Origin of the sequence: Pseudomonas sp. ES4 (genome assembly GCF_050586665.1) — a bacterium.
Taxonomy (GTDB): domain Bacteria; phylum Pseudomonadota; class Gammaproteobacteria; order Pseudomonadales; family Pseudomonadaceae; genus Aquipseudomonas; species Aquipseudomonas frederiksbergensis.
Window position 1 is genome coordinate 402,564 of sequence record NZ_JBOBDO010000001.1, and the last position, 55,332, is coordinate 457,895.

A 55,332-nucleotide genomic window follows, 5' to 3' on the forward strand; every position below is an offset into this window, starting at 1 on the left:
GCCACTGTCTGGACTGTTTCGTCGGGAATTCGGCAGTTGCGTTGTAAAACGTTGCAACGCATGCTCGTAACACTTGTCTGTGAGCCTACGTACCATACGGACACGATGAGCCGATCGGTTGGCAGCCAAACAGGTTGCCTCCCCCTGGTCGCCACGGCCTTCACCTCATCTTCAAGAGAAGGATCTTGTTCACTAGACCTGCCTGGTCAAACGCCATCGGTATTGCATAAATAATGAGCATTGAACTGAACGCCCCCGAGCACTGCCCATCGACACCTGCGCCCCTGGTTTCCATCGTGGCGTCCTGCTACAACATGCAAAAATTTGTGGAAGACGCCCTGAAGAGCATCTTCGCCCAGGACTATCCAAATTTCGAAGTCATCATCGTCAATGACGGGTCCAGCGACGACAGCCTCGCCATTCTCGAGCGATTGCAACAAACCTATGACTTCCAGCTGTATTCGCAACCGAACCAGGGCGTGAGCGCGGCGCTCAACCACGGCTTGCGATACGCCAAAGGCGTCTATGTGGCGACCCCGGACCTGGACGACATCATGCTGCCGGGGTCAGTGCGCATGCGCGCCGAATACCTGGACCAGCACCCGAACGTCGGCTGCGTAGGTGCGTTGGTCAGCTACATGGACAGTGATGGCAACACCATCAAGCAACAACACCGCGACCGGATACACACCTACAACTTCGATCAGGTCCTCAGAGGTGCCGTCGTGGTCGGCGCCCCTGTTGCCCTCTATCGCATGAAAGCGATGCGAAGTGCCGACTTCTACGCGCCGAAGCTGCGGGTTCAGGACTTTCAGATGACGTTGCGGATTGCCCGGCTGGGTTATGAGATCCATGAGTTGCCGATCTGCATGTCCCGCTATCGCCGCCATGCCAACAACCTGTCGAGAAAATACCGGACGCTGCTCCAGGCGGACCTTGAGGCGATCGCGCCGTACGTGAACCATCCCGGCTATCAGAGCGCCCGCACCAGACTGGTGAACAAGGCCCTCAAATATGCCGTGGTCGAGGACAAGAAAGAAGCCTGGCAGCTGTTGCGCTCGATTCCCTGGCGACACCTTAATAGAACCAGCTTCAAACGCTTCAAGCGGCTGGTATTACATCGCTAAGCGCGACTCAGTGCATTTCGGTAAATGCGAGTTTCACCCCGATAGCGATCAGTACCGCGCCCATGGTCCGATCGAACCAGTGGCCCATCCGGGCAAAACCTGCGCGCACGCGCTGCTGACTGAACAGCATGGCCACCAGGCAGAACCACACAGCGGTGGCCACCGCGAGGTAGATGCCATAGCCCGCCTGCACCGTCAGCGGCGTGTGCGGATTGATCACCACGGTGAACAACGAAAGGAAAAACAGCGTCGCTTTCGGGTTCAGGCCGTTGGTCACGAAACCTGAAGTGAAAGCGCCGCGAGCAGTGCGCTCGCCCGCTTCCTTGTGCAAATGATCAGTCGCAGGTTGGGCAGGCTGTGCTCGCAAGGCCTTGAAGCCGATGTACAGCAGGTACGCGGCGGCCGCCCATTTCAAGGCATTAAACAGCACGATCGACTGGGACACGATCAGGCCAATGCCGAGCAACGAATAGCCGACGTGCAGGAAAATGGCGGTGCCGACCCCCAGCGCCGTCCAGGTGCCAGCGCGACGACCATGGGTCACGCTCTCACGCACTACCACGGCAAAGTCCGGGCCGGGGCTGGCTACGGCCAACAAATGAATAAGGGCAACGGTCAAAAACTCTGTCCAGTACATGGGGGGATCCTTTTGGCCAAGCGTAACTGTTTGTTTCATCTGATAGGCTCGGCAGATTACGCCTTCAGTTCATTGCACAAAAGGTACAGTTGATGACGAACACTCACCGCGCCGTTTTCCTCGACCACCCGTCCCTGGACCTGGGTGACCTCGACCTCAGCCCGCTGCAAGAGTGTTTCAGCGACTTCAAGCTTTTTGCCCAAACCACGCCGGACCAAGTGATCGAACGCCTCAAGGGCGCCACCGTTGTCATCAGCAACAAAATCCCGATCGATGCCGCCGCCATCGCTGCCAGCCCCGAGTTGAAGCTGATCCTGATCGCCGCCACCGGCACCAACAACGTTGACCTCGTCGCCGCCCGCGCCCACGGGATTACTGTCTGCAACTGTCAGGGTTACGGCACGCCGTCGGTGGCGCAGCACACGATCATGTTGCTGCTTAATCTGGCAACACGCCTGGCTGATTATCAAAAGGCTGTCGGCGAAGGTCGCTGGCAGCAGGCGAAACAGTTCTGCCTGCTGGATTACCCGATTGTCGAACTGGAAGGCAAAACCCTCGGCCTGCTTGGTCACGGCGAATTGGGCGGCGCAGTCGCACGACTGGCCGAAGCCTTTGGCATGCGTGTACTGCTCGGGCAGATTCCCGGGCGCCCTGCCCGGCCGGATCGTTTGCCACTGGATGAGCTGCTGCAGCAAATTGACGCGCTGACCCTGCACTGCCCGCTCAACGAACACACCCGCCATTTCATCGGAGCCCGTGAGCTGGCCTCGATGAAACCCGGTGCGTTCGTGGTCAACACCGCGCGCGGCGGCCTGATCGACGAACAGGCCCTGGCCGATGCCTTGCGCAAAGGCCACCTGGGTGGCGCGGCCACCGACGTGTTGAGCGTCGAGCCACCAACCGCCGGCAATCCGCTGCTGGCCCACGACATTCCGCGATTGATTGTCACCCCGCACAACGCCTGGGGCAGCTGCGAGGCACGTCAGCGGATCGTGGGCCAGTTGACCGAAAACGCGCAGGGATACTTCAGCGGTAAAGCACTGCGGGTCGTCAGTTGATAGACTGCGGCACTTTTTTACAGGAGCAGAGTATGGATCCGCGCAGTGAAGTACTGCTTCGCCAGGCCGAGTTGTTCCAGGGTTCGGTGCTGCTGGCCGGTTTGCCCGCCGATGACTTGCTGGGCCGTCTGCCCGACGCTCATGGCTGGTGCTGGCATGCCGGCGATCAAGCGGCGCTGGACGCCCGTTTTGCCGAGCGTAGCCATTTCGGCGTGAATGTACCGGAGCGCGCGTTCGACACCGCCGTGGTGTTTTTGCCCAAGTCCAAGGACTTGACCGACTACATCCTCAACGCCCTCGCCTCCCGGCTGGCCGGTCGTGAACTGTATTTGGTGGGTGAAAAACGCAGCGGCATCGAAGGCGCGGCCAAGCAACTGAACCCCTTCGGCAAGCCGCGCAAACTCGACAGCGCGCGGCATTGTCAGTTGTGGCTGGTTACGGTGGCCACGGCACCGCAAGCCAAGTCGCTGGAAAGCCTGGCCCAGACTTATGAGTTGCCGCTGGCCGAAGGTCCGCTAAAAGTCATCAGCCTGCCAGGCGTGTTCAGCCACGGTCGGCTGGATCGCGGCAGCGCACTGTTGCTGGAGCATCTGGACAAATTGCCGAGTGGCCATTTGCTGGACTTCGGTTGCGGTGCCGGTGTGTTGGGCGCAGCCGTGAAACGTCGCTACCCACACAACCAGGTCACCTTGCTTGATGTAGATGCGTTTGCCGCCGCCAGCAGTCGTCTGACACTGGCTGCCAACGGCCTGGAAGCTGACGTGATCACCGGTGACGGTATCGACGCCGCACCGATGGGTTTGAGTGCGATCTTGAGCAACCCACCGTTCCATGTCGGGGTTCATACCGACTACTTCGCCACCGAGAACTTGCTGCGAAAAGCAGCTAAACATCTGAAAAACGGTGGCGAACTGCGCTTGGTAGCCAACAGCTTCCTGAAGTACCAGCCGCTGATCGAGGAGCATCTGGGGGTGTGCGCAATCAAGGCCGAAGGACAGGGTTTCAGAATCTATCGGGCCAAACGCGGCTGATAAATAAGTGCTTGCCTAACGGATTTTGCCTAGGCAGAATCCGCTCCGTCCTAGGGGAGTAGTCTCCCACGAGCGCCATGCTCGTCCGGCATACGTCAACATACTTGGTCAACAGACCATGGCGTATGCGACCCAAGCGTCCGCATCAGACGGATCGCAGGGTTTGACAAGACCTATGACACGAACACCTTACCCGGGGCGGGAAGGCTGTACGTGTCATAGCCGTGTCGACCCGCCCCTTAGGAAAACCCTGATGCTGGATTCACTTCTCGTTCCCACCGCAATCGTTGCCTTGGCCGAAATCGGCGACAAGACGCAACTGCTCGCGCTCATTCTCGCCGCTCGCTTTCGCAAACCCTGGCCAATCATCGCCGGTATCGTCGCTGCAACCCTGGCCAACCACGCGGCCGCAGGCGCGGTAGGTGCCTGGGTCGGCAGTTTCTTCTCGAATGCGACGTTGCACTGGATCCTCGCCGCGAGCTTTACCGCGACCGCATTGTGGACCCTGGTACCGGACAAGATGGATGACGACGAAGCCAGCACCGCCCGCAAGTTCGGACCGTTCCTGACCACGCTGATCGCGTTTTTCCTTGCCGAGATGGGCGACAAGACCCAGGTCGCCACGGTGATGCTCGCGGCGCAATATCCGGAACTGTGGCTGGTGATCATCGGCACCACCGTCGGGATGTTGATTGCCAACGTGCCGGTCGTTTTGGCCGGTAACTTTGCCGCGGACAAACTGCCCTTGACCCTGATCCGTCGCCTGGCGGCGTCGGCATTCTTCATCCTCGCCATTGTCGCGGTGTACAAGGCGATGCAGAGCAGCGGCTGGGTCTGACGTGGCCTCTTTGTGGCGAGGGGGCTTGCCCCCGTTCGACTGCGCAGCAGTCGCATGGCAGCAGACCGAGGTGTAACTGAAGCATTTTTGTGGAGTTCAATAAGGGGCTGCTTCGCAGCCCAACGGGGGCAAGCCCCCTCGCCACAAGAGCAGCGCCGCATGGCTATCAGGACTTTTTGGCTTTCTCGTACAACGGCATGACTTTCGGAATCGCCGCTTGCAAAGCAGCAATCCGGCTGGCCGACGCCGGGTGAGTGCTCAAGAACTCTGGCGGTGCACCATTCGAGGCTTTGCTCATCTTGTTCCATAGGGTGATCGCGGCGTTCGGGTTGTAACCGGCACGGGCGGCCAATTCGAGGCCAATCAGGTCCGCCTCGTTTTCATTGCCGCGACTGTTGGGCAAGGTCATGCCGTATTGGGCCACGGTGTCCGCCAGAGCCAGGCTGCCCTCGCCCAGACCGAACAACGCCCCGGCGCCCTGCTTGGCCATTTCGATACCGTAAGCCTTGGACATCGCTTCACGACCATGTTCACGCAAGGCGTGAGCGATTTCATGGCCGATGATGGCGGCGATTTCGTCGTCAGTGAGTTGCAGGGTGTCGATCAGCCCGGAGTAGAAAATGATCTTGCCGCCAGGCCCGCAGGAGGCATTCAGCTCATCGCTCTTGATCAGGTTCACTTCCCATTGCCACTGGGCCGAATCCGGACGGAACACTGGCGCCTGGGCAATCAGGCGACTGGAGATCGCCTGGACGCGCTTGGCATTGTTACTGGTCTTGTCCAGCACGCCTTTGGTGTTCGCCTCACCGACAGTCTTTTGATAAGACTGGGCGTACATCTGGTTGACGTCGTCGGTCGACAGCATGCTGAACATGTACTGTTTGCGTTCAACGCCCACCGCGCCACCGCTGGTGGTGTTGACCGACTGACAACCGGCGAGCAGCAAACCTGCGCTCAGTGCACACACAACCAATGTCTTGTTCATCAAAAAACTCCCTGAAAACATGCCGCGTATCCTAGGCGTGGATTTGCATCGACGCCAGATACAACAGAGGTGTAGACGCACATTTCAGACAAAGCTCTCATGGCCGTAGAAAAAAACTCACATAACGATCAATTAGTTCATGGTTTAACAATCGCCGGAAGGTCCTGCGGACCTTATCGCGAGCGGGCTCGCTCCCACAGGGGATGCTCCTGTGAACACATTTTTTGTGAACACTGCAGATCAAATGTGGGAGCGAGCCTGCTCGCGATGAGGCCAGCACCAACGCCCATTTAGCCCGGGGTCAAACACTCCGGCCCATTGAGCTTCGGATCATTCACCAGATTCGCCAACACCCGCTCGCGCAACGCCGCGGGCTCACTGGCGAGCAACGCTTGCAAAGCATGCAACGGAGTCTCGGGATTGAGCCATGCTTCCTGCCCCGCCGCATCGAGAATCAAAGGACGGCGCTGACTCGCCGCCGGTTGCGTGATCACTGCCGTACTCAGCCACACCTGCTCCTGCACCGGATACGCTTCCCAAATCGCCGCAAAGAACAGCGTCGAACCCTCACCCGGCGTCAACCAATACGGACGCTTACGTGTGGTGCCGCGCCATTCGTAAAAACCATTGGCCGGCAGCAGGCAACGGCGTTCGCGCAGGGCCTGGCGAAACATCGGTTGTTCGGCAACGGTTTCGGCCCGGGCATGGGCTGGCGTGCGAGACAAATCAGTCAGCCACGGCGGCGTCAAACCCCAACGCGCGCGGGCCAACTCACGCTGACCGTCAACACCGGCGCGCAGCATCAACACCGAATCGTTGGGGGAAATATTCCACTGGGCCTGCTGATCGGCGGGAAAGCCAGGCAGGGCCGCGAAGGCGGGGTTCCAGCGAAACAGGGCATAACGTCCACACATGGGGCAACACGACTCTTGATAAAACGAACGTCAGCCTAACAGACCAGCGTGCCGGGAAAACTGTCCGGCTCATCGCCGGGCAGTGGCAGCGCGGCATTGTACGCAGTGATCAGCTCCCGGGCGTACTCGGCCTCGTCGTTATCGACCGACAGACCGAGCAGGCCAAAGGTCGGCAATTCTCCGCTGCCACCGAGCAAGTCACGCCCAACAAGATGCGCTTCTATGCCCTCGCTGGCCAACATGCTTTGCAGCAACTCTCCTTCCATGAGGTTTTCCGGCTCGTAGATTCGCTGCATGGGGCGCCCCTTTCATTCGTTTTCGCTGTGAACTTCGAGCAACCATTCCTGACCGTCAGTCTGCAGGACAAACGTGATGGGGCGACAACACACCGGACAGTCTTCGATATAGGTCTGATCGCCGCCGGACAAGTCCAGAACGGCCTCAGCCTCTTCACCACAATATGGACATTCGTAGCGCTCGGTTTCCAGCATCGCGGTCTCCCAGGTGACTTGTGCGTATAATCGCCGGTCTATTTGCAGGGCTATTTTTGTCTGGCTAACTTTTCAGACCGTACCCCGTTGGTTTTCGATCAAAACCTTTACTTACCCTAGCCGTTTCTAACAAGAGAGCATGATGGGCGAATTCGATGCCATCCGACCTTACAATGACAGCGAAGTCCCTGCGGTGCTGGACCGGCTGCTCGGCGACAAGGCGTTTCTAGATATCCTCATCCACTTCCGCTTCCCGCGTTTTGCCGGTGCTTTCGGCTGGATGCTCAAACCTCTTATAGCTCATCGGCTGCGCCGTGAGTTCGCCGACGTTACGTCGGTGGCCACGTTGCAGGATAAAGTCGAGATGTACGTCGACCACACCATCGAGCGAGCCACGGACGGGGTGACGTACACCGGCGTCGAGCAGTTCAAGTCCGGCAGCGCCTACCTGTTCATTGCCAACCACCGCGACATCGTGATGGACCCGGCCTTCGTCAATTACGCCGTGTACCACGCCGGCCTGCCGACACCGCGCATCGCGATCGGCGACAACCTGCTGCAAAAGCCCTTCGTCAGCGATCTGATGCGCCTGAACAAGAGTTTTATCGTGCACCGTTCGATCACCGGCCGACGCGAGAAGATGGCGGCGTATCAGTTGCTGTCGGCCTACATCAACCACTCGATCCGCAACGATTGCGCCTCGATCTGGATCGCCCAGGCCGAAGGCCGGGCCAAGGACGGCGACGACCGCACCGAGTCGGCGATCCTCAAGATGTTCCACATGAGCCGCAAGGACGAGCCGTTCGGCGAAGTCATTCAGTCGTTGAACCTCACCCCGGTTTCGATCAGCTATGAATACGATCCGTGCGATCAAGCCAAGGCTCGCGAGCTGTTCATCCGCGCCACCACCGGCAGCTACACCAAAGTGCCGGGCGAGGACGATGTCAGCATCGCCAAGGGCATCACCGGCTACAAGGGCCGGGTGCATGTGAACTTCGCCTCGCCGATCACTGAACTGTTCGACGACACCAAGCAATTGGCGGTCGAGATAGACCGGCAGATCCTCGGCGGCTACCGCCTGTTCCCGGTGCATTACCTGGCCTACGCCCAGTGGAAAGACGCCGACCCGCAATTGCAGGTGCCGAAAGCCTCTGAAGTGTTTGCGGCGGACGAACTGGCCAAGGCGCAGGAGCAATGGCAACAGCGTCTGGACGCGTGCCCTGAGGAGCATCGTCCGTTCATGGTCCTGCAATACGCGACGCCGGTGCGCAATCAGTACCGTGTGAAAGCAGGTTTGCCGCTGTAGGGATTTTGGCTGGATACGACAACGGCGCTCTATTTGACTGTCACCACATCACCTGTGGCGAGGGGACTTGTCCCCGTTGGGCTGCGAAGCGGCCCCAAAACCTGCGATCATATTTTTCAGACAGGCCAGGGGTACCGACTTACGACTGCTGCGCAGCCGAACGGGGATAAATCCCCTCGCCACAGAAGTCCCCTCGCCACAAGGTTGGTGTCAGCGCTTCAGAAGCGCGTGCTGATCCACGACACCAGCAGCGCCAACCCCAGGCAGGCAAAACCGAAACGATAGAAAAACCGGTTCATACGCGAGGTCGCACTGTCCGGCATCAACGTCGGCTCATCGATACGACGGCTCTGGCTTTGCGCCTGGAGAATGGCCCGCGCGCGCTGTTCGCGGCGCCGAGTGGCATGCAGCAACCAGCTGCCCGGAAAGGCCAACAACAAGGCGAACAGGTTGATCAACTTGGCGGGATGGTTGGTAAACAGCGAAATCAAATGCAACGACATCACGGACCTCAGCAAAACAGGTGGCAGACGCCGAACCGGCGACCGCGGCGCGAATTCTACCGAAAGCCTCACCTCCTGCCCTTGCTTTCCGACAAATAACGAACCATTTGACTGATTCCTGTCCTGTGTCACGGCGCCGTCATCTGGATACGCCAGTCTGCCGCCCCTCGAAACCGACACGGAAACCGTCATGTTGCACGCCGAAAACCAGGATCGCCTCTACCTCATCGCCCAAAGCGACGAACAACAAAACCTCGTCGGCAGCCTCGCCTTCAACGTCCAGGACTGCCACTGGCTGGTGTATTGCGCATTGGGCGGGCATCAGCATGCGGATTTGCCAGAGACGGATTTGCTGACGGGCGTGAGTGTTCTGGATTTTTATTCGCAGGCCGCCTGACACCGCGGATCCCTTGTGGGTGCAGTTCCACCAAATCAGCACGCATGAAAAAGCCCGGAACCATTGCTGGCACCGGGCTTTTTTTGAATCCAGCGAACGTTTATTCGGCGAGAATCTGACCAATCGTCGGATCCTTGAACAGACGCGTCAACGCATCGCTCAACACATCACTGACCAGCTTGGTGTTGGTTTCCTGATTCGGCGCCATACCAAAACGCTGATCCAGGGAGGCACCATAACGACCGCTGTAGCGACGGTTGGCGTTCTGCACATCGGAACGGAATGTCGCACCAATGGTGGCTTCAGTCACATACATGCCTTCTTTAGGCGACTGATACTTCAGCTCCGACAGGGTCACGGTCAACTGCGGAGCATTCAGCGCATTGGAAGTTGGGGTGAAGCCCAACAACCGCACGGCCGCTTCGGCCTGAGCCTGCAACTTCGGCAGAATCTGCGCGCCCTGCACGGTGATCGCGCTGGTCTCGGGGTACAGGCCACCACGGGTGCCCAAGGTCGGCGACGGACGACCGTCCACCACACGCACCACCACCGGCTGGCCACGGCCGACCGGTGCCAGCTGAGTGGTCAGCTTGGGTTCCGGATTCAGTTGTTGCGGGCTGTGGGCGCAGCCGACCAGGGTCAAACTGGTCACAGTGATCAAACCGAACAACAGGCGTTGCAACATGCTCTTCTCTCCAGAATCAGGCACAAACAGGCCCGCAGTATAGCGGTGGGCCACTGTGGGTAACTAGCACCTCACAGTGAATACTGAAATCTCTGACAAACCCTCCAGACTGCGGTTCCTGTCACAGATATGTCACCGCCCATACACTTGCTCGTCACGGCACGCTGGCAACCTTCAGAGCAGTCACCCCACAAGGTACTTCGCCATGCGCTATCTCATCTCGCTGTTCACTCCACGCCCTCTGCATCGCTGCTTCGCCCTGCTCGACCGCAACGGCCTTTGCCAGGCATTCAAACAGTGCAGCCTCCAGCCGATGGGTGATGGCTGGGTCGAAATCGAAGAAATCCGTCTCAACTGGTTACATCACCCCCTGCCCCCTAGCGCCCGTGTCAGCCAGCGCCAGCCTCGTGCGCGGGCTCAGCAACTGTTGACCACCTGACCGAACACCTAATAAAAGTCATTTAACACGACCATTTCCCTGCGTTTCTTCGCTACAATCTCCCCCCGATTATAAGGACGTCTCCTGATCGGGCCTCGCAGCATCGTCAATGCGCTTGTATTGACACCCCGCACCGCCCTACAGAGAGCCGCCCACACAGATCGAGTGAAGCTGGCGCGCTTGCTGTTCCTTGAGCAAAAACCCCACTTTTCGCGAATCTGCAGAGCTGTCATTACGCTCGGTCACTGAGCTGTTTGCCCGTTTTGCCTGTCATGTATCCCATGGCGGCAATCCATCCGGGCACGGTGCCAGGCTGGGGCAGCCCTTTTTTGAGGTTCACGTCTTCAAAAGAGCGTGAAAAAAACGGGTTTTCACAACTTCACAAGAGTGTGGCGAGCAAATGAATAGTTTTGCGTCTGAACATGCACCATTAGCGTCTGAAACAGCCCAACGACACAGGACCGAGTACGCCTCGAACACCGGATCCTGAAGCCTGTCCTCTACGGATTTGGTTGCACAAACGGATGTATCGACCATAAGTCGAATTGCCAGCCGCGTGTTGAAGTGAGTTCATGTGACTCTTTTAGACCCGGCCGGTAGCGTCCGTCGAAGTTGCAAAAAATTGCGAAGATTCGGACATGGCGATACTGCCATGGTTACTTGGGGCCTCACTGACACGCCCCTGAACACCTGGCAGCCATGCCGACAATTTGGTGCTGCAGATTTTGGAGACGCGTTAAATGGCGCATAACGAAGCAGTCGACGTAGTACTGGTTGGGGCCGGCATCATGAGTGCCACCCTCGCTGTACTGCTCAAAGAGCTCGACCCCGCGATCAAGCTGGAAGTCGTCGAGCTGATGGATTCCGGTGCTGCGGAGAGTTCGAACCCGTGGAACAACGCCGGTACCGGTCACGCCGGGCTGTGTGAGCTCAACTACACGCCGCAGGCCGCCGACGGCACCGTCGACATCAAGAAAGCCGTGCACATCAACACCCAGTTCGAGGTGTCGAAGCAGTTCTGGTCCTACCTGACCAGGAAAAGCACCTTCGGCTCGTGCAAGACGTTCATCAGCCCGGTGCCGCACCTGAGCTTCGTGCAGGGCGACGATGGCGTTTCCTTCCTCAAGGAACGTTTCAAGACGCTGAGCAAGCACCACGCCTTCTCGGACATGGAATACACCGAAGACAAGGCCACCATGGCCGAGTGGATGCCGCTGATGATGCCTGGCCGGCCGGCCGACGAAGTCGTCGCCGCCACCCGCGTCATGAACGGCACCGACGTCAACTTCGGCGCCCTGACCAATCAACTGCTCAAGCACCTGACCAGCGCACCCGATGCCCAGGTCAAGTACTGCAAGCGTGTGACCGGCCTGAAGCGCAACAACGGCGGCTGGACTGTCAGCATCAAGGACGTCAACAGCGGCAATACCCGTGAGGTCGATGCGAAATTCGTCTTCCTCGGCGCCGGTGGCGCTGCACTGCCGCTGCTGCAAGCGTCGGGCATCGAAGAAAGCAAAGGCTTCGGCGGCTTCCCGATCAGTGGCCAGTGGCTGCGTTGCGACAACCCGGAAGTGGTCAAGCACCACCAGGCCAAGGTTTACAGCCAGGCAGCGGTGGGTTCGCCTCCAATGTCCGTGCCGCATCTGGACACCCGAGTAGTCGATGGCAAGAAGTCCCTGCTGTTCGGACCTTACGCCGGTTTCACCACCAAGTTCCTCAAGCACGGTTCCTTCATGGACCTGCCGATGTCGGTTCGCGCCGGCAACATCGGCCCGATGCTGGCCGTGGCGAAAAACAATATGGACCTGACCAAGTACCTGGTCAGCGAAGTGATGCAGTCGATGGAACAGCGCCTGGAATCCTTGCGTCGCTTCTATCCACTGGCGAAAGCCGAAGACTGGCGCCTGGAAGTGGCTGGCCAACGGGTGCAGATCATCAAGAAAGACCCGAAAAAGGGCGGCGTTCTGCAGTTCGGTACCGAACTGGTCGCGGCCAAGGACGGTAGCCTTGCTGCCCTGCTCGGCGCGTCGCCAGGTGCGTCGGTGACCGTTTCGATCATGCTGGAACTGATCGAGAAATGCTTCCCGAACAAGGCTTCCGGTGAGTGGGCTGCCAAACTGGCGGAAATCTTCCCGGCTCGGGAAAAAGTCCTGGAAACCGACGCTGCGCTGTATCGCAAGATCAATGTGCAGAACAACGTCGCGCTGGAACTGGTTGAAGCCAGCAACGAGACCGAAAGCTACGCTTGATTCGGCTCCATAAAAAACGCCCCGTTCTCTTTGAGAGCGGGGCGTTTTTTTATGCGGTGAAACAATCATTGTGGCGAGGGAGCTTGCTCCCGCTTGAGTGCGCAGCGCTCACAAAAATCTGCGTCGTTCGCAGAATTTTGGGGCCGCTCCGCAGCCCAGCGGGAGCAAGCTCCCTCGCCACAAATGTCGGTGTGTTGACGTTAACCGCGAGCCTTTTCGATCAGTTCGATGTACTCGGCCGCGTTGCGCTGATCCTTGATCAGGGCGACGAAGTCATTGCCGTGCTCATCCTTGCCGTTCAGATCCAGACCGGCTTCGACGAAGAACGTCAGGAAACGTTCGAAGTCATCGATGCGCAGGCCGCGATAGGCCTTGATCAGTTTGTGCAGCGACGGCGACGTGGCGTCGACCGGTTCGAAATCGAGGAACAGCTTGATCTGCTCATCGCCGATCTCGTCACCAATCACTTGCTTCTTATCTTTACGCATTGCCGACTCCAGCTCGCAGACATTTCACGGGGCGGGCAGTTTACCCCTCCCTTGCCACCGGGCTCAACGCGGACGAACAGCGCCCGTGTGCAGATCGGCCCAGACATGACCGTTGGCGTAGCTGAGGAACTGGCAATACACCGTGTCATTGCGCAACAAGTCGATCACCACCCGGTACTGGGCCATCGGGTAAAACAGCGTCAGGGTTTTGCTCTTGTCGTCGTAGATCGGCTTTTTCAGGCTTTTGCTTTCGCCATCGAAATTGACCAGCACCTGGCTGATGGTCGCACCCTTGTTCAAGGATTTGCCCTTGAGTCGGATCAGCAACGGCGACGTGACCGGGATCGGCTGCTGGTTGGACTGGCGTTGACTGCCGACCACTACCGAGTACTCGGTAACCTGCAACAACTGTTGCTGCTCGGGCTCCGCGTCACGCAGGGTGAGGTCATCGGGGGGCAGGAACTGCGCGTGCATCGGCACCGGGGCGGCCGCCAGAGGCAGGCTGACAGTCAGCAACAGGGCGGCGCAGCTGCGGATTAAAAGGCTCATGACAGGCTCCCAAGGCGAAGCCGAGCACTCTAGCATGAGGATCAACCGCGCGAATTGGCGATATGGGTCAATACTTCGCAGGGTGAAGCTGGCCATACTGAAAGAGCTTTCAGCCGTCGTTCAACGGTGCGCCATCTACCGTGGAGTGCTCATGTCGTTCTCCGTTCCCCCGTTGTTCGCCGCCTGGCGTCAGACCTGGCGCGCTGGTTACTCCCTCAGACGCTTACGCGGCGACATCAGCGCCGGGGTAACGGTAGGGATTATCGCCATCCCGCTGGCCATGGCGCTGGCGATTGCCGTGGGTGTACCGCCTCAGCATGGGTTGTATACGGTGCTGATCGCAGCGCCCCTGATCGCCCTGACAGGAGGTTCACGTTTCAATGTCAGTGGGCCGACCGCTGCCTTCGTGGTCATTCTGTTACCCATCACCCAACAATATGGCCTGGGCGGTTTGCTGCTGTGCACCATGCTGGCCGGCGTCATTCTCATAGCCTTGGGGCTGATCCGAGCCGGGCGGTTGATCCAGTACATTCCGTATCCGGTTACCCTGGGTTTTACCGCCGGGATCGGCATTGTCATCGCAACCCTGCAATTGAAGGATTTTCTGGGCCTGAACACTCCCGGCCAGGCAGAGCACTACATCGAACAGTTGGGTGTACTGATTCTGGCCTTGCCCAGCGCCCGGTTGGGGGACGGGATCATCGGCATCAGCTGCCTGGCGGTTCTGATTGTCTGGCCACGGTGGGTGCCGAGGATTCCGGGGCATCTGGTGGCGCTGACCATCGGCGCGCTCCTGGGGTTGGCGCTGGAGCACGGCGGGCTGCCGGTGGCGACATTGGGCGAGCGTTTCAGCTATATGGTCGAAGGCGTCAGCCATCCCGGGATTCCGCCGTTCCTGCCTAGCTTCGATTGGCCGTGGAATCTACCCGGCCCCGACGGCCAGCCTTTGCACCTGTCTTACGATCTGATTCGTCAGCTACTGGCACCGGCGTTCGCCATTGCCATGCTCGGGGCCATCGAATCCTTGCTGTGTGCGGTGGTGGCGGATGGCATGACCGGCAGCAAACACGATCCGAATGCAGAACTGCTGGGCCAGGGCCTGGGCAACCTGATCGCACCACTGTTCGGCGGCATTACCGCCACGGCGGCGATCGCCCGCAGTGCCACCAACGTGCGCAGCGGAGCGTTTTCGCCATTGGCGGCCATTATTCACAGTGCTGTGGTGCTGCTGGCGATACTCGTCCTCGCACCGCTTTTCAGCTATCTGCCGATGGCTGCTCTGGCCGCGTTGCTGGTGATGGTGGCGTGGAACATGAGCGAGGCCCGGCACGTGCTGCATACCTTGCGCATCGCGCCCCGCAGCGATGTGCTGGTGTTGCTGACCTGCCTGAGCCTGACGGTGTTGTTCGACATGGTGATGGCTGTCGCCGTCGGCCTGCTGCTGGCCGCCGGTCTGTTCATCAAGCGCATGAGCGACCTCACGGACACCGCCGAACTGCCTCGCGAATTCCATCAAGCCTTACGGGATATGCCGGAGCATGTTCGTTGCTATGCGATACGCGGGCCGCTGTTTTTCGGTGCCGCCGAAAAAGCCCTGGGCGTGCTGCGCAAATTCAGTCCGGAGGTCAAAGTGGTGATCGTCGAGATGAGCGCCGTGCCCATGCTGGACATGACGGCACTGGCTGCCTTCGACAATATCCTGAGGGATTACCGCACCGACGGCATCGGCCTGATTCTGGTAGGAACCGCTCCACGGGTACGCCTGAAACTCAGGCGCGCGGGGATTCATCGGGAGCAGCGCCAGTTGGCCTATGTGAATAATCTGGAACAGGCGCGACGCAAAAGCGAACGCTGGCTCGCCGGACAGGACTGAGCGCGCAGTTCAAGCAAACTGCGCGGACAGTCACCCCATTCACATGCCTTTAACGGCAAAAATCCCGTTGGCGTTACGCCAGTAGCCTTTGTAGTCCATGCCGTAACCGAAGATGTAACGGTCGATGCATGGCAGGCCGACGAAATCGGCTTTCAGGTCCGGGCGAGCCTTGCGGTCGTGGTCCTTGTCGATCAGCACGGCGGTGTGCACAGCGCGGGCGCCGGCGTGTTTGCAGTAGTCGATGATCGCGCCCAGGGTGTGACCTTCATCGAGGATGTCGTCGATGATCAGCACGTCGCGGTCGAGGAACGAGACTTCCGGCTTGGCTTTCCAGAACAGATCACCGCCGCTGGTTTCGTTACGATAACGGGTCGCGTGCAGGTAGGACGCTTCCAGCGGGAAGTTCAGATAGGTCAGCAGTTTGCCGGAGAAAATCAGCCCGCCGTTCATCACGCAGAACACCACAGGATTGCTTTCAGCCAACTGGTCGTTGATTTGTGCACCGACACGGGCGATGGCCGCCTCGACTTCAGCTTCGGTGTACAGGCAGTCAGCCTCTCGCATGATTTGACGGATATGCTCGAGATCTGCGGGCATGGCGTTCTCCGGGGGGTGGCGGTTCAGGAAAAGCGGGCAAAGGTACGCATCAAGCGAGGCCAGATCAAGCGTTTGTGGACTAACGTTCTGAATGTCTATAGGACAACACCCTCGGATAGATTAATCTAGGCCGGTTTTTTTGCCCGCCGCCGGAGCCTTTCCCATGCCCATCCTCGAGATCCGCCATCCGCTGATCCGCCATAAACTTGGCCTTATGCGCCGCGCCGACATCAGCACGAAGAATTTCCGTGAGCTCGCTCAGGAAGTCGGTGCCCTGCTGACCTATGAAGCCACCAAAGACCTGCCGCTGGAAAGCTACGACATCGAAGGCTGGTGCGGCACGGTGTCGGTCGAAAAAATCGCCGGCAAGAAAATTACTGTCGTGCCGATCCTGCGCGCAGGCATCGGCATGCTCGAAGGTGTGCTGAGCCTGATCCCAGGCGCCAAAGTCAGCGCCGTGGGCGTGGCCCGCAACGAACAAACGCTGCAGGCTCATACCTACCTGGAAAAACTGGTTCCGGAAATCAACGAACGTCTGGCGATGATCATCGACCCGATGCTCGCCACCGGCAGTTCCATGGTCGCGACCATCGACCTGCTGAAAAAGGCCGGTTGCCGGGATATCCGCGCGATGGTGCTGGTGGCTGCCCCTGAAGGCATTGCCGCCGTAGAGAAAGCTCACCCGGACGTGACCATCTACACCGCATCCATTGACGAAAAACTGAACGAGCATGGTTACATCATCCCAGGCCTGGGCGATGCCGGTGACAAGATCTTCGGTACCAAGCAGAAGGACGCTTGAGCATGCAGCAAGAGTTCAACGATCCGCTCTGGCGCACGGTGCTGTCGGGTGCGCAGATGCTGTTCGTGGCCTTCGGCGCCCTGGTGTTGATGCCGCTGATTACCGGCCTCGACCCGAACGTGGCGCTGTTCACCGCAGGCCTGGGGACGATTCTGTTCCAGATCGTCACCGGGCGTCAGGTGCCGGTGTTCCTGGCGTCGAGCTTTGCCTTCATCACCCCGATCATTCTCGCCAAGGGCCAGTTCGGTCTCGCGGCGACCATGGGCGGCGTGATGGCGGCCGGTTTCGTCTACACCTTCCTCGGTCTTGCGGTGAAGATCAAAGGCACCGGTTTCATTGACCGTCTGCTGCCACCGGTGGTGATTGGCCCGGTGATCATCTCCATCGGCCTGGCCATGGCGCCAATCGCCGCCAACATGGCGATGGGCAAGGCTGGCGACGGCACCGAGCTCATTCATTATCAGACGGCGATGCTGATCTCGATGCCCGCGCTGCTGACCACCCTGATCGTCGCGGTGTTCGGTAAAGGCATCTTCCGCCTGGTGCCGATCATCTCGGGCGTGCTGGTGGGTTTTGCGATGGCGTTTTATTTCGGCGTCGTTGATACCGCGAAAATTGCCGCTGCACCATGGTTTGCAATCCCGCACTTCACCGCGCCGGAATTCAACTGGCAGGCGATTCTGTTCATCGTTCCGGTGGCCCTGGCCCCGGCCATCGAGCACATCGGCGGCGTGATTGCTGTCGGTAGCGTGACCGGTCGCGATTACCTGAAGAAACCCGGCCTGCACCGCACCCTGCTCGGCGATGGCATTGCCACCACCGCAGCCGGCCTGTTTGGCGGCCCGCCCAACACCACCTATGCCGAAGTGACGGGCGCGGTGATGCTGACCAAGAACTACAACCCGAAGATCATGACCTGGGCGGCGATATTCGCCATCAGCCTGGCGTTCATCGGCAAGTTCGGCGCGCTGCTGCAAAGCATTCCGGTGCCGGTGATGGGCGGGATTCTGTGCCTGTTGTTCGGCTCGATCGCGGCAGTGGGCATGAACACGCTGATTCGCCACAAGATCGACCTGGGCGAAGCGCGCAACCTGGTGATTGTCTCGGTGACCCTGGTGTTCGGGATTGGCGGCGTACTGGTCGGCACCGGCACAGGGCCGGACGACTTCGGCCTCAAAGGCATCGCGCTGTGCGCGGTGACGGCGATTGCGCTGAACCTGTTGCTGCCGGGCAATGACAGCTGGAAGCACAAGAAGGCGAATGAATCGCTGCTTTGAGCGAACTGATCGTTCCCACGCTCCGCGTGGGAACGATCTGTACTCAAACGGGGGCAAGCCCCCTCGCCACAGTTTAAAGCGCCAGCGGCGCTCTTTCGCACAAGGCACTCAACGCCCGCGCCCACTGCGGGTCGTCGTTAAGACACGGCACCAACACCAACTCCTCTCCCCCCGCCTCGCGGAACAGCTCCTTGCCGCGATCCCCGATCTCTTCCAGCGTCTCGATGCAATCGGCGACAAATGCCGGGCACATCACCAGCACTTTCTTCACGCCCATTCCAGCCAGCTCATCAAGGCGCGCTTCGGTGTAGGGTTCGATCCACTTGGCCCGCCCCAGACGCGACTGGAACGACACCGACCACTTGCCGTCCGGCAGCCCCAGCTGCTTGGCAAACTCGGAGGCCGTGCGCAGGCATTGGGCGCGGTAGCAGGTCGCCAAAACTTCTGGCGAAGCGTTCTGGCAGCAATTGTCGCTTCTGAAGCAATGGTGACCGGTAGGGTCGATCTTGGTCAGGTGCCGCTCCGGCAAACCATGGAAACTCAACAGCAGGTGATCGTAATCCTGCTGCAAATGCGGCTTGGCGCTGGCCACCAGCGCATCGAGGTATTCCGGTTGATCGTAGAACGGCTGGAGAATCGAAAACTGCACATCTAGCTGCTTCTCGCGAACCACTCGCTTGGCCTCCTCAATCACCGTGGTCACTGTGCTGTCGGCGAACTGTGGATAGAGCGGTGCGAGCGTGACCCGCTTGTGACCCTGGGCCGCCAGGCGCACCAACATCGATTCAATCGACGGCTCACCGTAACGCATCGCCAGTTCCACCGGACCGTGGGTCCACTGGGCCGTCATGGCCTGTTGCAGGCGACGACTGAGCACCACCAACGGCGAGCCCTCCTCCCACCAGATCGAGGCGTAGGCGTGGGCCGACTGCTCCGGGCGCTTGAACAGGATCAGCGACACCAGCAAACGTCGCACCGGCCATGCCAGGTCGATCACATATGGGTCCATCAGAAATTGATTGAGGTAACTGCGCACATCCGCCACCGAGGTGGAAGCCGGCGAGCCCAGGTTGACCAGAAGCAATGCGTGATCGGTCATGCAACGTCCTATTTCAAAGGCGGCTGGAAAGGTCGTCCAGAGCCGCGCGCAAATCAGTGAACTGGAAAGTGAAACCCGCTTCCAGCAAGCGAGCCGGTACAGCCTTCTGGCCACCCAGCAACAGCGACGACAACTCGCCCAGACACACCTTCAACGCCAGGGCCGGCATGGGCATGAACGTCGGACGGTGCAGCACGCTACCCAACGTCTTGGCGAATTCGCGATTGCGCACCGGCTTGGGCGCGCAGGCATTATAAGGACCACTGGTGTCTTCCTGATGCAGAAGAAAATCAATCAGGGCGATTTGATCGTTGATATGGATCCATGGCATCCACTGCCGGCCACTGCCCAGAGGCCCGCCCAGCCCCATTTTGAACGGCAGCAACAGCCGCGACAAAAAGCCGCCCTCGGCCGACAACACCAACCCGGTGCGGATGAGGATCACGCGAATGCCCAACGCCTCGGCGCGCTGGGCTGTTTCCTCCCAGGCGATGCACAACTGGCTGGCGAAATCATCGATGACCGGCGGAGATTGCTCGGTCAATTCGCGCTCCCCACCGTCGCCATACCAGCCAATAGCAGAGCCCGAAATCAATACCTGCGGTTTCTGCGCGCGGCTTTCGAGCCAGGCCAGCATGGTTTCGGTCAGCGTGATCCGGCTGCTCCAGAGCAGCGCCTTGCGTTTGGAGGTCCAGGGTCGGTCGGCAATCGGTGCGCCCGCCAGGTTGATAATGGCATCAACCGTTTCCTGTCCAAGGTCCTCGAACAGTGCGATTCCCCGCACTTGAGCACCGCAAATCTGCGCGACTTTTTCAGGTGTGCGGCTCAAGACAGTCAAACGATGTCCCTGACTCAACCAGTGTCGGCAGAGCTGACGTCCTATCAAACCAGTACCGCCGGTCAGCAATATGTGCATGACTTCTTCCTCGCGTGGCGTTTTACCTTGATCACTAGTCTATTTTTATATGCAGGGATCTTTGGTATCGGGCAGGCTCTGTGTTTAACAATAGGCCAAGCTGTCAGAACAAGAACGCTAAAAGTTATACCAAAAAACAATATTGTACAGGTTTCATCCACGGCGTAGTCTGTACAGAAAGGCAAACGAGGCCCCTATGACTGTACCTATCGCAATCATCGGCACCGGCATCGCCGGACTCTCCGCCGCCCAGGCCCTTACAGAGGTCGGGCATGTCGTTCAACTTTTCGATAAAAGCCGCGGCAGTGGCGGACGCATGTCGAGCAAGCGCAGCGATGCGGGTGCTCTGGACATGGGCGCGCAATATTTCACTGCCCGCGACCGTCGCTTCGTCACTGAAGTCCAGCGCTGGCAAGGAAAAGGCTGGGTCGCCGAATGGTTACCGCAGCTCTACACCTACCATGGTGGCCAGCTCAACCTGTCGCCGGACGAACAGACTCGCTGGGTCGGCACGCCGCGCATGAGCGCCATCACCCGTGGGCTGCTCGGCGACCTGGAGGTGCATTTTGCCTGCCGCATTACCGAGGTCTATCGCGGCGAAGAACACTGGCATCTGCAGGACGCCGAAGGCTTCACCCACGGCCCGTTCAGCCATGTGATCATCGCCACGCCGGCGCCTCAGGCGACTGCACTGCTGGCCTCCGCGCCGAAACTCGCCGGTGCCGCCGCCGGAGTGAAAATGGACCCGACCTGGGCTGTCGCGCTGGCGTTCGAGGTACCGTTGGATACGCCCATGGAAGGCTGCTTCGTACAGGACAGCCCGCTCGACTGGCTGGCTCGCAATCGCAGCAAACCCGGACGTGACATCACCCTCGACACCTGGGTTTTGCACGCCACCAGCGCGTGGAGTCGGCAGCATATCGACCTGCCCAAGGAAGCGGTGATCGAGCAATTGCACGGCGCATTTGCCGAGCTGCTGCACGACTCCATGCCCGCCCCGACCTTCAGCCTCGCGCACCGCTGGCTTTACGCCCGGCCGGCCAGCAGTCATGAATGGGGGGCCTTGGCCGATGCCGACCTGGGGCTCTATGTGTGTGGCGACTGGTGCTTGTCCGGCCGTGTCGAAGGCGCCTGGCTCAGCGGCCAGGAAGCCGCCCGCCGCTTGCATGCGCATCTGCAGTAAACCGCATCGATCAGAGTCAATTGCTGCTGTCGAAATAGACAGCAGCCCACCCGCAAAACCGCGAAAAACATCTTCTGATCATCGAGCTGTCGCGACGACGAAGGCACAGAGTCGAATGCCGGGTTGCAGGCGATGCAGACGCGGCGTTGATCCTCACAAAAAACTTGTACAATTAATTTGACTTGTACACCTTTGAATCTATGATGAAGTCATGTTGTACAGACTGAACAGTCTGTACAGGTTTAGATTCGAGGTGCTCCAATGCCCCACGCCGTGAAACCGAAGATTGCCATCAGCGCCTGCCTGATGGGCGCAGAAGTACGTTACAACGGCGGGCACAAGGCCTCGCAGTTGTGCAGTCGCACCCTCACGGACTATTTCGATTTCGTCCCGGTTTGCCCCGAAGTCGCCATCGGCCTCGGCATTCCTCGGGAGCCGATCCGCCTGGTGGGTGATCCCGAACATCTCGAGGCTGTCGGCTCGGTCAACCCGGAGCTCAATGTCACCCGGCCACTCGCCGAGTACGGTCAGAAAATGGCCGCGGAACTGGGCGACATCAGCGGCTACATCTTCATGCAGAAATCCCCGTCATGCGGCCTGGATCGGGTCAAGGTCTACCACGCCAACGGTGCGCCGGTGGACGGTGGTGGCCGAGGTATCTATGCCCAGGCGTTCTGCGCGCGGCATCCGAATCTACCGGTGGAAGAAGACGGCCGACTCAACGACCCGGTGCTGCGAGAAAACTTCCTCACCCGCGTGTTTGCCTACAGTGCCTGGCAGCAGTTGCTGCGCGAAGGTTTGACTCGCCGTGGCCTCACGGACTTTCACTCGCGCTACAAATACCTGCTGATGGCCCACAATCCGGTGCAGTACAAAACCCTGGGGAATCTGCTGGGCAACATGGGCCAGACCGATCCGAACGAACTCGGCCCGCGCTACTTCAGCGAGCTGATGGCGGCCTTGAAAAAATGCGCCACGCGCCGCACCCACACCAACGTCCTGCAGCACATCAGTGGCTATCTCAAACAGGCCATCAGCCCTGAAGACAAACAGGAAATGCAACACGTTATCGGCCAGTACCGCCACGGCATTGTGCCGCTGGTGGTGCCGTTGACGCTGCTCAAACACTTCTTCCGTCAACACCCGGATCCGTACATCGCGCAACAGGTTTACCTGCAACCGCATCCGGAAAATCTCAGCCTGCGAAACGCGATCTAATGACAATCCAATGAAAAGCCCACTCGACACCAGCGCCAGCGAAGACCTCGGTGCCGACTTCAGGAAAGCCCTCGACGAAGGCTGGCTGCCGATCCGTGAGGTCGCGCGGCAGACCGGCGTCAACGCCGTCACCCTGCGGGCCTGGGAACGGCGTTATGGCCTGATCGTCCCGCAACGCACGCCCAAGGGGCATCGGCTGTTTTCTGCCGACCACGTTCAACGCATCCTGACGATCCTCACCTGGCTCAATCGCGGCGTGGCTGTCAGCCAGGTCAAACAACTGCTCGACACCCCACAGGCCTTAACCCAATCCGTCGAAAACGATTGGCAAGTGCTGCGCCAGACGCTGCTGCAAGCGGTCACTCAACTGAATGAACGCACCGTCGATGACACCGTCAATCAGGCCATGGCGCTGTATCCACCACGGACCTTGTGCGCACAACTGCTGATGCCCTTGCTGGCTGAACTGGAACAACGCTGGCAAGGCCAATTTGGCGCACAGATGGAGCGAGTGTTTTTTTACTCCTGGTTACGCAGCAAATTTGGCGCACGCATCTACCATAACAACCGGCAGTTACGCACCGCGCCCCTGTTGTTGATCAATCACTCGGACCTGCCACTGGAACCCCACCTGTGGCTGACCGCCTGGCTGATCAGCAGCGCCGATTGCCCGGTGGAAGTGTTCGACTGGCCACTTCCTGCCGGCGAACTCGCACTGGCGGTCGATCATCTGCAAGCCCGCGGCGTACTGCTGTATTCCAGCAAAGCCATGAATCTTTCGCAGCTGCCGAAACTTTTGAACGGGGTCAGTTGCCCAAAATTGATTGCCGGACCAACGGTATGCATCCACCACACCGAGTTGTCCGCACGAACGTACAAGATCACTGATTTGTTCCTGGCTGAAGATCCGCTAGCAGCGCATCAGGGCCTGATTCAGCGTGGGCTCATTTAATGGCGAATTTTTTAATGAATCGTGCGGACACCTCTGTGCAATTGATCTGGTTGCGCAGCGACTTGCGCCTCCATGACAACACCGCCCTTTCGGCCGCTGCAGCCCGCGGCCCGACTGTGGCGGTGTATCTGCTGAGCCCGGAGCAATGGCTGGAACACGATGATGCGCCGTGCAAAGTGGATTTCTGGCTGCGCAACCTGAGCGAGTTACGCAGCGCCCTGGATGAGCTGAACATTCCCTTGTTGATCCGCAAGGCATCTCGCTGGGATGAAGCACCCAAGGTGCTGCTCGATCTTTGCCAGCAGTTGAAAGTCGACGCGGTGCACGTCAACGAGGAGTACGGCATTCATGAAAGCCGTCGTGACGCAGCCGTAGCCGAAACACTGAATGCCCACGCCATCGACTTTTACAGCTACCTCGATCAATTGCTGTTGAAACCGGGCACCGTACTGACCAAAACGGGCACCTACTTTCAGGTGTTCAGCCAGTTCCGCAAGGCGTGTTATGACCGCCTGCACTGGTCGTTACCGCAACGGGTCCCAGCACCCGCCGTGCAGGCGCCGCTGGCGATCGACAGCGACAAGATCCCGTCGAACGTTGAAGGCTTCGCAACGCCCAGCGACAGCCTGCGCAGTCTTTGGCCTGCCGGGGAAGCCGAAGCCCACCGTCGCCTCGTCACCTTCGCCGACGCTCAGATCGACGACTACAAAGACGAACGCGACTTCCCGGCCAAACCCGGCACCAGTCAGCTCTCGGCCTATCTCGCCGCCGGGGTGATTTCCCCCCGTCAATGTCTGCACGCCGCGCTGCAAAGCAATCAGGGCGAGTTCGAAAGTGGCAAGGTCGGCGCCGTTACCTGGATCAACGAATTGCTGTGGCGCGAGTTCTACAAACACATTCTGGTGGGCTACCCACGGGTCTCGCGTCATTGCGCATTCCGCCCGGAAACCGAAGCCCTCGCCTGGCGCGATGCCCCGGATGAACTCCTGGCCTGGCAAGAGGCCCGCACCGGTCTGCCGATTATCGACGCGGCCATGCGCCAATTGCTGGAAACCGGCTGGATGCATAACCGCCTGCGCATGGTAGTGGCGATGTTCCTGACCAAGAATCTGCTGATCGACTGGCGTGAAGGCGAACGTTTTTTCATGCGTCATCTGATCGATGGCGACCTGGCGGCGAACAACGGTGGCTGGCAGTGGAGTTCGTCCACTGGCACCGATTCGGCGCCCTACTTCCGGATTTTCAACCCGCTGAGCCAGTCGGAGAAATTCGACAGCGAGGGGCTGTTCATCAAGTACTGGCTGCCGGAACTGGCCGGGCTGAACAAGAAGGATGTGCACAACCCGGCGAACCTCGGCGGCCTGTTCGGTGTGGCGGATTATCCTTCGCCGATCGTCAATCTGAGCAGCTCTCGGCAACGGGCGCTGGCCGCGTTCAAGAACTTGCCATCACGACAATCTGCCGGGCGATTACCTGACTGAAAAAGGAGAATGGGATGAGTTTTACACCTCCAAGGCGCTACTGGCTGACAGGTGCCGGCAACGGCATTGGTGCCTCGCTGGCCGAAGAAATATTGAAAACCGGTGCTCACCTCGCGGTGAGCTCTCGTTCTGTGGCGCCACTCAAGGTCTTGTCCCAGCGTTATCCGGGGCAAGTGCTGGTGGTGGCCGGTGACCTGACCAACAGCCAGACCGTGCGAGAAATCGGCGAGCAGATTGCCGAGGAGTGGGGAGCTCTGGACACGGTGATCCTCAATGCCGGCACTTGCGAATACGTCGACGTTCAGCAGTTCGATGCGTCGATCGTCGAGCACGTGGTGCGCACCAATCTGCTTGCCAGCAGCTTTTGCATCCAGGCGGCCCTGCCGCTCTTGCGCGCCGGCACCGCGCCGTATCTGGTGGGCGTCGCCAGCTCGGTCACCTACCTGCCGCTGCCACGGTCCGAGGCTCATGGCACCTCAAAGCCCGGGTTGCGTTATCTGTTTGAATCGTCGCGCATTGATCTTGCTCCAGACGGCATCGAAGTCACCGTGGTCAGCCCCGGGTTTGTCGAAACACCCCTGACAGCGCAAAACAGCCCCACGCCACTCGGCTGGCCGGTGGACAAGGCCGCACGCCACATCTTCGCCGAACTCAAGGATCGGCCGCTGGAGATAGCCTTTCCCGCGTTGTTCATGGCCGACCTCTGGCCATTATCGAAATCACCCCACCGAGCAAACCTGGCAATCGGCAAACGCATGGTGCGCAGCAACCCGCCGATCAAGGACCAGCCGTAAATCACCCGCCTCTCAAGGCTGATCGCTCCTGGCTGTTGAATCGCAGCCATGAGATCACCCTGTCCGTCAGGCCTTTCACACAGCATCGGCCCACTGCCTTACACTGGGCGCCATGAAAACCATTCCCCATACGCAAATCGCCGAGCCTGCGGTCACATGCTCGACCTGCGCAGCTTGCTGCTGTCAGCTCGAAGTCATGCTGATCACGGACACGGGCGTGCCCGAACGTTTTATCGATACCGATGACTGGGGCGGGGAAGTCATGCTGCGCCTGGATGACGGCTGGTGCGCCGCGCTGGATCGCAACACGATGATGTGCACCATCTACGAAAAACGCCCGCTGATCTGTCGGGAGTTCGAGATGGGCGCACCGGAATGCATCGAAGAACGCCAAGGGATTACCACGGCGTATCGCTGAAAGTCAGACCAGTGAAGATCCAATGTGGGAGCGGGCTTGCTCGCGAAGGCGGCGTGTCAGTCAACGATGATGTCAACTGACAGTCCGCATTCGCGAGCAAGCCCGCTCCCACATTTAACCGAGTGAGTCTTACAGCGGCATGGTGTAGTGAAGCGCGTAACTTTCTACACCATCGTTCGGGCTGCTGATTCCGGCATTGGAATAATGCGTCGCACGAATCCCGACTTCATGCCCGCCCGTAAAGCGCAGTCCAAAACCGAACCGGTCTTCAAACTGAAAGGCACTGCCCAGTTGGTTGTTTTCGACTTCGGTATTGGCGAATACCGCGACGCCGACGCCCAACTCCAGGTAGGGTTTGACGGTCTGCCCGGCAAACTCGTAAACCAGCACCGGCGAGAACGACAGGCTGTGGTTGCTGGAGGTCTTGTCACCATCCCAATAGGTGTAGGCACCGCTCCAGTAACCCGTCAAACGCCCGATATCACTCTGCAACCAGCTCTTGTCCCAATCGAATTGCATGCCCAGCCGATAGGTCATGGTCGATTCGTCAGTCTGGCCGACCGCGAACTCCACGCCTGCCGCTTGAGCGGTAAAACTGTGCCCCATTAGTGCGGCCGCAATCGCGGCCAAGCAGAATAGTCGCTTCATTAGAAACATCCTTTTCCGAACGATTTCGTATGGTTTTTTTTTGTTGCTTAACGCTATAGAAGTCGACGATTAATCAGAAGTTCACCCCAATTACTCGCTTGCCCCGAGTTTTGTTACTCCTTGAAGCTTCGCACAACACCAGCGGTATTCCACAGTATCGGCAAGATATTTCTGAAATGCTCCGGATCGGCACTCGTCCAGAATTGCGCAGCACGCGCAGGTTCTTGGGCGAGCAATTCCCGCTCGGCCAACAATCGCTGAAGTTGCCGCGCTACAGCGGCGCCGGTATCAATCAAACTGATGTCATCGGGGATCATCTGCTTAAGCAACGGCTTTAGGAAGGGATAATGCGTGCAGCCCAGAATTATCGTGTCGCACCCGGCACCGAGCAGCGGTTCGACATACCTGGCCAGCAACTGGCGCAATGCCTCGCTGTGCAGATCGCCGTTTTCAATCAGCTCCACCAGGCCGGGGCACGGCTGGGTGATGACGCGCACATCGGTGGCGAATCGGTCGAGCAACGCCGCGAACTTGGCACTCTGCAAGGTGCCAGTAGTGGCGAGCACGCCGACCACACCGCTGCGGGTGGCGGCAGCGGCCGGTTTGACCGCTGGCTCCATGCCGACGATGGGCCACTCGGGATAATCGCGGCGCAAGTCGGCAACGCCAGCGACCGTCGCCGTGTTGCAGGCCAGCACCAAGGCCTTGGCGCCCTGCTGCTGAAAAAAACCGGCCATCACGCTGCAGCGATGACGGATGAATTCCGGGGTTTTCTCGCCGTAGGGAATATTCCCGCAATCGGCGACGTACAACAGTGACTCGTTAGGCAGCAAACGCTGAATCTCGGCCAGCACCGAAAGCCCGCCGACACCGGAGTCGAACACGCCAATCGGCGCTTCACGCATGCTTCGAACCACAGACGCTGCAGCCCGGATCACGCTTGACCCGCAATTCGCGAAAGCGCGAGCCCAAGGCATCGATCAACAACAGGCGCCCCACCAGCGGCTCGCCGAAACCCACCAGCAATTTCATCGCTTCCAGCGCCTGGAGACTGCCCACCAGGCCAACCAATGGCCCTACGACGCCGGCTTCGCTGCAGGTCAGTTCGGCTTCACTGCCGTGACCATATAAACAGTGGTAGCACGGACTTTCCGGACGGCGCGGGTCAAACACCGACAACTGCCCTTCGAGCCGAATCGCTGCGCCGCTGACCAGAGGTTTACCGGCGGCGACACACGCAGCGTTGACCGCTTCGCGGGTGGAAAAATTGTCGGAACAGTCCAGCACCAGATCCACCGCAGCCACGGCGGCGGCCAGGGAATCTTCGTCCAGCGCGGTGCGATGGGCGATCAACTGAATTTCGGGATTGATCGCGCTCAGTCGACGGATCGCCGAATCGACCTTGCTCAGGCCGACACTGTCGGTGTCGTGGACGATCTGGCGTTGCAGGTTGGTCAGGTCGACGGTGTCGAAGTCCGCCAGGTGCAATTCACCGACGCCGGCGGCGGCCAGATACAGCGCAACCGGCGAGCCGAGGCCGCCAAGACCGACGATCAACACGCGGCTTTCTTTCAGTCGCAACTGGCCGTCGATGTCGACGTGTTGCAACAGAATCTGCCGACTGTAGCGCAACAATTCCTGATCATTCAGCACGGCAGGCGCCCCAGGCTGATACGTTCGTGACCGCCCAGATCGGTGCGGCTGTGGACTTCTTCAAAGCCGCGGGTCAGCAGCAAATCGCGTACCGCAGTGGCTTGATCGTAACCGTGTTCAAGCATCAGCCAACCGCCCGCTTCCAGATAATCCGGCGCCTGGGCGACAATCAGGCGCAGATCATCGAGCCCATCGGCGCCAGCCACCAAGGCACTGGCCGGTTCGAAACGCACATCGCCTTCCACCAGATGCGGATCGGCGGAGGCAATATAAGGCGGGTTGCTGATGATCAGCTGAAAGCGCTGACCTTCCAGCGCACTGAACCAATGACTGCTCAGCACGGTGGCGTTGTTCAGGTGCAGGCGCTGGCGATTGCGCTCGGCCAGGGCCACGGCTTCGAGTACGCGATCCACGGCGGTCACCGTCCAGGCCGGACGCTCGCTGGCCAGGGCCAACGCAATGGCGCCGCTGCCGGTGCCGAGGTCGAGGACCTTGGCAGGTGTGGCCGGCAGCAGTTCCAGCGCAGTCTCCACCAACAGCTCGGTGTCCGGGCGCGGGATCAGCGTATGCGGCGCCACTTCCAGATCAAGCTTCCAGAAGCCTTGCTGGCCGAGGATGTAGGCCACTGGCTCACCGCCACGGCGGCGCTGCAAATACTCGGCAAATTTAAGCGCCGCTTCGCTCGGAACGATGCGCTCGGGCCAGGTGTGCAGAAAACTGCGGGACTTGCCCAACGCCGCGGCCAACAACAATTCGGCATCCAGGCGCGCAGTGGGCGAATCCGGCAGGTCGGCGGCGCGTAACAAACTGGCAATGATCGTCATTTACTCACCTATCGCTGCCAATTGGTCGGCCTGGTATTCGGCCAGCAACGGCTCGATCACCGCATCGACGCCACCCGCGAGGATTTCGTCGAGGGAATACAGCGTCAGGTTGACCCGGTGGTCGGTGACCCGCCCCTGGGCAAAGTTGTACGTGCGAATCCGCTCCGAGCGATCGCCCGAACCGACCAGCAATTTACGCTCGCTGGCGATCGCGTTCGCGGCGGCGCTGGTTTGCTGATCGTTGAGCTTGGCCGACAGCCAGGACATCGCCCGGGCGCGGTTCTTGTGCTGGGAACGTTCTTCCTGGCACTCGACGACGATACCGGACGGCAAGTGCGTGATGCGGATCGCCGAGTCCGTTTTGTTAACGTGCTGACCACCGGCACCGGAGGATTTGTAGGTATCGATGCGCAAATCCGAGGGGTTGATCTCGATCGCTTCTTGCTCGTCCGGCTCGGGCAACACCGCTACGGTGCAGGCCGAGGTGTGGATACGACCCTGGGATTCGGTAGCCGGAACCCGTTGTACGCGGTGGGCACCGGATTCGAATTTCAGCTTGCCGTAGACGTTGTCGCCTTCGACGCGAGCGATGACTTCTTTAAAGCCGCCGTGTTCACCGATGTTCTCCGAGAGGATCTCCACCCGCCAGCCACGTCGTTCGGCGTACCGCGAATACATGCGGAACAGGTCGCCGGAGAAAATCGCCGCCTCGTCACCGCCGGTGCCGGCGCGGATTTCGAGGTACACGTTGCGGCCATCGTTCGGATCCTTGGGCAGCAGCATGCGTTGCAGGCTGGCTTCGATGTCGATCAGTTGCTCTTTGGCTTCGCGGACTTCTTCCACGGCCATTTCGCGCATGTCCGGGTCGCTGTCCTTGAGCAGCGCCTGAGCGCCCTCGAGATCGCTTTGTACCTTGAGCAACTGTTTATAGGTTTCGACAATCGGTTCGACTTCCGCGTATTCCTTGGAATAGGTGCGGAATTTGTTCTGATCGGAAATGACTTCGCCGTCGCCAAGCAAGGCGGTCAATTCCTCGAAACGGTCCTGGAGGATGTCCAGCTTATTGAGCAGTGACGCTTTCATTGCGGTTTTTTATCCGAAAAGCTATCCGATGAGCCCTCATTCAGGGCAAAGAGTTCCTGGGCCATGGCCAGCGCATCGAGGCGGCCTTCGGCAGAGAGCTTTTTCAACTGCACGCTCGGTGCGTGCAAGAGTTTGTTGGTCAGGCCCCGCGCCAGTTGCACCAGCACGTCTTCGGCGCTGCTGCCGTTGGCCAGCATGCGCTGGGCCTTCTGCAATTCTTCGTCGCGCAGGCGCTCGCTTTGTTGGCGATAGGCCTTGAGCACATCCACTGCCGCCAGTTCACGCAAGCGAACCATGAAATCTTCGGCACCGATCGAGACCATCTCTTCCGCCGCCTGGGCTGCGCCCTGGCGACTCTTGAGGTTCTCGGCGACCACTTCGTGCAGATCGTCGACGCTATAGAGGTAAACATCGTCCAGTTCGCCGACTTCAGGCTCGATATCCCGGGGGACGGCGATGTCTACCATGAAGATCGGCTTGTGCTTGCGCAGTTTCAAGGCGCTTTCCACCGCGCCCTTGCCCAGGATCGGCAACTGGCTGGCGGTGGAGCTGATGACGATGTCGCTGCGCACCAGTTCCGCCGGGATGTCCGAGAGCAACACCGCGTGGGCGCCGAACTGCTCGGCCAGAATGCTCGCGCGCTCCAGGGTGCGGTTGGCGACGACGATGCGCTTTACACCCAATTCGTGCAGATGGCGGGCGACCAGGGTGATGGTCTCGCCGGCGCCGATCAGCAAGGCCTGGCTGCGTTGCAGGTCGCTGAAAATCTGTTTCGCCAGACTGACCGCGGCAAACGCCACCGACACCGGGTTCTCGCCGATGGCGGTGTCGGTGCGCACCTGTTTGGCCGCATTGAACGTGGCCTGGAACAACCGCCCGAGCAACGGACCGATGGTGCCGGCCTCGCGAGCCACGGCGTAGGCCGATTTCATCTGACCGAGAATCTGCGGTTCGCCCAACACCAGCGAATCGAGCCCGGAAGCCACCCGCATCATGTGACGAACTGCCGCATCATCTTCGTGCACATAAGCGCTCGCACGCAGCTCTTCGAGGCTCAAATGATGATAATCGGCCAGCCAGCGCAGAATGACGTCCGCCGAAAGGTGATCCTGTTCTATATAGAGTTCACTGCGATTGCAGGTGGAGAGGATCGCAGCTTCGCGGCTGTCGGTGAGTCGGCAGAGCTGCTGCAAGGCCTCCACCAGTTGCTCAGGGGTAAAGGCCACGCGCTCGCGGACGTCTACTGAAGCAGTCTTGTGGTTAATACCGAGTGCAAGGAAGGCCATTCAAGGTCGCTGATAGTGACGTGAAGCCGGCAATTGTCCTACTTCGACAGAGCCAGAACAACTACCGCTGACTATTGTCCCAATGACCTGCCTCTATAAAGGTGCCGATTGAGTCTCGGTTATGTTTGGCCGAAGGCTTGTGTCATGATGATCCGACCGCAGGTTAGTCGTCCTCTTCCTATATGAATAGATCTTCCGCGTTGCTCCTCGCTTTTGTCTTCCTCAGCGGCTGCCAGGCCTTGGCACCCGTTTCGTCGGACGGTACGCCGCCGGTCGAAGACAGCACTCCGGCCCCTGAAAAGCCCAAGGTCTACAGCTCATTCAGTGAAGAAACCGTCTTCAGCCTGTTGAGCGCCGAACTGGCTGGCCAGCGCAATCGTTTCGACATTGCCCTGGACAACTACGTGACCCAGGCGATCAATACTCAGGATCCGGGCATCTCCGAGCGAGCATTCCGTATTGCCGAGTATCTGGGCGCCGATCAGGCCGCCCTGGACACCGCGCTGATCTGGGCGAAAAACGCGCCGCAAGACCTTGAGGCGCAACGGGCCGCTGCCGTGCAACTGGCTCGTGCCGGGCGCTATGACGACTCCATGGTCTATATGGAGAAAGTCCTGCAAGGCAAGGGCGACACGCATTTCGACTTCCTCGCCCTGTCTGCGGCCGATACCGACCAGGACACGCGCAACGGCTTGATGAAAAGTTTTGACCGTTTATTGCAGCGCCATCCGAACAACAGTCAGCTGATTTTCGGCAAAGCCTTGCTGCTGCAACAGGACGGTGATGCCAAGGGTGCGCTGAGCCTGTTGGAAGACAATCCTCCGGACGAAGGCGAAATAGCACCGATTTTGCTGCGCGCACGCCTGCTGCAGGCCCTCAGTCGTGGCGACGAAGCCTTGCCGCTGCTGCAAAAAAGCATCAAGAAATACCCGGACGACAAACGCCTGCGCCTGACTTACGCGCGCATGCTGGTTGAACAGGACCGCATGGACGACGCCAAAGCCGAGTTCTCGAGCCTGGTTCAGCAGTACCCCGAAGACGACGAGCTGCGTTATTCCCTGGCGCTGGTTTGCCTGGAAGCCAAGGCCTGGGATGAGGCCAAGGGCTATCTGGAAGACCTGATTGCCCGGGAAAGCCACGTCGATTCGGCGCACTTGAACCTCGGTCGTATCGCTGAAGAGCGCAATGACCCTCAAGGCGCGCTGATCGAGTACGCCCAGGTCGGCCCTGGCAACGATTACCTGCCGGCGCAATTGCGTCAGGCCGATATCCTGATGAATAACGGCAAGACCGCCGAAGCCCAAAGCCGTCTGGCTGCGGAGCGCGATGAGCAACCCGATTACGCGATTCAGTTGTACTTGATCGAAGCCGAAACCTTGTCTGCCAATAAACAGCCCGACAAGGCCTGGAATGTATTGAAGCAAGCCTTGCAGCAATACCCGGACGATTTGAACCTGCTGTACACCCGCGCCATGCAAGCGGAAAAACGCAATGACCTGGCGCAGATGGAAAGTGATCTGCGGCTGATCATCAAGCGCGACCCCGACAACGCGATGGCGTTGAACGCCCTCGGTTACACCCTGTCGGACCGTACGACGCGCTATGTCGAAGCCAAGGCCTTGATCGAACAGGCGCACAAGATCAATCCGGAAGACCCGGCGGTACTCGACAGCCTCGGCTGGGTGAACTTCCGCATGGGCAACCTCGACGAAGCCGAACGCCTGCTGCGCCAGGCGCTGGAGCGCTTCCCCGATCAGGAAGTCGCCGCGCACCTGGGCGAAGTCCTGTGGGCCAATGGCAAGCAACGGGAAGCCAAGCAAATCTGGAGCAAGTTCCTCAAGGAACAACCCGACAGCCCCATCCTGCGCAGCACCATCAAGCGCCTGACCGGATCAGAGACTCTTTAACATTATGTTTTTGCGCCACCTCATCGTTTTCAGTTTCATCGCCCTGCTCGCCGGTTGCGCGGGCTTCGGTGCCCGCGAATCAGTCCAGGGCAAAGGCAACACGGCCCAATGGCGCGTGTACAAACAGCAACTGACCAGCCTCGACGGCTGGCAGATCAACGGCAAGATCGGCATTCGCGCCCCGAAAGACTCGGGCAGCGGCACGTTGTTCTGGCTGCAGCGACAGGATTACTACGACATTCGCCTCTCCGGCCCCCTGGGTCGCGGCGCAGCACGCCTGACCGGCCGCCCCGGCAAGGTCTCGCTGGAAGTCGCCAACCAGGGCCGCTATGAAGCGCCTACGCCCGAAGTGTTGGTCGAAGAACAACTCGGCTGGAAGTTACCGGTGTCGAATCTGGCCTGGTGGGTTCGCGGGCTCCCGGCTCCGGACAGCAAAAGCCGTCTGACGCTGGACACTGACAGCCGCCTGGCCAACCTTGAGCAGGATGGCTGGCAAGTCGAATACCTCAGTTATGCCGAGCAAAACGGCTTTTGGCTGCCCGAGCGGATCAAACTGCATGGCACCGACCTTGATGTCACGCTGATGATCAAGGAATGGCAACCTCGCAAATTGGGGCAATGAAGATGACTGCTGCGCGCTTGACGCTGCCCTCCCCGGCCAAACTCAATCTGATGCTGCACATCCTCGGTCGCCGTGAAGACGGTTATCACGAGTTGCAGACTATTTTTCAGTTTCTCGATTACGGCGATGAGATCACCTTCGCCGTTCGTGATGACGGTGTGATTCGACTGCACACCGAATTCGAAGGCGTCCCTCACGACAGCAATCTGATTGTTCGAGCGGCAAAAAAACTTCAGGAGCAATCCGGTTGTTCGCTCGGCATCGACATCTGGATCGAAAAAATTCTTCCTATGGGCGGTGGAATTGGTGGCGGCAGTTCAAATGCCGCGACGACTTTGCTCGGTCTCAATCATCTCTGGCAACTGGGTTGGAATGAGGATCGACTGGCCGCTCTAGGCCTGACGCTGGGCGCGGACGTCCCGGTTTTCGTGCGTGGGCACGCGGCTTTTGCCGAAGGCGTGGGGGAGAAACTGACCCCTGTAGACCCCGAAGAACCGTGGTATCTCGTGCTTGTGCCGCAAGTCTCTGTAAGTACAGCAGAAATTTTTTCAGATCCGTTGTTGACACGTAACTCTTCTCCCATTAAAGTGCGCCCCGTTCCCAAGGGAAACAGTCGAAATGACTGCTTACCGGTGGTAGCAAGGCGTTACCCAGATGTACGTAACGCATTGAATTTGTTAGGTAAATTTACCGAAGCAAAACTCACCGGAACTGGAAGTTGTGTGTTTGGGGGCTTCCCAAACAAAGCTGAAGCTGATAAAGTCTCGGCCCTTCTTACAGAGACCCTTACAGGGTTTGTAGCAAAGGGAAGCAACGTTTCGATGTTGCATCGCAAGCTGCAAAGTCTGCTCTAAAAGGAATCGAGTACTGGGTACTCGTTGCAACAGATACAGGGGCGTCGCCAAGCGGTAAGGCAGCAGGTTTTGATCCTGCCATGCGTTGGTTCGAATCCAGCCGCCCCTGCCATTTTCCATACTCATCCAGGTTACCCTCAGCCTCTAGGTACTGCGCGTGTCCAAGATGATGGTCTTTACGGGGAACGCTAACCCCGATCTGGCTCGGCGTGTTGTACGTCAGCTGCATATCCCTCTCGGTGACATCTCTGTCGGTAAGTTCTCCGACGGCGAAATTACTGCCGAGATCAATGAAAACGTCCGCGGTAAAGATGTCTTCATTATTCAGCCGACTTGCGCTCCGACTAACGATAACCTGATGGAACTGGTAGTGATGGCTGATGCCTTCCGCCGCTCCTCGGCTACTCGTATCACTGCTGTTATTCCTTACTTTGGTTATGCCCGTCAGGATCGCCGTCCGCGTTCCGCACGTGTGGCTATCAGCGCGAAAGTCGTTGCTGACATGCTTACCGTAGTCGGCATCGACCGTGTTCTCACGGTTGATCTGCATGCTGACCAAATCCAGGGTTTCTTCGATATTCCGGTAGATAACATCTACGGCTCCCCGGTACTGGTGGATGACATTGAAGATCAGCGCTTCGAAAACCTGATGATCGTATCCCCAGACATTGGCGGCGTCGTGCGTGCACGTGCTGTTGCCAAATCCCTGGGCGTGGATCTCGGGATCATCGACAAACGCCGTGAGAAAGCCAATCACTCTGAAGTGATGCATATCATCGGTGATGTCGAAGGGCGCACCTGTATTCTGGTCGATGACATGGTCGATACCGCCGGCACTCTGTGCCACGCGGCCAAGGCCCTGAAAGAGCATGGCGCTGCCAAGGTTTTCGCCTACTGCACACACCCTGTGCTGTCCGGTCGGGCGATCGAAAACATCGAAAATTCAATGCTGGACGAACTGGTGGTGACTAACACCATCCCGTTGTCCGCTGCTGCTCAAGCCTGCTCGCGTATCCGTCAACTGGATATCGCGCCGGTAGTTGCCGAAGCGGTTCGCCGCATCAGCAACGAAGAATCGATCAGCGCGATGTTCCGTTAAGGGCCCTGCCCTTCTCGACCATCTCGTTGACGAAAAGCGCCCCGCCCCGGCATTCCTGTCGGGGCGGGGCTTTTTTGCCCATATCGCCTTTAGCGCTGGTCGCAAACGCTGGGGCGAATGTGGTTATTTTGGAGATACAACATGAACGAATTTACCCTGAATGCTGAAGTGCGTTCCGACCTGGGGAAAGGTGCGAGCCGCCGCCTGCGTCGTCTCGCAAGCCTGGTACCAGCTGTAGTTTACGGTGGCGAAAAAGCCCCTGAATCCATCAGCATGCTGGCTAAAGAAGTTGCCAAACTGCTCGAAAACGAAGCGGCTTACAGCCACATCATCGAGCTGAACGTTGGCGGCACCAAGCAAAACGTAATCATCAAAGCCCTGCAGCGTCACCCGGCCAAAGGCCACGTGCTGCACGCTGACTTCGTACGCGTAGTAGCTGGCCAGAAACTGACCGCTATCGTGCCTGTACACTTCGTTGGCGAAGAAGCTCCGATCAAGAAAGGCGGCGAAGTTTCGCACGTTGTTTCGGAAATCGAAGTGACCTGCCTGCCAAAAGACCTGCCTGAATTCATCGAAGTCGATCTGGCTAACGCCGAAATCGGTTCGATCATTCACCTGTCTGACCTCAAAGCCCCTAAAGGCGTTGAGTTTGTTGCTCTGGCACACGGCGATGACAAGGCTGTTGCCAACGTTCACGCTCCACGTGTTGCTCCAGAAGCTACTGAAGAAGGCGCAGCAGAGTAATTTCACTCTGTTCGCCGGAGTGACCGGAAACATCGCGGACTAGAGCGTAGCGAGAAAGCGGGCGAGATCGCGGAGTTTACATAATGGTAAATGAGCACTTGTCGTCCACTTTCGCCGCACACAACGGTCGCGGCGATGTTATCCACCACTCCAAAGAAGGGCCCCTATCGTGACTGCCATCAAACTGATCGTTGGCCTGGGAAATCCAGGCGCTGAATACGAACAGACCCGGCATAACGCAGGGGCCCTTTTTGTTGAGCGCATCGCGAACGCACAAGGCGTAAACCTTGTGGCGGATCGCAAATATTTCGGCCTGACCGGACGCTATTCGCATCAAGGTCAGGATGTTCGTCTGCTGATTCCCACCACCTACATGAACCGCAGCGGCCAGGCCGTCGCGGCACTTGCCGGATTCTTCCGCATTACGCCTGAAGAAATCCTGGTGGCGCATGACGAACTCGACCTGCCACCCGGCGTTGCCAAGCTCAAACAGGGCGGCGGCCATGGCGGGCACAACGGGTTGCGCGACATCATCGCGCAACTGGGCAATCAGAATACCTTTCACCGCTTGCGGCTTGGCATTGGCCACCCGGGCGTTGCCAGTATGGTTTCAAATTTCGTCCTGGGTCGTGCGCCACGCGCCGAACAGGAAAAACTCGATGCCAGCATCGACTTTGCCCTCGGCGTGCTGCCGGATATCCTCGCCGGGGAATGGAACCGCGCGATGAAAAACCTGCACAGCCAGAAGGCCTGACTCACTCCTCGGGGAAAACACCATGGGATTCAATTGCGGCATCGTCGGCCTGCCTAACGTCGGCAAGTCCACCCTATTCAACGCCCTGACCAAATCCGGGATCGCGGCCGAGAACTTCCCCTTCTGCACCATCGAGCCGAACACCGGTATCGTGCCGATGCCGGATCCACGTCTGGAAGCCTTGGCGGCCATCGTCAATCCAAAGCGCATCCTGCCAACCACCATGGAATTCGTCGACATCGCTGGCCTGGTTGCCGGCGCCTCGAAAGGTGAAGGCCTGGGCAACAAGTTCCTGGCCAACATCCGTGAAACCGATGCCATCGCCCACGTAGTCCGCTGCTTCGAAGACGAGAACGTGATTCACGTCTCCAACAGCGTCGACCCGAAACGCGACATCGAAATCATCGATCTGGAACTGATCTTCGCCGACCTCGACAGCTGCGAAAAGCAACTGCAGAAAGTCGCCCGCAACGCCAAGGGTGGTGACAAGGACGCCGTGGTCCAGAAAGGCCTGCTGGAGCAATTGATCGCTCACTTCACCCTCGGCAAGCCTGCTCGTACGCTGATGAAGAACATGGGCGCCGACGACAAAGCGGTGATTCGTGGTTTCCACCTGCTGACCACCAAGCCGGTCATGTACATCGCCAACGTCGCTGAAGACGGTTTCGAGAACAATCCGCTGCTGGACATCGTCAAAGCCATCGCCGAAGAAGAAGGCGCCATGGTGGTTCCGGTCTGCAACAAGATCGAAGCCGAAATCGCCGAGCTCGAAGATGGCGAAGAGAAAGATATGTTCCTCGAAGCCCTGGGTCTCGAAGAGCCTGGCCTGAACCGCGTCATCCGCGCTGGCTACGAAATGCTGCACTTGCAGACCTACTTCACCGCCGGTGTCGAAGAAGTCCGCGCCTGGACCGTCCGCGTCGGTGCTACTGCGCCACAAGCCGCTGGGGTGATCCACACCGACTTCGAAAAAGGCTTCATCCGCGCCGAAGTCATCGCTTACGACGACTTCATCCAATACAAGGGCGAAGCCGGCACCAAAGAAGCCGGTAAATGGCGTCTGGAAGGCAAGGACTACATCGTTAAAGACGGCGACGTGATGCACTTCCGTTTTAACGTGTAACTTTATTCAGAACAAAGCACTACCCAAGAAAAAGCCGCGTTTAGACGCGGCTTTTTTGTGCCTTTTTTTTCATGGATTAAACCAGCACAACACATGCTACGGCGGCTCGTTACCTCACACCTGATACTTACGCCGATTGAAGAACATCGAAGCCCCCGCCCCCACTACCGCGATTGCAAAGATCCCGACATCAATGCTGCCAATATAGGGCGGCAGCACAAACATCACGCAAAAGCCCAAACCGACCAGAGCAATACCCAGCCATTTCCTGAGTACATAGCTCCTTACGCAACTGTATAGCAGCAGCATCCCCACGCCTGCCAACGCATATTGAATGTAGAGACTCATGGGCCTATGCCCCTTGTGACTTGATGATCATGGAGGACACGGAACGCTGCGGCCCGATGCCGCCACTGACTTGAGCGTCCAGACTGACGATCACATCGCCAGCGTGATAGGTCTGACACTGAAACGGATGAGCGCTGAGGACAATGCCGTGATTGGCGGTAAATTGATTCCTGTCAAACTCCACTGTGCGCATCCTTAACGAATCCAGAAAGGCGCGAAGTGTCCATCAGGATTTGGGTTATCGCAAATCCGGATCGGTCCGCGTCAGACTTTTTTGCTCCGCGGCAGAAAGATCGCCAACACCCCAAGCAGCGGCAAGAACGAACACAAGAAATACACGTACTCAATGCCGTGAATGTCCGCCAGATGCCCAAGCAACGCCGCGCCAATCCCGCCAAAACCGAACATCAATCCGAAGAACACCCCGGCAATCATCCCGACATTTCCCGGCACCAGTTCCTGGGCATACACCACGATCGCCGAGAAAGCCGAGGCCAGGATGAAGCCGATCACGACGCTGAGGATGCTGGTCCAGAACAGGTCGACATGCGGCAGGATCAGAGTGAACGGCGCTACGCCGAGGATCGAGAACCAGATCACCGCCTTGCGCCCGATCTTGTCGCCGATCGGCCCGCCGAAGAAAGTCCCCGCCGCTACCGCGCCGAGAAACAGGAACAAGTGCAACTGTGAACTCGCTACCGACAGGTCGAATTTCTCGATGAGGTAGAAGGTGAAGTAACTGGTGAGGCTGGCCATGTAGAAATACTTGGAAAACACCAGCAGCCCGAGTACCACCAGCGCACTGATCACACGGTTTTTCGACAAACCATGTGTCGCCGCCTGGCCTTGTTTGAGTTTGAACAGGCTCAAGTGATTGGCGTACCAGCGGCTGATCCGATAAAGCACGAACAGCGCAAACACCGCGAACAGCCCGAACCAGGCGACATGGCCCTGACCGAACGGAATGATGATCGCCGCAGCCAGCAAAGGACCGAAGGCTGAGCCAGCATTGCCGCCGACCTGAAACGTCGACTGCGCCAAACCAAACCGTCCGCCCGAGGCCAGTCGTGCCACGCGAGAAGCTTCCGGGTGAAAGGTCGAAGAGCCGATACCGATCAAACCTGCAGCCAGCAAAATCAATGGAAAGGTGCCGACCACCGACATCATCAAAATGCCGATCAATGTGCAGATCGTCCCGGCCGGTAACAGCCAGGGTTTGGGGTGCCGATCAGTGTAGTAACCGACCCACGGCTGCAACAGCGAAGCCGTCAGCTGGAACGTCAAGGTGATCAGGCCAACCTGGGTGAAGGTCAGGCCGTAGCTGGCCTTGAGCATCGGATAGATCGACGGCAGCACCGACTGGATCAAGTCGTTGATCAAATGCGCCAGCGCCACGGCGCCGATGATGCGCATGACCAAAGGGCTGCTTTGTGAAGTCGCGGATGCCGGCTGCGCGCCGGTCTGGACATTGCTGATAGCCATAAGAGTTTCCATACAACAGATGGGTGCACACGGGCAGGTGCGCCAATGTGCCATTTTTCGGTGCAACCGCGCCATCCCCTTAGCCTGCTAACGACCTCGTTTTCATTGTTGAAAAGGTGATAGCGCAACGCCATGGTCTGAATCTTGCCTTGGTAATCCGCTTCAACGCGGCCCCTTACAAAGGGGACCGAGAATGGGAAGTTTCGCTACAGAGCCGGCCTACAGAGCGGGCAAGGGTGAACTTTCGAGGCCTTTTAGAAGGGCACAGGTCGCGACCGCAACGGTTGCGACGCACGCCAATGGTGCGTGGTGTCCAGAGGAGTCATGGGGCATGCAGGCTTTTTTATCACCGGGGATCGGGTTGCTGGGGCGTTTTGGCTTCGCACGCAAATTTCAGCTGTTGTTTCTGCTGTTTATCCTGCCGTTGACGGGCAGCCTGTGGATGATCGGTCAAGACTATCGCGACAAACTGAACCTGATCTCCGGCGAACGTGCCGGGGTTCGGCAACTGCTCGCCCTGGACGCTCTGGATAATCTGCTCGCCGCTCAGCGTGATCGCGCGGCTCGCTGGCGCGCCACGGAAACCAATCGTCAGCCGACACCCGCGACGATCGCGGCGATGGCGGCTTTCGATACGGTTCAGCCCGCCGTCGCCCAAGCCACCATGGACCTCGGCAACGCACTGCAAACCGAAGGCGCCGAGGGCGAAACCCTGGCCCGTTTTCAAGCGCTGCAAAGCGCCCTCAACGGCCTGGACTCGAAAAGCCTGAGCAGCGTCGGTTGGTGGCCGGACGGTTACGATCGTTTCACCAATGCCTTGAGCGCTCTGCAAGCCTTGCGCGAACAGATTGCCATGGACAATCGCCTGACGCTGGCGCCGTGGCTGGAAACCTATCTGCTGACGCAGATCTCCACGCAGCACGCGCCGGACCTGATCGAACGCGTCGGCCGTCTCGCCAGCGTTGGTCAGGCCTCTGTAGTGTCCGGGCAGTTCACCCTGCAAAGTCGTCTGCAACTGCGGGACTTGCGCAGCCGCATCGGTGACGCCCGGGAGCAACTGGTCAAAACCGCCAGCCTGCTCGAAGCGCGACTACCCAGCGCATTGCAGGCCTGGGCCGGGCAATACCATGACAGCCTCAAGCACCTGGATGCCGAGTTGAAAGTCCTCGATGACGGTGTGTTCGGCGGCAGCATCAAGCTCAAGCCGGACGAGTTCGAACGCAGCCTCGACACCCTGCTCGCCGACCTCGCTTCGCTGCGTCAGCAATCGTTGGTGTCGCTGGATCAACGTCTGGACTATTACCACGGCTCTGCCATCCGCCAGTTCATCCTGGTCGCGAGCATTTTTGGCTGCCTGCTGCTGGCCGCGCTGTACCTGTTCATCTGCTTGCAGGCCTCGATCCGTCGTAGCGCCAGCGGCATTACCCTGCTGGCCGAAGCCTTGCGCGACGGCAATCTGAGCCTGCAAGTACCGGTAGAAGGCCGCGACGAGCTGGCCGCCATCAGCACCGCCCTCAACGTCGCGGTGGTGCAACTGCGCAACAGCCTGCTGGGGGTTGATCATGAAACCTTGCAGCTGAGCAACGCGGTGCGCACCCTTAACCATCACTCCAGCGGCGCCTTGGGGGAAGTCGAAGCCCAGCAGTTGCAGATCAGCCAGATCGCCGCGGCAGCCACGCAATTGGCGGCGACCTCTCAAGGCGTCGCCCAGAGTTGCGAACAGGCCTCCGGCAGCGCTCAGCATACCCAGCGCATTGCCGCCGACAGCAGCCGTGACAGCCTGCGCACGACGGCGAGTATTCAGCAACTCAATCAGCGTTTGAACGATACCGCGGCAGCATTGGGCCGGGTCAGTGAGCAAGGACAGCAGATTCAGTTGGTGGTGGACACCATCCGCGGGGTTGCCGAGCAGACGAACTTGTTGGCACTTAATGCCGCCATCGAGGCCGCTCGCGCCGGTGAGCAAGGTCGTGGCTTTGCGGTGGTGGCCGATGAAGTGCGCAGCCTGTCGCAACGCACCCAGTCCTCCACCGCGCAGATTGCCGGGACTGTCGACAGCCTGCGCAACACCGTAAACGAAGCGGTGAGCCTGATGGAAGCCGCTTGCGGCCAGGCTCAGTCCGACGCCCAGGCCGTCACTGGCCTCGGCGAACGCCTGGGGGAAATCGCCAGTGCCGTGCAGAGCGTCACCGATACCCTGGCGCAGATCGCCACAGCGGTCGACGAGCAAGCGACCACCGCCGACGAGGTCAGCGGCAATATCCAGCAAGTCGATCAGGCGGCAGTACGCTTGCTCGAAGGCGCACGGGCGGTGAACCTGGCAGCGGACACCTTGAGCCAGGGCAGCAAGGCCTTGAGTGCCAATACCGGGAGATTTCAGCTCAGTTGACGCCCTCCCCTGGCCCGTTTTTTCGGGTCAGGCGGATAAGCGGTTGAAAGCGTAGAGAAATATTTTAGATTTACGCTTGACACATCTCCGTTACGAGCCAATAATGCGCGCCACTTGGCTACATAGCTCAGTTGGTTAGAGCATAGCATTCATAATGCTGGGGTCCGGGGTTCAAGTCCCTGTGTAGCCACCAAGTACTAAAAACGGCTTACCGAAAGGTAGGCCGTTTTTTTATGCCTCGAGAAAAGTGCTCCCTGTCCACAGGGCGGTTAGTCCCCACACTTCGCGGTTCTCTCCTACAGTTAACGCCAAAGCTAAACGCAGAGAGACCACCCTATGTACTGGGGCCTGGACGAGATCATTGTGTTTTTCATCGCGGTCGCCATTTTCTGCGTGGTGCTGGAACTCGCTTTTCGTCTCGGCCGTCATCACCGAACCCACAGCAGTGATTCGGCCCGATCCCACCTCACCGTTTTGCAAACCGCCCTCCTCGTTTTGCTCGCGTTGTTGCTGGGTTTCAACTTCGCCATGGCCACTTCACGTTTCGAAGCGCGCAAGACACTGATTCAAGATGAAGTCACGGTAATCGGCTCGACCTATCTGCGAGCGAAGTTGCTGCCGCCTGACCTGCGCGGGAAGGTGACAGCGCTGCTCAAGGAGTATGTCTCGGCGCGGATTGAGTACCTGCGCGCCGGCACGGACGAGAAACTGCTGAAGGCGGCCAGCGCATCGTCGCGGACGATCGAGGACCAGTTATGGAATCTGGCCACCGCCGCCGAGGCCCAGGGCGAAGCGACAGCCGCCATGAACCTGATGATCCAGTCGTTGACCGACGTCTACAGTGTCAATGAAAAGCGTCGCGCCGAGCAGGACAATCATGTCCCGGCAACCGTCATCAATCTGCTGTTCGTGGTGGCCATCGGCGCGTTGGGTTTGATCGCTTACAGCTATGGCCTGGGCCACCGTCGACGGCACGGCTCGACGGCCATCTTCGCGGTGCTGATTGCCATGGTCTTCACCCTCATCCTCGACCTGGATCAGCCCCGCAGCGGCTTCATCCGCGTAGGCGAAGAAAGCCTGCTGCGGTTGCAGGAGAATTTGAACCGCACGAGTTCGGGCAAAGAGAGGCCACGTCCGCGCCAATCCCGTCAGGAACGCATTGCCGACAATGTTGGTAACGCCCACCCCCAGATCTGCCAGGTCCGCAGCCAGACCATCGCCTGCCAGTCACTGTCGGCGGGATAGAGCTGCTCAATCAGATTCAGTTTGATACGTCCCGCACTCGATCACAAAGTGGCATCGACCGCACCTGCGGCAGCGCGCGTGGTTTGCGTCGCTTCCGTTCGGCCGATAAAGTCCCCTGATCTTTCCCACGGACGGAGTGCCCCCACGTGTTCTCAGCCTTTCACTTGAGCCGCTATCGCCTGTCAGCCTTTTCGCTGATCGCCGCAGCTTTAACCCTCGCAGCCTGTAGCGCCCCGACCACTTCAACGTTGCCTGTCGCGCCCGAAGCCGCGTCAGGTTATCGCGCCGACCTGCAGACCCAATACGCCTCGAAACACATGGCAGCCGCGGCCAATCCGCTGGCGGCCGAGGCTGGGCGGGAGATGTTGCGTCAGGGTGGTTCGGCAATCGATGCCGCGATTGCGATGCAAGCCGTGCTGACCCTGGTCGAGCCACAATCTTCAGGCATTGGCGGTGGTGCATTTATCGTGCTTTGGGATGGCAAGGCGGTGCGCACTTATGACGGTCGCGAAACCGCTCCGGCCGGAGCCACCGAGAAGCTGTTCCTGCAAGCCGACGGTAAACCGATGCCGTTCACCCAGGCGCAGATTGGCGGTCGTTCAGTCGGGACACCGGGCGTGATGCGGGCCCTTGAGTTGGCCCATCAGAAACACGGTCGTCTGCCGTGGGCGCGGCTGTTCGAACCGGCGATCAAACTCGCGGATCAAGGTTTCGCCATCTCGCCACGCCTACACCAGTTGATCGCTTCGGATTCGTCCATTCGACGCTCGCCGGACATGGCCGCCTACTTCCTGAATGCCGATGGCAGCCCGAAAGCCGCAGGCACGCAATTGAAAAACCCGGCGCTGGCGGCTGTGTTCAAACGCATTGCCAAGGAAGGACCGGATGCGTTGTACAAAGGCACCGTCGCACAAGAGATCGTCGCCAAGGTTCAGGGCCACGCCAACCCGGGCAGCCTGTCGTTGAACGACCTCAACGGCTACAGCGCCAAGGAGCGCGCGCCGCTGTGCACCGACTACAAACGCTGGCAGGTCTGCGGCATGCCGCCACCGTCGTCGGGCGGAATTGCCGTGGCGCAGATCCTCGGCACCTTGCAGGCCCTGGAAACCCGTGACCCGCGTTTTGCGCTGGCGCCGCTCAAACCGATCAAGACCAACAAACCTGCGGGCATCGAACCAGCGCCTGAAGCCGTGCACCTGATCTCCGAGGCCGAGCGCCTGGCTTACGCCGACCGCGCGCTGTACGTGGCCGACGCAGACTTCGTGCCCGTCCCCGTCAAAGGTCTGGTGGCCCCTGCGTATCTGGCCGACCGCGCGGCCCTGATCGGCGATCGCAGCATGGGCACGGCCAAACCCGGCACCCCGCCGGGCATTCAGGTCGCCTACGCACCGGACCGCTCGCCGCTGCGCATCTCCACCTCGCAAGTGGTGGCGGTGGATGACGAAGGCGGCGCCGTGTCCATGACCACCACCGTGGAGTCCGCGTTTGGCTCGCACCTGATGGTTCAGGGTTTCCTGCTCAACAACCAGATGACCGACTTCTCGTTCATCCCCGAAGAGAATGGCCAAAAGGTTGCCAACCGCGTCGAACCCGGCAAACGCCCCCGCTCCTCCATGGCTCCGACCCTGATTTTCGACCGTCAGAGCGGCGAATTCCTCGCCACCATTGGCTCCCCCGGCGGCTCGCAGATCATCGAATACGTCGCCAAATCCACCATCGGCCTGCTCGACTGGAACCTCGACCCACAAACCGCCATCAGCCTGCCCAACTTCGGCAGCCGCAACGGCCCGACCGAACTGGAACAGGGGCAGTTCAGCCCGGCGCTGATTCAAACGCTGAAAGACAAAGGCCACAGCGTGAACGAGATCGACATGACCAGCGGGACCCAGGCGATTGTGCGGGTCAAGGACGCGCAAGGGAAAACGTCGCTGGCGGGCGGGGCCGATCCGCGGCGTGAGGGGGCGGCGTTGGGGGATTGAGTCTTACGTGGTAAATGAGCAAGGGCTTACCGGGAGGTAGGCCCTTTTTTACGCCTGATAAACCTGATTCAGCCTAGCGAGAGATCTTCAGCGCCTGTCGCGCCTGATGCTTCTCCAGCGCGAGGTCGATCAATCGGCTGACCAACTCGCTGTACGTCATACCGGCGGCCTGCCATAGCTTGGGGTACATGCTGATGCGGGTGAAGCCGGGCAACGAGTTGATCTCGTTGATCAGCACTTCGCCGCTGTCGGTCAGGAACACGTCGACCCGCGCCAGCCCGGAACAACCCAACACCTGGAATGCCTCGACGGCCAGGGCACGGATGCGTTCACTGGCTTCGATGCTGATGTTTGCCGGCACCACCACTTCCGCCGCTTGAGCGTCAATGTATTTGCTGTCGTAGGAATAGAATCCGCTGCGCACCACGATTTCGCCGCAACCGCTGGCGATGGCGTCATCGTTGCCGAGTACCGCGCACTCAATTTCGCGACCACGGACGGCGGATTCGACCAGTACTTTCTCATCGAAACCCAAGGCCAGCTCCACTGCTGCCGCGTACTCGATTTCGTCATTCACCTTGCTGACGCCCACGGAAGATCCCTGGTTCGCCGGTTTGACGAACAGCGGCAAGCCGAGTTTGCCTTGCACCTCGGCGAACCCGGTGCGCGCTGCGGTGGCGCGGGTCAGGGTGACGAACGGCGTAACCGCCAACCCGGCGTCACGCAGCAGGCGCTTGCTGATGTCCTTGTCCATGCAGACGGCCGAACCAAGCACATCGGAGCCGACAAACGGCAGATCGGCCATGCGCAGCAAGCCTTGCAGGCAACCGTCTTCGCCCAGGGTGCCGTGGACGATCGGGAAGATCACATCGACGTGTCCCAGCATTTCCTGACTGGAGGTTTCCACCAATTGTTGACTGGCCTTGCCCGGCACGACGGCCAGTTCGCGGTTGGATTGGTTGAGGGCGATCAGCGCCGGGTTTTCCTGGTTGAGCAGGAAATTCGAAGGGTCATTCAGGTGCCAGTGGCCTTGCTTGTCGATGCCGATCAGCACCGGCTCGAAGCGCGAACGGTCCAGCGCATCGACGATGTTTTTCGCCGATTGCAGCGACACTTCGTGTTCAGCCGAACGGCCGCCAAAAATAATACCTACCCGCAGTTTGCTCATTCAGAACTCCTCAACGATTGGCCACCAGATGCGCGCCGAACAGCAGATAGCAACTGCCGGCGAAGCGATCCAGCCATTTACGCGAACGATCATAAGCACCCGCCACCCGCCGGCTGGCGAACAGCAGCGCCACGCTGCAATACCAACTGAATGACAAGGTCGCCATGGTCAGCACGGCCAGCGCCAGCAACATCGGTGGCGGCGAGGCCGGCATGGCCGTAGCGAAAATTGTCGCAACGAACAGCGCGGCCTTGGGATTGGTCATGTTGCCCACAAAGCCCCGGCCATAAGCCGAGAGCAGCGTGCGACCGGCGACATTCAGCGAGCCGTTATCGCCCGGCACACTCGGTGGTTTGCGTTTGAACTGCTTCAAACCCAGATAGATCAGGTAACAACCGCCGGCAATCTTGAAGCTCAGGTAGAGCGTCGGCGCTGCGCTGAACAGCGACTTGATGCCCAGACCACCCGCCAACCCCCAAAGCACCGTGCCCGTGGCCACGCCGAGTGCGGCGACGACCCCGTGGCGCCGGGAGCAACTGGCAGCCAGTTGCGCGGTGTTGAAGAAGTTCGGCCCCGGCGTCACCACCGCAACCGTCCACAACAGCGCCAATGACAACAACGGGGCAGCGTAGCTCAGGTGGGATATTTCCATGATGTGGAGCGCCTTCGTGGCTTAAAAACATGCAACACCTTGCAACATTAGTCGGGTTATTTCTACCGGCCGGGTGATTCGATCGGCAGCAGACAGGCGGTTGGTCAGTGGGGTAACGTGTTCAGCATTGAGTTCAAGGCAACACCACCATGGCCAAGCACACGCCTCCCATCGATTGGTTCCACCGCGCGCCCGACGTTGGCGGGCTTCAGCGTTTCGAGGCGTTTTTTGCCGGACACGGCTACGACCTTCACCGTCACGATACCTACGCCATTGGCCATACACTGGCCGGGGTGCAGAGTTTTCAGTACCGCGGTGGCTGGCGCCACAGTCTGCCGGGCGGGACCATGGTGCTGCACCCGGACGAAGTTCACGATGGCGAAGCCGGCACCGAGACCGGGTTCCAGTACCGAATGATGTACATCGAACCGGCGCTGATCCAGCAAATGCTCGGCGGCCAGCCGTTGCCGTTTATCAAGACTGGCCTGTCAGCCGATCCACGTTTGTTCACCGCCACCGCCGTGCTGCTGCGAAGCCTCGATTGCCCCCTCGAACCTCTGGAAGAGCAAGACGCGCTGTTCGATCTGGCCCAAGCCTTGAACAGCGTTTCCGGCGTGCCTGCCACACGCCAGAGCTTCGACTACGTGGCCGCCGAACGCGCGCGCGAATTCATCCACAGCGCACTGGATCGCACCGTGACGCTGGAAGAACTGGCGCAACACAGCGGCCGCGATCGCTGGAGTCTGTCGCGGGATTTTCGCCTGTTGTTCGGCACCAGCCCTTATCGATACCTGACCATGCGCCGCCTCGACCTGGTCCGCTCGCTGTTGATCCAGGGCCAGTCACTGGTCAGCGCCGCGCTGATCGCCGGCTTCACCGATCAGAGCCACATGACCCGGCAATTCAGCAAAACCTACGGCTTGTCGCCGGCACGCTGGATGAAAATGCACCGCCGCTGAGCCACGCACAATCGTTCAAGAAGCTCACCGATACGCCGGCTATCGTGGATGCACGATCAAACCACGAGAGCTGCTGCATGAACGCTTACGAAAGCCTTAATTTCGCTGAGAAAATTTCCAGGATCGGGCCGTACTGGACGCCCAGGGTCATCGCCGAAATGAACGACTACCAGTTCAAGGTGGTGAAGCTGCTGGGGGATTTCATCTGGCACGATCACCAGGATACCGACGAAACCTTCATCGTCCTCGAAGGACAATTGCGGATCGACTTTCGCGATGGCCACGTGCTGGTGAACGCCGGCGAAATGTATGTGGTGTCAAAAGGTGTCGAGCACAAACCGTTCGCCGAGCAGGAGGTGAAACTCCTGCTGATCGAGCCCAAGGGTGTGCTGAACACCGGGAGCGAAGGTGGCGAGCGCACTGCGCAAAATGACGTTTGGGTGTGAAAGGCAGGCGGCTTACGGCGGCAAGGTTTTGCCGTCCGCTGGATCGCCGATTTTCAGGAAGTGCCGGCCCGCCCCATGGTGCAAGGTGCAAGGTGCGCAATGCATCTTGCCCTTCGAAGCGCCAGCGACCGTCACTGAACACTCGCTCGTCTGCCTGTGCGGGAATCACCTCAGCCAGAAACAGATCGTATTGCTGGTGCGATTCACGCCGCGATGGCAGGCATCAAGTCGCTAGCTGATTGGCAAACTGCCCGACCGCGTTCACCACTTTCTGTGCACCATCCTGAATTTCGACAATCACCGTCCCCGCCTCTGCCGCCAGCGCCAGCCCCTGTTCAGCCTGGAGTTTGCCCTCGGTCATCAGCGCCACGGCGTTGCGCGCCATGTCCTGGTTCTGCCGCACTACGCCGACAATCTCATCGGTTGCCTGGCTGGTGCGCGAAGCCAATTGCCGGACCTCATCCGCCACCACCGCGAAGCCACGTCCCTGTTCCCCGGCCCGAGCCGCTTCGATGGCCGCGTTGAGCGCCAGCAGGTTGGTCTGTTCGGCAATCCCGCTGATGGTTTTGACAATGGTGCCGATCACCAGCGACTGCTCGTTCAGCGCTTCGATGCCTTCCCCGGCGGTTTGCATGTGCGAAGCAAGGTCACGCATCACGTTGACCGCCTGAGTCACCACCGCACTCCCGCGCTGCGCGCTGCTGTCGGTTTGCTGCGAGGTGCTATAGGCAATGTTGGCGGCTTCGGCGACGGCTTGCTCCTGATTGACTTGATCGGTAATCACCGTGGCGAATTTCACCACTTTGTAGAGTTTGTTGTTGGCATCGACCACCGGATTGTAGGAAGCCTCCAGCCAGACCACGCGACCGTGGCTGTCGATGCGCTTGAAACGGGCGGCGACGAACTCGCCTGCATTCAAGCAGCGCCAGAAGTCCTGGTACGCGGTGCTGTTGTAATCCTCGGGTTCGCAGAACATGCGGTGATGTTTGCCCTGGATTTGCGCCAGGCTGTAACCCATACCACTGAGGAACCGTTCGTTGGCCGCCAGCACGTTGCCATTGAGGTCAAACTCGATCACTGCCGTGGAGCGCACAAGCGCGCCGATCAGGTTCTCATGCTCACGAGACGCCTCGATGGTGCGGGTCAGGTCACTGGAGTAAATCGAGAAGTGCTTGATCCGGCCCTCCGCGGACCGAACCGGCTGCACGATCGAGCGCAGCCAGGCTTCCTGGCCATTGCCGCGCAACAAACGCACCGTGCCGGCAAAGTGCTCGCCACGGGTCAGTGCGACCTTGAAGCGCTTGTGGAATTCGTCCGACTTCACATGGGCCGGGACGATGTCTTCGATGTGTCGCCCTATCAGGTCGTTGCTTTTGTAAAGCATCTCGCCGATGAAGTTCTGGTTGACCGATTGAATCCGCCCATCGGCATCGAGGGTCAGGACCAGCATCTCGCTTTCCAGGCTTTCCTTCACTTGCTGGAGGCTGGAGAGTTCTTCGCGAAGAGCCGACAGCTCCTGCTTCAAGCGTTTGTTGAACATGGGATACACCGATGGACAGGGAAAGAAAGCGGCATGCAGCCTAGCCATCGGCCTAAAGGATATTTTCTGAAGAGTGTTTCAGGGTTGTCCTACAAAAATAGTTAGGCATGTTGATGTGCGTCTTGTCGCCAGAAGCCTAATGGTTGTCGAACATCGTTTCTTCACAACATTTCCGGACATTAAACACCGCTCGACAGCACTTGTTGAAAACGGCTCAAGGTTACTTCCTGCAAGCTACAACACCTTGCGTCATTGCCTACGGCTACGCCAGAATCCGCCGGCTTGTGCGCCTTGGGGGCGGTCGGTAACTTGGTTCCTGTCACTGCCCATCAGTGATCGGGTTTAGTCGCCCGGCTAGTCATCAACGGTTGCACAAGTGTTATCCAGTCAGGTTCGCCTGCACTTGATGGTGGCTGTGCGCATGGCGCTTTCGGGCGCGCCGGGTTTTGGTGGCTTTACCGGTCGACTAACTTGCGCACAGCCGCCTCCTTTTCGTTTAGTCGCGAGATGGTCACGGCCCTACTATAGAAAAGTTACCATGTTCAAGGTCACACCCAATCCACCGGACACCGATCCGGCATCGCCCTACGAATCCCTCGATTCGAACAAGCTTCACGAAGCCGCCGAGCGCGCCCTCGACCATCACTTCCCGCCAGCCGACCCCAAACCACCCAAACGTAGCGGCCAGCTCTTCAGCGTCAGCCCGGGCATCAACCCTGAAACCCTTCTCGCCAATGCCTCGGAAGATTTGCTGTCCATCAGCGCCATCGCCGCCAACCTCGCCGACGATGTGGACGGTTCCCGCCGCTCCGTAGCCCTGGCGCTCAGCCGAATGGCCGACGGTGTGCATTTGTTGGTGGAGAGAATGCGGGATCATCTGGATGACCCCGAGATAGCGGCGATTTTCGCCAAGCAACAAAGCCGCGTCATCTAATCCGCCACCCCATAAAAAAATGGGCACCCAACCTGGTTGGCGTGCCCATTCTTTTTTCCGCTCCCCCGCTACGCCGAAATGCGCCGACTGTCACTGAGCGCAGGGAGCCACGCGGCGGCTCCCGACATTAGGCATCCGCGCCCCGAAATACGCGGCACAGCTCACCCCCACTGTCCCCATTACCGCGCAGAAGATCACGCAGATCCATGGGCTCCACGGCATCAGACCGATCAGCAGCAACGGTGTGATACTCGCCCACACGGCGTAGGCAATGTTGTAGGTGAAGGAAATCCCCGAGACGCGAATCCGTGCGGGGAACAGGCTAACCATCACCGACGGCACTGCGCCGACCACCCCGCAACCGAGGCCTGCCACCGCGTACGCCAGACCGACCCAGCTGCCTCCGATGATCAGGCAGGTATAAAGCACGCCAATACCCAAAGGCAGCAGCAAGCTATAGAACATCACCGTGCGCCAGGCGCCAATGCGGTCGACCAGCAGCCCGGCGAGCACACAGCCGATATTCAGAAAAACAATGCCCAAGGCACTCAGGGCGAAGGTGTGGCTGGCGGTCATGCCGAAGGTTTTCTGCATCATGGTCGGGGTGATCACCACGAACACCACCACCGCCGAGGTCAGTACGCAAGTGAGGATCATCGCTGGCAGCATGGCCAAGCGGTGTTCACGCAAGACCGTGCGCAGCGGCAGTTCGACGGCCGCATCACGTTGGGCCTGCATGGCCATGAACACCGGGGTTTCGCTGAGCCAGCGGCGTAGCCAGACGCCGATCACGCCAAACACGCCGCCCAGCAGGAACGGATAGCGCCAGGCGTAATCAAGGATTTCCGCCGGGGTGAATGCCTGCGCCAGAAAGGTCGCCGTCAGTGCACCGATCAGGTAGCCAAACGTCAACCCGGCCTGCAGGAAACCGAGGGCATAACCGCGATGCCCGACCGGTGCATGCTCGGCGACGAACACCCAGGCGCTCGGCACTTCGCCACCCACCGCCGCGCCCTGGAGGATTCGCAGCGCCAACAGCAGCAGCGGGGCGAAATAACCGATTTGAGCGTAGGTCGGCATGATGCCGATCAGCAGGCACGGCAGCGCCATCATCAGGATGCTCAGGCTGAAGACCTTCTTGCGGCCCAGTCGGTCGGCGAAATGCGCCATCAGAATCCCGCCCAACGGCCGCGCCAGATAACCGGTCGCGAAGATCCCGAAGCTTTGCAGCAGTCGCAGCCACTCAGGCATTTCCGGTGGGAAGAACAGCTGGCTGAGGGTCAGGGCGAAAAATACGAAAATGATGAAATCGTAGATTTCCAGCGCACCGCCAAGGGCCGCAAGGCCGAGGGTCTTGTAATCCGAGCGGGTGAACGGCGCCGGATGCGAGTGAGTGTTGGCAGTCATGAAAAGGACTCTGGCATAGGCAAAAACCAAGGCGCCCATGGTCTACGCAAACGCGCCAACGGACAACCCGTTGGACCAAAGTCCTGGACGCGTAAAATTTCGAAAAACGCCTGGATTTATCCTACGGACAGGTTCGATTGCGCCTGACATGAAACCCGGAGAGGTCTTATCTCCAACCTATAAATTGCTGAGTAAACTCCGACAGCTCACACACTTTTTAAAGCAAGACAGCACTGACCAAGGATGAACAAACACATGTCTTTAATTTCGAAAACGCTGGAAGAGATGATTAACGAGATTTACCAGGACGGTAGGGTTTCAGTCGTTGAGTATAAAAAGCTGCGTGATGACGCAGATCGCCGTATGGACGCTGTCGTCCGCGAATTCGGCCAGCACAACAATTTGACCGCCCTTCAAAAAGCGATGGATGTAGTCATGCAATTGACGCAAACGTCCATCATCGATGCCAAAAAAGCCAAACTGACCGATACAGGAGAGGCCATCGTCAAGGATGCCGTATTGGCCCAGGTCGAGTACTTGCGCGCCGGTACTCACCTGGCACTAAAGCTGTTGTAACGCATCAATCTCCATCCGGCCCATAGACATCAAGCCCGGGCCGGACTCCATAACCGAGGGTTCCTGGCATCCAACTGCAGGTCTTACGCAAAAAAACTACTCGCAACCACTATTCTGTGTAACGCCGCTGATCCAGTATGGCGCGTACCCCAATCAACGGGACCACGCTGAAAAGGATCTGAGCATGTTCAAATTCGCAGCACTCACCCTCGCGGCCCTCACCCTGAGTGCCGCCGCCCATGCCGATATCGGCCTGAAGCTGGGCAGTACCGAACGCGTCACCCGCCTCTTCGCTTACCCCAACAACTGCAACGTGATCTGCTTTCGCAACTGGACGCTGGAGCAAACGGTCGAGCATTACCTGACCCAAAGCGTGCAGCGCGATGGTTACAGCGCGGCGAAAGTGCTGGTCAAAACCGATAATAATCAGCTCTACGCCGAAATCACCGGAGTACCCCGCAGCTATGAAAAACCGCTGGCGGCGTTACTCGATGCCGGTGATCTGGCCTATACCGGCGCCAGCAAGCTGAATGCCGATGGCAAGTGGGCTTACAGCTGGTATCTGTTCCTGCCACTGGGCATGGCCCTGGAAAACCGCAAAAGCATTGAACTGCTGCACTTCCCACCCGACTATTCGCTGACCCAGGCTCAGGATTACCTGCGATCCGCCACCACCGATCGCTGGGCCACACTGTTGACTGTCAACGGAATTCCGGCCGACCAGACGCCGGGCTACCAGACCATCATCGACATTGCACCGATTGCCGCGCCATCCAACGCCGGCAAGGATCTGGAAGGCGTCTACGACTACTTCAAGGACTACCAGACCACCATGGTCAAGCAACTCAGCCAGAACGCCAGTGGTGCGGCGTTGCCGATGGTCGCCTTCGGCGCGCCGGTGCGTAACTGGATCAAGCAGCAATACGGGCCGACCGTGAACGTGCTGGGCCTGGTCAGCATCAGTCCGAGCGACGGGGTGAAAGTGCCCGTTCTGGGTTCCAACCACCCAAGCTACATTTGGTACGCCGCCGACCCGGAAAGCTATACCGGCAAAGATGCACAGGCCAAGGCCGACACGGCGGGCCTTAAAGTCATGGGCCAGGATTTGAGTGCCGCGTGCTGGCAGGCCGCGATGGGCCGCCAACCGGACACTAATCCCGACATTGAACTGAGAAGTTGCACCCAAACCTGGCAAGTGGCCCAGGCAGAAAAAACCTGCGAGCTTTTCTACACCTCGATTCGCAACCTGTCGCCCGACAAAGCCGTGGCCAAGTGCGCAACGGCGCCGATCAAATCTCAGCTC

Annotated in this window: 56 protein-coding genes, 2 tRNA genes, 3 pseudogenes and 1 riboswitch (1 of these 62 cut by a window edge); of the genes and pseudogenes, 33 read left to right on the forward strand and 28 right to left on the reverse strand. The window is 59.3% G+C overall.

Features of this window, described 5'->3' with window-relative positions:
- The first annotated feature begins 233 nt into the window (after nucleotides 1-233).
- Entirely contained in the window at nucleotides 234-1,127 is an 894-nt protein-coding gene (locus ACQ4OB_RS01760; RefSeq protein ID WP_074880154.1) for a glycosyltransferase family 2 protein, read from the forward strand.
- A gap of 7 nt (nucleotides 1,128-1,134) precedes the next feature.
- Here ACQ4OB_RS01760 and ACQ4OB_RS01765 read toward each other — a convergent pair whose 3' ends face one another.
- A complete protein-coding gene (locus ACQ4OB_RS01765; protein ID WP_076029816.1) occupies nucleotides 1,135-1,764 on the reverse strand; it encodes a LysE family translocator in 630 nt (209 codons plus the stop codon).
- 92 nt (nucleotides 1,765-1,856) lie between these two features.
- On the opposite strand from ACQ4OB_RS01765, the gene ACQ4OB_RS01770 reads away from it, so the two are divergent.
- The 3 genes from ACQ4OB_RS01770 (at nucleotide 1,857) to ACQ4OB_RS01780 (ending at nucleotide 4,691) form a co-directional block, all read left to right on the forward strand.
- Entirely contained in the window at nucleotides 1,857-2,822 is a 966-nt protein-coding gene (locus ACQ4OB_RS01770; RefSeq protein ID WP_430955011.1) for a 2-hydroxyacid dehydrogenase, read from the forward strand.
- Between the two features lie 32 nt (nucleotides 2,823-2,854).
- Nucleotides 2,855-3,853, forward strand: a complete 999-nt coding sequence (locus tag ACQ4OB_RS01775) for a class I SAM-dependent methyltransferase (protein WP_074880163.1) — start codon at nucleotides 2,855-2,857, stop codon at nucleotides 3,851-3,853.
- 40 nt (nucleotides 3,854-3,893) lie between these two features.
- Nucleotides 3,894-4,018, forward strand: a riboswitch (yybP-ykoY riboswitch).
- Between the two features lie 88 nt (nucleotides 4,019-4,106).
- Nucleotides 4,107-4,691, forward strand: coding sequence for a TMEM165/GDT1 family protein (locus tag ACQ4OB_RS01780; protein WP_102615272.1), 585 nt, complete (start codon nucleotides 4,107-4,109; stop codon nucleotides 4,689-4,691).
- 166 nt (nucleotides 4,692-4,857) lie between these two features.
- Here ACQ4OB_RS01780 and ACQ4OB_RS01785 read toward each other — a convergent pair whose 3' ends face one another.
- From ACQ4OB_RS01785 to ACQ4OB_RS01800, 4 genes are all read right to left on the reverse strand, one after another.
- The gene (locus tag ACQ4OB_RS01785) at nucleotides 4,858-5,676 is read right to left on the reverse strand and encodes a M48 family metallopeptidase (protein ID WP_430955012.1); all 819 of its coding nucleotides are present in this window, start codon (nucleotides 5,674-5,676) and stop codon (nucleotides 4,858-4,860) included.
- Between the two features lie 290 nt (nucleotides 5,677-5,966).
- Nucleotides 5,967-6,590, reverse strand: a complete 624-nt coding sequence (locus ACQ4OB_RS01790) for an SOS response-associated peptidase (protein WP_046048287.1) — start codon at nucleotides 6,588-6,590, stop codon at nucleotides 5,967-5,969.
- A gap of 35 nt (nucleotides 6,591-6,625) precedes the next feature.
- Nucleotides 6,626-6,886, reverse strand: a complete 261-nt coding sequence (locus ACQ4OB_RS01795) for a putative signal transducing protein (protein ID WP_074880171.1) — start codon at nucleotides 6,884-6,886, stop codon at nucleotides 6,626-6,628.
- A gap of 12 nt (nucleotides 6,887-6,898) precedes the next feature.
- Entirely contained in the window at nucleotides 6,899-7,081 is a 183-nt protein-coding gene (locus tag ACQ4OB_RS01800; protein WP_008153387.1) for a CPXCG motif-containing cysteine-rich protein, read from the reverse strand.
- A 142-nt stretch (nucleotides 7,082-7,223) separates the two neighbouring features.
- Here ACQ4OB_RS01800 and ACQ4OB_RS01805 point away from each other — a divergent pair, with 142 nt between their 5' ends.
- The gene (locus tag ACQ4OB_RS01805; protein WP_173860457.1) at nucleotides 7,224-8,387 is read left to right on the forward strand and encodes a 1-acyl-sn-glycerol-3-phosphate acyltransferase; all 1,164 of its coding nucleotides are present in this window, start codon (nucleotides 7,224-7,226) and stop codon (nucleotides 8,385-8,387) included.
- A 218-nt stretch (nucleotides 8,388-8,605) separates the two neighbouring features.
- On the opposite strand, the gene ACQ4OB_RS01810 is transcribed toward ACQ4OB_RS01805, so the two are convergent.
- A complete protein-coding gene (locus ACQ4OB_RS01810; protein ID WP_074880177.1) occupies nucleotides 8,606-8,890 on the reverse strand; it encodes a hypothetical protein in 285 nt (94 codons plus the stop codon).
- 190 nt (nucleotides 8,891-9,080) lie between these two features.
- Between ACQ4OB_RS01810 and ACQ4OB_RS01815 the strand changes: the two genes are divergently transcribed.
- Nucleotides 9,081-9,287, forward strand: a complete 207-nt coding sequence (locus ACQ4OB_RS01815; RefSeq protein WP_074880179.1) for a hypothetical protein — start codon at nucleotides 9,081-9,083, stop codon at nucleotides 9,285-9,287.
- A gap of 100 nt (nucleotides 9,288-9,387) precedes the next feature.
- Here ACQ4OB_RS01815 and ACQ4OB_RS01820 read toward each other — a convergent pair whose 3' ends face one another.
- Nucleotides 9,388-9,972 carry a YajG family lipoprotein gene (locus ACQ4OB_RS01820; RefSeq protein ID WP_074880182.1) on the reverse strand — a complete coding sequence of 195 codons (585 nt, stop codon included), beginning with the start codon at nucleotides 9,970-9,972 and terminating at the stop codon, nucleotides 9,388-9,390.
- 205 nt (nucleotides 9,973-10,177) lie between these two features.
- Here ACQ4OB_RS01820 and ACQ4OB_RS01825 point away from each other — a divergent pair, with 205 nt between their 5' ends.
- Nucleotides 10,178-10,411 carry a hypothetical protein gene (locus ACQ4OB_RS01825; protein WP_074880185.1) on the forward strand — a complete coding sequence of 78 codons (234 nt, stop codon included), beginning with the start codon at nucleotides 10,178-10,180 and terminating at the stop codon, nucleotides 10,409-10,411.
- Between the two features lie 740 nt (nucleotides 10,412-11,151).
- A complete protein-coding gene (mqo, locus tag ACQ4OB_RS01830; protein ID WP_074880188.1) occupies nucleotides 11,152-12,660 on the forward strand; it encodes a malate dehydrogenase (quinone) in 1,509 nt (502 codons plus the stop codon).
- A gap of 200 nt (nucleotides 12,661-12,860) precedes the next feature.
- Here mqo and ACQ4OB_RS01835 read toward each other — a convergent pair whose 3' ends face one another.
- The gene (locus ACQ4OB_RS01835) at nucleotides 12,861-13,148 is read right to left on the reverse strand and encodes a PA4642 family protein (protein ID WP_074880191.1); all 288 of its coding nucleotides are present in this window, start codon (nucleotides 13,146-13,148) and stop codon (nucleotides 12,861-12,863) included.
- A gap of 63 nt (nucleotides 13,149-13,211) precedes the next feature.
- Entirely contained in the window at nucleotides 13,212-13,697 is a 486-nt protein-coding gene (locus ACQ4OB_RS01840) for a hypothetical protein (protein WP_074880194.1), read from the reverse strand.
- Nucleotides 13,698-13,848: 151 nt separating this feature from the next.
- Here ACQ4OB_RS01840 and dauA point away from each other — a divergent pair, with 151 nt between their 5' ends.
- Nucleotides 13,849-15,570 (forward strand): C4-dicarboxylic acid transporter DauA, encoded by a 1,722-nt coding sequence (dauA, locus tag ACQ4OB_RS01845; RefSeq protein WP_074880197.1) that lies wholly within the window; start codon nucleotides 13,849-13,851, stop codon nucleotides 15,568-15,570.
- Nucleotides 15,571-15,609: 39 nt separating this feature from the next.
- Here the strand turns inward: dauA and ACQ4OB_RS01850 are convergent, their stop codons facing one another.
- Complete coding sequence (locus ACQ4OB_RS01850) at nucleotides 15,610-16,167, reverse strand: hypoxanthine-guanine phosphoribosyltransferase (protein ID WP_074880200.1); 558 nt, start codon at nucleotides 16,165-16,167, stop codon at nucleotides 15,610-15,612.
- Nucleotides 16,168-16,330: 163 nt separating this feature from the next.
- On the opposite strand from ACQ4OB_RS01850, the gene upp reads away from it, so the two are divergent.
- Both upp and ACQ4OB_RS01860 read left to right on the forward strand, forming a co-directional pair.
- Nucleotides 16,331-16,969: a uracil phosphoribosyltransferase gene (gene upp, locus ACQ4OB_RS01855; protein WP_008025893.1), complete on the forward strand. Its 639-nt coding sequence runs from the start codon at nucleotides 16,331-16,333 to the stop codon at nucleotides 16,967-16,969.
- A gap of 2 nt (nucleotides 16,970-16,971) precedes the next feature.
- Complete coding sequence (locus ACQ4OB_RS01860; RefSeq protein ID WP_008153403.1) at nucleotides 16,972-18,246, forward strand: uracil-xanthine permease family protein; 1,275 nt, start codon at nucleotides 16,972-16,974, stop codon at nucleotides 18,244-18,246.
- Between the two features lie 73 nt (nucleotides 18,247-18,319).
- On the opposite strand, the gene hemH is transcribed toward ACQ4OB_RS01860, so the two are convergent.
- A complete protein-coding gene (hemH, locus tag ACQ4OB_RS01865; RefSeq protein ID WP_430955013.1) occupies nucleotides 18,320-19,345 on the reverse strand; it encodes a ferrochelatase in 1,026 nt (341 codons plus the stop codon).
- A 13-nt stretch (nucleotides 19,346-19,358) separates the two neighbouring features.
- Complete coding sequence (locus ACQ4OB_RS01870; protein WP_074880210.1) at nucleotides 19,359-20,261, reverse strand: TIGR01777 family oxidoreductase; 903 nt, start codon at nucleotides 20,259-20,261, stop codon at nucleotides 19,359-19,361.
- Between the two features lie 196 nt (nucleotides 20,262-20,457).
- On the opposite strand from ACQ4OB_RS01870, the gene ACQ4OB_RS01875 reads away from it, so the two are divergent.
- From ACQ4OB_RS01875 to ACQ4OB_RS01900, 6 genes are all read left to right on the forward strand, one after another.
- Nucleotides 20,458-21,444, forward strand: coding sequence for an NAD(P)/FAD-dependent oxidoreductase (locus ACQ4OB_RS01875; protein ID WP_074880213.1), 987 nt, complete (start codon nucleotides 20,458-20,460; stop codon nucleotides 21,442-21,444).
- 261 nt (nucleotides 21,445-21,705) lie between these two features.
- On the forward strand, nucleotides 21,706-22,662 hold the full coding sequence (locus ACQ4OB_RS01880; protein ID WP_430955014.1) for a YbgA family protein: 957 nt from the start codon (nucleotides 21,706-21,708) through the stop codon (nucleotides 22,660-22,662).
- 10 nt (nucleotides 22,663-22,672) lie between these two features.
- On the forward strand, nucleotides 22,673-23,614 hold the full coding sequence (locus ACQ4OB_RS01885; protein WP_074880219.1) for a MerR family transcriptional regulator: 942 nt from the start codon (nucleotides 22,673-22,675) through the stop codon (nucleotides 23,612-23,614).
- A gap of 35 nt (nucleotides 23,615-23,649) precedes the next feature.
- Nucleotides 23,650-25,095: a deoxyribodipyrimidine photo-lyase gene (gene phrB / locus ACQ4OB_RS01890; protein WP_083383409.1), complete on the forward strand. Its 1,446-nt coding sequence runs from the start codon at nucleotides 23,650-23,652 to the stop codon at nucleotides 25,093-25,095.
- A gap of 14 nt (nucleotides 25,096-25,109) precedes the next feature.
- The gene (locus ACQ4OB_RS01895; protein WP_076029801.1) at nucleotides 25,110-25,889 is read left to right on the forward strand and encodes an SDR family NAD(P)-dependent oxidoreductase; all 780 of its coding nucleotides are present in this window, start codon (nucleotides 25,110-25,112) and stop codon (nucleotides 25,887-25,889) included.
- 112 nt (nucleotides 25,890-26,001) lie between these two features.
- The gene (locus ACQ4OB_RS01900; RefSeq protein ID WP_074880229.1) at nucleotides 26,002-26,307 is read left to right on the forward strand and encodes a YkgJ family cysteine cluster protein; all 306 of its coding nucleotides are present in this window, start codon (nucleotides 26,002-26,004) and stop codon (nucleotides 26,305-26,307) included.
- A gap of 129 nt (nucleotides 26,308-26,436) precedes the next feature.
- On the opposite strand, the gene ACQ4OB_RS01905 is transcribed toward ACQ4OB_RS01900, so the two are convergent.
- The 6 genes from ACQ4OB_RS01905 to hemA all read right to left on the reverse strand — a co-directional run bounded on the left by ACQ4OB_RS01905 (nucleotide 26,437) and on the right by hemA (nucleotide 31,801).
- Nucleotides 26,437-26,955, reverse strand: coding sequence for an acyloxyacyl hydrolase (locus ACQ4OB_RS01905; RefSeq protein WP_074880232.1), 519 nt, complete (start codon nucleotides 26,953-26,955; stop codon nucleotides 26,437-26,439).
- A gap of 113 nt (nucleotides 26,956-27,068) precedes the next feature.
- Nucleotides 27,069-27,860 (reverse strand): glutamate racemase, encoded by a 792-nt coding sequence (murI, locus tag ACQ4OB_RS01910; protein WP_074880235.1) that lies wholly within the window; start codon nucleotides 27,858-27,860, stop codon nucleotides 27,069-27,071.
- On the reverse strand, nucleotides 27,853-28,608 hold the full coding sequence (locus tag ACQ4OB_RS01915; protein WP_074880238.1) for a molybdopterin-synthase adenylyltransferase MoeB: 756 nt from the start codon (nucleotides 28,606-28,608) through the stop codon (nucleotides 27,853-27,855). The genes murI and ACQ4OB_RS01915 overlap by 8 nt, the downstream gene beginning before the upstream one ends.
- Nucleotides 28,602-29,432, reverse strand: coding sequence for a peptide chain release factor N(5)-glutamine methyltransferase (gene prmC / locus ACQ4OB_RS01920; RefSeq protein WP_430955015.1), 831 nt, complete (start codon nucleotides 29,430-29,432; stop codon nucleotides 28,602-28,604). Before prmC ends, ACQ4OB_RS01915 begins: the two co-directional genes overlap by 7 nt.
- A complete protein-coding gene (gene prfA, locus ACQ4OB_RS01925; RefSeq protein ID WP_074880244.1) occupies nucleotides 29,433-30,515 on the reverse strand; it encodes a peptide chain release factor 1 in 1,083 nt (360 codons plus the stop codon). It lies immediately after the preceding gene.
- Entirely contained in the window at nucleotides 30,512-31,801 is a 1,290-nt protein-coding gene (gene hemA / locus ACQ4OB_RS01930; protein WP_074880247.1) for a glutamyl-tRNA reductase, read from the reverse strand. Before hemA ends, prfA begins: the two co-directional genes overlap by 4 nt.
- A gap of 182 nt (nucleotides 31,802-31,983) precedes the next feature.
- Between hemA and ACQ4OB_RS01935 the strand changes: the two genes are divergently transcribed.
- From ACQ4OB_RS01935 to ychF, 8 genes are all read left to right on the forward strand, one after another.
- The gene (locus ACQ4OB_RS01935; protein ID WP_074880251.1) at nucleotides 31,984-33,708 is read left to right on the forward strand and encodes a tetratricopeptide repeat protein; all 1,725 of its coding nucleotides are present in this window, start codon (nucleotides 31,984-31,986) and stop codon (nucleotides 33,706-33,708) included.
- A 4-nt stretch (nucleotides 33,709-33,712) separates the two neighbouring features.
- A complete protein-coding gene (lolB, locus tag ACQ4OB_RS01940; protein WP_430955016.1) occupies nucleotides 33,713-34,330 on the forward strand; it encodes a lipoprotein insertase outer membrane protein LolB in 618 nt (205 codons plus the stop codon).
- Between the two features lie 2 nt (nucleotides 34,331-34,332).
- Nucleotides 34,333-35,184, forward strand: a complete 852-nt coding sequence (ispE, locus tag ACQ4OB_RS01945; protein WP_074880862.1) for a 4-(cytidine 5'-diphospho)-2-C-methyl-D-erythritol kinase — start codon at nucleotides 34,333-34,335, stop codon at nucleotides 35,182-35,184.
- 37 nt (nucleotides 35,185-35,221) lie between these two features.
- A tRNA-Gln gene (locus tag ACQ4OB_RS01950) sits at nucleotides 35,222-35,296 on the forward strand.
- A 45-nt stretch (nucleotides 35,297-35,341) separates the two neighbouring features.
- Nucleotides 35,342-36,283 carry a ribose-phosphate pyrophosphokinase gene (locus ACQ4OB_RS01955; RefSeq protein WP_003208392.1) on the forward strand — a complete coding sequence of 314 codons (942 nt, stop codon included), beginning with the start codon at nucleotides 35,342-35,344 and terminating at the stop codon, nucleotides 36,281-36,283.
- Between the two features lie 141 nt (nucleotides 36,284-36,424).
- Complete coding sequence (locus tag ACQ4OB_RS01960; RefSeq protein WP_074880258.1) at nucleotides 36,425-37,027, forward strand: 50S ribosomal protein L25/general stress protein Ctc; 603 nt, start codon at nucleotides 36,425-36,427, stop codon at nucleotides 37,025-37,027.
- A 169-nt stretch (nucleotides 37,028-37,196) separates the two neighbouring features.
- Nucleotides 37,197-37,781 carry an aminoacyl-tRNA hydrolase gene (gene pth, locus ACQ4OB_RS01965; protein WP_008153430.1) on the forward strand — a complete coding sequence of 195 codons (585 nt, stop codon included), beginning with the start codon at nucleotides 37,197-37,199 and terminating at the stop codon, nucleotides 37,779-37,781.
- A 22-nt stretch (nucleotides 37,782-37,803) separates the two neighbouring features.
- Nucleotides 37,804-38,904 (forward strand): redox-regulated ATPase YchF, encoded by a 1,101-nt coding sequence (ychF, locus tag ACQ4OB_RS01970; RefSeq protein ID WP_008011955.1) that lies wholly within the window; start codon nucleotides 37,804-37,806, stop codon nucleotides 38,902-38,904.
- A gap of 114 nt (nucleotides 38,905-39,018) precedes the next feature.
- Here the strand turns inward: ychF and ACQ4OB_RS01975 are convergent, their stop codons facing one another.
- The 3 genes from ACQ4OB_RS01975 to ACQ4OB_RS01985 form a co-directional block, all read right to left on the reverse strand.
- Nucleotides 39,019-39,252 (reverse strand): hypothetical protein, encoded by a 234-nt coding sequence (locus ACQ4OB_RS01975; protein WP_430955017.1) that lies wholly within the window; start codon nucleotides 39,250-39,252, stop codon nucleotides 39,019-39,021.
- 4 nt (nucleotides 39,253-39,256) lie between these two features.
- The gene (locus ACQ4OB_RS01980; RefSeq protein WP_430955028.1) at nucleotides 39,257-39,436 is read right to left on the reverse strand and encodes a hypothetical protein; all 180 of its coding nucleotides are present in this window, start codon (nucleotides 39,434-39,436) and stop codon (nucleotides 39,257-39,259) included.
- Between the two features lie 80 nt (nucleotides 39,437-39,516).
- Complete coding sequence (locus ACQ4OB_RS01985) at nucleotides 39,517-40,734, reverse strand: MFS transporter (RefSeq protein WP_430955018.1); 1,218 nt, start codon at nucleotides 40,732-40,734, stop codon at nucleotides 39,517-39,519.
- A gap of 331 nt (nucleotides 40,735-41,065) precedes the next feature.
- Here ACQ4OB_RS01985 and ACQ4OB_RS01990 point away from each other — a divergent pair, with 331 nt between their 5' ends.
- Nucleotides 41,066-43,123 (forward strand): methyl-accepting chemotaxis protein, encoded by a 2,058-nt coding sequence (locus ACQ4OB_RS01990; RefSeq protein WP_074880273.1) that lies wholly within the window; start codon nucleotides 41,066-41,068, stop codon nucleotides 43,121-43,123.
- A 116-nt stretch (nucleotides 43,124-43,239) separates the two neighbouring features.
- Nucleotides 43,240-43,316: transfer RNA gene (locus ACQ4OB_RS01995), tRNA-Met, on the forward strand.
- A 955-nt stretch (nucleotides 43,317-44,271) separates the two neighbouring features.
- On the opposite strand, the pseudogene ACQ4OB_RS02000 reads toward ACQ4OB_RS01995, so the two are convergent.
- A pseudogene (locus ACQ4OB_RS02000) lies at nucleotides 44,272-44,394 on the reverse strand (DUF2817 domain-containing protein); the annotation flags it as partial.
- Between the two features lie 120 nt (nucleotides 44,395-44,514).
- On the opposite strand from ACQ4OB_RS02000, the gene ggt reads away from it, so the two are divergent.
- Nucleotides 44,515-46,347 (forward strand): gamma-glutamyltransferase, encoded by a 1,833-nt coding sequence (gene ggt, locus ACQ4OB_RS02005; RefSeq protein WP_430955019.1) that lies wholly within the window; start codon nucleotides 44,515-44,517, stop codon nucleotides 46,345-46,347.
- A gap of 73 nt (nucleotides 46,348-46,420) precedes the next feature.
- Here ggt and ddlA read toward each other — a convergent pair whose 3' ends face one another.
- Entirely contained in the window at nucleotides 46,421-47,515 is a 1,095-nt protein-coding gene (gene ddlA / locus ACQ4OB_RS02010) for a D-alanine--D-alanine ligase (RefSeq protein WP_074880282.1), read from the reverse strand.
- A gap of 10 nt (nucleotides 47,516-47,525) precedes the next feature.
- Complete coding sequence (locus ACQ4OB_RS02015; protein WP_076029765.1) at nucleotides 47,526-48,167, reverse strand: LysE family translocator; 642 nt, start codon at nucleotides 48,165-48,167, stop codon at nucleotides 47,526-47,528.
- Nucleotides 48,168-48,316: 149 nt separating this feature from the next.
- On the opposite strand from ACQ4OB_RS02015, the gene ACQ4OB_RS02020 reads away from it, so the two are divergent.
- Entirely contained in the window at nucleotides 48,317-49,126 is an 810-nt protein-coding gene (locus tag ACQ4OB_RS02020) for an AraC family transcriptional regulator (protein ID WP_076029764.1), read from the forward strand.
- 77 nt (nucleotides 49,127-49,203) lie between these two features.
- On the forward strand, nucleotides 49,204-49,572 hold the full coding sequence (locus ACQ4OB_RS02025; RefSeq protein WP_074880288.1) for a cupin domain-containing protein: 369 nt from the start codon (nucleotides 49,204-49,206) through the stop codon (nucleotides 49,570-49,572).
- Nucleotides 49,573-49,584: 12 nt separating this feature from the next.
- Here the strand turns inward: ACQ4OB_RS02025 and ACQ4OB_RS02030 are convergent.
- The 3 genes and pseudogenes from ACQ4OB_RS02030 to ACQ4OB_RS02040 all read right to left on the reverse strand — a co-directional run.
- Nucleotides 49,585-49,774 (reverse strand): annotated as a pseudogene (locus ACQ4OB_RS02030) (flavin reductase); the annotation flags it as partial.
- A gap of 21 nt (nucleotides 49,775-49,795) precedes the next feature.
- The gene (locus ACQ4OB_RS02035) at nucleotides 49,796-50,356 is read right to left on the reverse strand and encodes a methyl-accepting chemotaxis protein (RefSeq protein ID WP_430955027.1); all 561 of its coding nucleotides are present in this window, start codon (nucleotides 50,354-50,356) and stop codon (nucleotides 49,796-49,798) included.
- Nucleotides 50,336-51,160: pseudogene (locus tag ACQ4OB_RS02040) on the reverse strand (PAS domain-containing protein); the annotation flags it as partial. The gene ACQ4OB_RS02035 and the pseudogene ACQ4OB_RS02040, both read right to left, overlap by 21 nt.
- A gap of 490 nt (nucleotides 51,161-51,650) precedes the next feature.
- Here ACQ4OB_RS02040 and ACQ4OB_RS02045 point away from each other — a divergent pair.
- Entirely contained in the window at nucleotides 51,651-52,046 is a 396-nt protein-coding gene (locus ACQ4OB_RS02045; RefSeq protein WP_430955020.1) for a DUF6124 family protein, read from the forward strand.
- 90 nt (nucleotides 52,047-52,136) lie between these two features.
- On the opposite strand, the gene ACQ4OB_RS02050 is transcribed toward ACQ4OB_RS02045, so the two are convergent.
- On the reverse strand, nucleotides 52,137-53,453 hold the full coding sequence (locus tag ACQ4OB_RS02050) for an MFS transporter (protein ID WP_430955021.1): 1,317 nt from the start codon (nucleotides 53,451-53,453) through the stop codon (nucleotides 52,137-52,139).
- Nucleotides 53,454-53,708: 255 nt separating this feature from the next.
- Between ACQ4OB_RS02050 and ACQ4OB_RS02055 the strand changes: the two genes are divergently transcribed.
- Nucleotides 53,709-54,029, forward strand: a complete 321-nt coding sequence (locus ACQ4OB_RS02055; RefSeq protein WP_074880302.1) for a hypothetical protein — start codon at nucleotides 53,709-53,711, stop codon at nucleotides 54,027-54,029.
- Nucleotides 54,030-54,213: 184 nt separating this feature from the next.
- On the forward strand, nucleotides 54,214-55,332 hold the 5' portion of the coding sequence (locus ACQ4OB_RS02060; RefSeq protein WP_430955022.1) for a hypothetical protein. 54 nt of this gene lie beyond the right edge of the window; 1,119 of the gene's 1,173 nt are visible here — the first part of the coding sequence; its start codon is at nucleotides 54,214-54,216; its stop codon lies beyond the right edge, outside the window.

Coding starts and splice junctions, on each gene's coding strand:
- ACQ4OB_RS01760 (WP_074880154.1), top strand. CDS start 234: ATGAGCATTGAACTGAACGCCCCCGAGCACTGCCCATCGACACCTGCG.
- ACQ4OB_RS01765 (WP_076029816.1), bottom strand. CDS start 1,764: ATGTACTGGACAGAGTTTTTGACCGTTGCCCTTATTCATTTGTTGGCC.
- ACQ4OB_RS01770 (WP_430955011.1), top strand. CDS start 1,857: ATGACGAACACTCACCGCGCCGTTTTCCTCGACCACCCGTCCCTGGAC.
- ACQ4OB_RS01775 (WP_074880163.1), top strand. CDS start 2,855: ATGGATCCGCGCAGTGAAGTACTGCTTCGCCAGGCCGAGTTGTTCCAG.
- ACQ4OB_RS01780 (WP_102615272.1), top strand. CDS start 4,107: ATGCTGGATTCACTTCTCGTTCCCACCGCAATCGTTGCCTTGGCCGAA.
- ACQ4OB_RS01785 (WP_430955012.1), bottom strand. CDS start 5,676: ATGAACAAGACATTGGTTGTGTGTGCACTGAGCGCAGGTTTGCTGCTC.
- ACQ4OB_RS01790 (WP_046048287.1), bottom strand. CDS start 6,590: ATGTGTGGACGTTATGCCCTGTTTCGCTGGAACCCCGCCTTCGCGGCC.
- ACQ4OB_RS01795 (WP_074880171.1), bottom strand. CDS start 6,886: ATGCAGCGAATCTACGAGCCGGAAAACCTCATGGAAGGAGAGTTGCTG.
- ACQ4OB_RS01800 (WP_008153387.1), bottom strand. CDS start 7,081: ATGCTGGAAACCGAGCGCTACGAATGTCCATATTGTGGTGAAGAGGCT.
- ACQ4OB_RS01805 (WP_173860457.1), top strand. CDS start 7,224: ATGGGCGAATTCGATGCCATCCGACCTTACAATGACAGCGAAGTCCCT.
- ACQ4OB_RS01810 (WP_074880177.1), bottom strand. CDS start 8,890: ATGTCGTTGCATTTGATTTCGCTGTTTACCAACCATCCCGCCAAGTTG.
- ACQ4OB_RS01815 (WP_074880179.1), top strand. CDS start 9,081: ATGTTGCACGCCGAAAACCAGGATCGCCTCTACCTCATCGCCCAAAGC.
- ACQ4OB_RS01820 (WP_074880182.1), bottom strand. CDS start 9,972: ATGTTGCAACGCCTGTTGTTCGGTTTGATCACTGTGACCAGTTTGACC.
- ACQ4OB_RS01825 (WP_074880185.1), top strand. CDS start 10,178: ATGCGCTATCTCATCTCGCTGTTCACTCCACGCCCTCTGCATCGCTGC.
- mqo (WP_074880188.1), top strand. CDS start 11,152: ATGGCGCATAACGAAGCAGTCGACGTAGTACTGGTTGGGGCCGGCATC.
- ACQ4OB_RS01835 (WP_074880191.1), bottom strand. CDS start 13,148: ATGCGTAAAGATAAGAAGCAAGTGATTGGTGACGAGATCGGCGATGAG.
- ACQ4OB_RS01840 (WP_074880194.1), bottom strand. CDS start 13,697: ATGAGCCTTTTAATCCGCAGCTGCGCCGCCCTGTTGCTGACTGTCAGC.
- dauA (WP_074880197.1), top strand. CDS start 13,849: ATGTCGTTCTCCGTTCCCCCGTTGTTCGCCGCCTGGCGTCAGACCTGG.
- ACQ4OB_RS01850 (WP_074880200.1), bottom strand. CDS start 16,167: ATGCCCGCAGATCTCGAGCATATCCGTCAAATCATGCGAGAGGCTGAC.
- upp (WP_008025893.1), top strand. CDS start 16,331: ATGCCCATCCTCGAGATCCGCCATCCGCTGATCCGCCATAAACTTGGC.
- ACQ4OB_RS01860 (WP_008153403.1), top strand. CDS start 16,972: ATGCAGCAAGAGTTCAACGATCCGCTCTGGCGCACGGTGCTGTCGGGT.
- hemH (WP_430955013.1), bottom strand. CDS start 19,345: ATGACCGATCACGCATTGCTTCTGGTCAACCTGGGCTCGCCGGCTTCC.
- ACQ4OB_RS01870 (WP_074880210.1), bottom strand. CDS start 20,261: ATGCACATATTGCTGACCGGCGGTACTGGTTTGATAGGACGTCAGCTC.
- ACQ4OB_RS01875 (WP_074880213.1), top strand. CDS start 20,458: ATGACTGTACCTATCGCAATCATCGGCACCGGCATCGCCGGACTCTCC.
- ACQ4OB_RS01880 (WP_430955014.1), top strand. CDS start 21,706: ATGCCCCACGCCGTGAAACCGAAGATTGCCATCAGCGCCTGCCTGATG.
- ACQ4OB_RS01885 (WP_074880219.1), top strand. CDS start 22,673: ATGAAAAGCCCACTCGACACCAGCGCCAGCGAAGACCTCGGTGCCGAC.
- ACQ4OB_RS01895 (WP_076029801.1), top strand. CDS start 25,110: ATGAGTTTTACACCTCCAAGGCGCTACTGGCTGACAGGTGCCGGCAAC.
- ACQ4OB_RS01900 (WP_074880229.1), top strand. CDS start 26,002: ATGAAAACCATTCCCCATACGCAAATCGCCGAGCCTGCGGTCACATGC.
- ACQ4OB_RS01905 (WP_074880232.1), bottom strand. CDS start 26,955: ATGAAGCGACTATTCTGCTTGGCCGCGATTGCGGCCGCACTAATGGGG.
- murI (WP_074880235.1), bottom strand. CDS start 27,860: ATGCGTGAAGCGCCGATTGGCGTGTTCGACTCCGGTGTCGGCGGGCTT.
- prmC (WP_430955015.1), bottom strand. CDS start 29,432: ATGACGATCATTGCCAGTTTGTTACGCGCCGCCGACCTGCCGGATTCG.
- prfA (WP_074880244.1), bottom strand. CDS start 30,515: ATGAAAGCGTCACTGCTCAATAAGCTGGACATCCTCCAGGACCGTTTC.
- hemA (WP_074880247.1), bottom strand. CDS start 31,801: ATGGCCTTCCTTGCACTCGGTATTAACCACAAGACTGCTTCAGTAGAC.
- ACQ4OB_RS01935 (WP_074880251.1), top strand. CDS start 31,984: ATGAATAGATCTTCCGCGTTGCTCCTCGCTTTTGTCTTCCTCAGCGGC.
- lolB (WP_430955016.1), top strand. CDS start 33,713: ATGTTTTTGCGCCACCTCATCGTTTTCAGTTTCATCGCCCTGCTCGCC.
- ispE (WP_074880862.1), top strand. CDS start 34,333: ATGACTGCTGCGCGCTTGACGCTGCCCTCCCCGGCCAAACTCAATCTG.
- ACQ4OB_RS01960 (WP_074880258.1), top strand. CDS start 36,425: ATGAACGAATTTACCCTGAATGCTGAAGTGCGTTCCGACCTGGGGAAA.
- ychF (WP_008011955.1), top strand. CDS start 37,804: ATGGGATTCAATTGCGGCATCGTCGGCCTGCCTAACGTCGGCAAGTCC.
- ACQ4OB_RS01975 (WP_430955017.1), bottom strand. CDS start 39,252: ATGAGTCTCTACATTCAATATGCGTTGGCAGGCGTGGGGATGCTGCTG.
- ACQ4OB_RS01985 (WP_430955018.1), bottom strand. CDS start 40,734: ATGGCTATCAGCAATGTCCAGACCGGCGCGCAGCCGGCATCCGCGACT.
- ACQ4OB_RS01990 (WP_074880273.1), top strand. CDS start 41,066: ATGCAGGCTTTTTTATCACCGGGGATCGGGTTGCTGGGGCGTTTTGGC.
- ddlA (WP_074880282.1), bottom strand. CDS start 47,515: ATGAGCAAACTGCGGGTAGGTATTATTTTTGGCGGCCGTTCGGCTGAA.
- ACQ4OB_RS02015 (WP_076029765.1), bottom strand. CDS start 48,167: ATGGAAATATCCCACCTGAGCTACGCTGCCCCGTTGTTGTCATTGGCG.
- ACQ4OB_RS02020 (WP_076029764.1), top strand. CDS start 48,317: ATGGCCAAGCACACGCCTCCCATCGATTGGTTCCACCGCGCGCCCGAC.
- ACQ4OB_RS02025 (WP_074880288.1), top strand. CDS start 49,204: ATGAACGCTTACGAAAGCCTTAATTTCGCTGAGAAAATTTCCAGGATC.
- ACQ4OB_RS02045 (WP_430955020.1), top strand. CDS start 51,651: ATGTTCAAGGTCACACCCAATCCACCGGACACCGATCCGGCATCGCCC.
- ACQ4OB_RS02050 (WP_430955021.1), bottom strand. CDS start 53,453: ATGACTGCCAACACTCACTCGCATCCGGCGCCGTTCACCCGCTCGGAT.
- ACQ4OB_RS02055 (WP_074880302.1), top strand. CDS start 53,709: ATGTCTTTAATTTCGAAAACGCTGGAAGAGATGATTAACGAGATTTAC.